Below are 57,085 nucleotides of genomic sequence, written 5' to 3' on the forward strand. Positions count from 1 at the left end.
GGTCGTAGATGTCCTGCTGGCGTGCGTCCTTGATCATGCCGAGATAGCCGAGGCCTTCGACCTTCGGGTGCTTGGCAAGGAAGTCGCAGACCTTGGTCGCGTTCTCGCCCGCGCGCTGCATGCGCAGTTCGACGGTTTCGAGGCTGCGGCAGAGCATCCACGCCGTGTTCGGATCGCAGATACCGCCCATGGTGTTGCGCAGCATGCGGATGGCGTCGATGAAGCGCTTCTTGCCCGAGACGCTGCCCGCCACGAGGTCCGAGTGGCCGCCGACATACTTGGTCAGCGAGTAGACCACGAGGTCCGCGCCATGGTCGAGCGGGCGCTGCCACAGGGGGCCGAGGAAGGTGTTGTCGATCGCGATCGAGCACTTGTCGGGATCGAAGTGGGCGTCGCGCGCGGCCTTGACCGCTTCGATATCGACCAGCGCGTTGGTCGGGTTGCCCGGGCTTTCGAGGTAGATCATCGGCACTTCGCCGCCCTTCTCCTCGGCCAGGGCCTTGGCCTTCACCATGACCTCGTCCAGCTGTTCGCGCGTTGCGCCGGCGGGGAAGTCGATAAAGCTCACACCGTATTTCGCCATGGTCTTGGCGATGAAGCCTTCCGAAGCGGCGTAGAGCGGACCGGAATGGACGATCACGTCACCCGCCTTGCAGGCCGCCAGCAGCAGCACGGCAATCGCGGTCATGCCGCTGGAGAAGGAGAGCGCTTCTTCCGCGCCGTCCCACACGGCGAGGCGATCTTCGAGGATCTCCTGGTTTGGCGCGTTGAAGCGCGAATAGACGAGGCCGTCCGCGCCGCCCGGACGCTTGCCGGTGATGCCTTCGAAGTGGCGCTTGCCGTCGGCGGCGCTGGGGAAAGCGAAGGTCGAGGTGAGGAAGATCGGGGCCTTGAGGCTGCCTTCCGAAAGGGTGGGGTCGAAGCCGTGACCCATCATCAGCGTGCTGGGTTTCAGCGGACGGCCGTTGATCTTGGTCACTTCGCGCTTGGGGGCCATGCGCGGGCTGGTGGGGTCGACGTCGGTATCGCTCATGAGGAGAGCATCCTTCCTGCAAGTCCGCTCCCAGGAAGGCGGGAGCCAGTTGTTCCGCGCCCGGGGCACCCGTTCCTAACCTCCGCAGGAACGCCTCTCCACCGGCTCGCTGTTTGCAAGCGCTCCATATGTTGGACGCGAGTTGGTTTCAACTGCGACGATCCCCACAGGATGGAGCGCATGGAGCACGGTCCTGGAGAAAGAAACCCATCGGTTCGATGCGGACGCGGATCGGGGCGAAGAGCGAGGAGGGCGGGCGTGTCCATGGCGCCCTCAGTAGCGCGGAAGGGCAGAGGTAGGAAAATGCAGCGCGTCTAGACCAGCGCGCCCATGCCCCAGACCACCAAGACGATCAGGAAGATGCCCACAAGGTCGAGTAGCAGCCCGGCCTTCACCATGCGCTCGATCCGGATGCGGCCTGTCGCCCAGGCGATGGCGTTGGGGCCAGTGCCGGCGGGCAGCATGAAGCCCCAGCTGGCAGCGAGCGCGGCGGGCATGGCCAGCAGCACGGGATCGACGCCCAGCGCCACAACCAACGCGGCGACCACCGGGATGATGGCGCTGGCGGTCGCGACATTGCTCGCGAACTCGGTGATGAGCACCACCATCGCCACCACGGCCAGCGCAACGAGGAACAGCGGCCATGCCTCCAGCGGCAGCAGCGCGTTGCCGAGCCACTCGGCCAGCCCGCTCGCGCCCATTCCCGCCGCCAGCGCCAGCCCGCCGCCGAACATCATGATCACGCCCCAGGGCGCGCGGTCGGCTTCCTTCCACACCAGCAGCGGGCGACCCGTGCCGTCGGGTAGCAGGAACAGCGTAAGGCTGGCGAGGATCGCGATGGTCCCGTCCGTCCACGATCCTTCGGGGAGATAGGGCGCCACCAGCAGGCGCGTCATCCAGGCGAGGAAAGTGACGCCGACGACGAGTATGAGGCGGCGCTCGGGCGTGCCCATCGGCCTCTCGTCGACAATCGCAGCGCGCGCGGCCTCGACATCGAAGGGGTGCGCCGCGACGCGCTGGACCCGTGCGATGAGGAAGGCGGCGAGCGGCACGCCGACAATCACGATGGGCAGGCCGTAAAGCGTCCATTCGGCAAAACTGATCTTTGTCCCGATCATCGTGTCGAGCAGGCCGACCGCAATCGCGTTGGTGGGCGAACCGACCAGCGTGCCGAGCCCGCCGATGCTGGCGGCAAAGGCAATGCCCATGGGCAGGGCTCCGGCGAGGCCCTCTGTCCGGCCTACCGCCGCGCTGCTTGAGACCGGGGTCATTTCTCCGCCCGCCAGCACCGCCAGCGCCATCGGCATCATGATGAGCGCGGTCGAAGTGTTGGAGATCAGCATCGACAGGATCGCGGCGGCAATCATGAAGGCGAGCAGCAGCCCCGTCTGCCCGCCGCGCCCGTGTAGCGCGTTGAGGATCGCCAGCGCGAGCCGCTTGTGCAGGCCGGTGCGCTCGATGGCGAGCGCGATGAAAGCCCCGCCGAGAAGCAGGAAAAGGATCGGCGAATAATAGGCGCTCGCCGTGGCCCTCGCGTCCATCACCCCCGCGAAGGGCAGCACGAGGAAGGGCATGAGCGCGGTCGCCGTCAGCGGCAGGGCCTCGGTCATCCACCAGGCGGCCATCAGCACGACCAGCCCGGCAACGATCAGCGCCTCGCGGTTCATTCCTGCAGGCGTGGGCGCGATGATGGAAAGCGCAAGCGCGATTGCGCCCGTCACCAGTCCGATGCGTTTTGCGACCATCGCCGCTTTCCTCCCGTTACCGAGGAAGGGCTAACAGCCTGCGCCTGCCCGGCCAACCTTGGCGACGCGCCGGGCCGGGGAAAGCGCTCGGTCTACCGGTTAATCCTCGGCAGCGGCAGCGGCAGCGTCCGCTTCGATTTCCTTGGCGCGTTCGGACGAGGTCGGCGGCAATACGATCACACGACCCCGCAGCAAACCTTCCCGACGCAGCTTTTCATATTTCTCATACCGTTCATTCAGCAGACGCGCGACTGACGGCGATAACCGTGTTCGCTGCGCAAGTCCGTCCTGTTCGATATAGCTGTAGGAAGGTTCGCGTTCCCCTGCAGCCAGGTCTGCAACCGTTTCCTCGTATTGATTGAACTTTATTGCCGCCTTGCGTGCGACGAGATCCCTGACTTCCTCATCGGCATTGCGGTTCAGATGGGAACGGAAGTCGTCACCCATATCGGGGAAAAAGAAGGGCGCCGCCTCCTCATAGATTGCGGATACAAGAAGAGTGTCGCCGAATGCCTCTACTCCGCGTAGGGAATTCACGAATTCTTTCGCGGATTGTCCAAGCACTTCGCTAACGTTCTGCCCGGTATAGGCGCGGCGCTGGATGGAGGGACCACCAACCTCGCCGCGGAAGAAACCGTAGATGACATCGGGATCATCCCAGTTGGGAAAGACTATTTTGGTGCGGATGTCCTTCGGGCTCATCGCTACTCCGCCCACCGTTATGAACGGCGTTTCGTCGAGCGGCGTCTTGCCAGCGCCAAGCTTCATCCGGGAAGGCGACTGGATAGGATAATTGACGGCGATCTGTTCTATCACTGCGACATTGTGCAGGTTGATCCAGAACGCGAGTTGTTCGCTCTTGGGCAACGAGGCAATGTTCAGATCGCTGCCAAGCCGCTCGAGATCCTGACGATATTCGGTCAGCGGTGCGATCGCCTCTTCGTCCAGATAAGAAAAGACAACGCGGTTTCCTTCAAGGCGTACGCGCGATTCATGGCCATAGACGCGGCGTGTACCCAAACCGGGTGCTGGTTTGGTCATTCCCTGACGGGTCGAAGGGCCCATGCGCAAGACCATGTACTGAAGAGCGTCGTCAAGGAACGTGTAGTCGATCTTCGTGGTGTCGTTCGACGGGGCGGGGACGAACTTCTTGAAGTCGGAAGCACTGACGACAGAGGTTGCCGGGGCTTGGGCGCCATCCTGCGCCTGCAGGGGCGCGGTCGAAGACAGCAGGCCGACCGCTGCTGTGTAAACCAATGTGCGAGTTAGCATCCTGAAAAAAAACCCCTGACCGCTCTGGCGCTGCCAAACAAACAGGCCTGCGTTTGAAGATTTGCAAATGTTACAGCGGCTTCGATAGAGGGGCAATGTGTCCCGACGATGAACTTCGGTCGTTCGTCGACCGGCACGACGCGAAAATGTCGTTCGTCGGGATGGACAGGCAAGAAAAAAGGCGGCTTGGAGGCCGCCTTTTTCGTCGGTTGGTAGGCCGGTTATTTCGGCGCGAGCACCATCACCATCTGGCGGCCTTCGAGGCGCGGGAAGCTTTCGACCTTGGCGATCTCTTCCACATCATCGCGCACGCGGTTGAGCAGGTCCATGCCCAATTGCTGGTGCGCCATTTCGCGGCCGCGAAAGCGCAGCGTGCACTTCACCTTGTCGCCGTTTTCGATGAACTTGTTCACGTTACGCATTTTCACGTCGTAATCGTGATCGTCGATGTTCGGGCGCATCTTGACCTCTTTGATGTCCTGGGTCTTCTGCGTCTTGCGCGCGAGGTTCGCCTTCTTCTGCGCCTCGTAGCGATATTTGCCGACATCGAGGAACTTGCACACCGGTGGGTCCGCATTGGGGGACACTTCGACGAGGTTGAGGCCCAGTTCGTTGGCCTGCTCGGTCGCTTCGCGGGTGTACATCACCCCCAGGTTCTCGCCTTCGTGATCGATCACGCGGACCTTGGGGACATTGATCATGTTATCGTAGCGCGGGCCGCTTTTCACGGGCATTTGCATGCTGCGCCGGGGTGGACGGGCTATGGGGTATTCTCCTTTTTGTACCTCTTGGGAATGCGCCCATGTAGGCGCTGTTTCGCAGATTCGGAAGGGGGAAGGGGTTAACGCGCGCGGTTTTTCGCGGCTGCGTTGCCTTCAGGCTGCTTTCGACCACAGGTTGAAACGCGCCAGCTTGCCCTTGGCGGGGACGACCGCGTCGATCCGGTCGGCCGGTTGCAACGCCTTGAGGATGGCCGGATCGGCGGCGTTCATGCCGCCGGTATAGGCCCCGAAAGCGGGCAGGATCATGCGGCCCGAAGGCTTGCCGTCCGCGCCTTCGTTCGCGCTGACCACGGCGCAGGGGCGGCGGATATGACGGCGATGGACGGTCAGCTGGATACGCGGGTGGTAATGGCCGGAAAGCTCGGGCCGGGTCTCGCCCTTTTTCGCGCGGTGGCGCAGGATAGTGCCGCCGATCTCGATTTCCTCGACCAGAGTGCCGCCGCAGCGCGCTTCCATATCGGGATCGTGGTTGCCGGTGATCCACACCCAGTCGACCGCCTTGGTCAGCGCCTCCAGCATGCCGCAGGCGTGGGGTTCCAGCCGGGTCGAGCCCTGCGAATCGTGGAAATTGTCGCCCAGCGTGATCACGCGGCACGCGCCGGTCTCGCGGATGGCCAGCGCCACGCGCTCCAGCGTTTCGCGGCTATCGTAAGGCGGTATCATCTGCCCGTGCCCTGCGAAGAAGCTGCCCTTTTCCAGGTGCAGGTCGGCGACCAGCAGCGCGCGCTCGCGCGGCCAGTATAGCGCACGGCCTTCGGTCAGGACGAACTCCTGGTTGGCGAACGAAAGGGGAACCATGGCTCGCTATTGCCGCCTTGCCGCCGCGATGGCAAGGCTGCATGCGACGAATTGACCTCAATCAATGCGCCGCCTGCCGGGATCGGCTTTCGGGCGCCGACTAAGCGAGACACGACGAGGGACCATGACCGACTGGACCGAGCAGACCCAAACCGCCCGCACATGGTTCGAGACCCTGCGGGATCGCATCTGCGCCGAATTCGAAAGCATTGAGCGCGAGGCGGGCAGCGAGGCCGCCTTCCAGTACGACAGCTGGAGCCGCGAGGAAGAGGGCAACGCGGATCCCGGCGGCGGCACGCGGGGCCTGATGAAGGGCAAGGTATTCGAGAAGGTCGGCGTGAACGTCTCAACCGTACGCGGCAATTTCGCGCCCGAATTCGCCGCCTCGATCAACGGTGCTTCGCCCGAAAATCCCGGCTTCACTGCCACCGGTATCAGTCTGGTCGCGCATATGGCGAACCCGCATGTCCCGGCGGTCCACATGAACACGCGGTTCCTGACCACACAGGCCGCGTGGTTTGGCGGCGGGGCGGATCTCAACCCACCGCTGCCGTATGAGGAAGACACCGAGGAATTCCACGCCCGCTTCCGCGCCGCCTGCGCCGCGCATAACCCGACCTATTACGACCGCTTCAAGAAGTGGGCGGACGACTATTTCTACATCCCCCATCGCGGCGTCCATCGCGGGGTCGGTGGCATCTTCTACGACCATCTCGAGTGCGACGACGAGGCCGGTTTCGAGCGCAATCTCGCCTTCACGAAGGATGTGGGCGAGGCCTTCCTCGACATCTACCCCAAGCTGGTGCGCCGCCGGATGGAAAGCGAATTCACCGAAGCGGACAAGGCCCAGCAGCTCGAATGGCGCGGCCGCTACGCCGAATTCAACCTCGTCTACGACCGGGGCACGCTGTTCGGCCTCAAGACCGGCGGCAATATCGATGCGATCCTGATGAGCCTGCCGCCCGAAGCGACGTGGAGCTGAGCGCTTAGCTGCTTCAGGCGATCCAGAGCCTGAGCAGCCACGCCACTACGCCCAGCACGGCGACGCTCGCCGCCCAGATGCCCGCCATCCACGCGAGCCGCTGCCACAGCGGGCTTTGCGGCTCTTCCATCAGTGATAGCCCTCGTCACCGACCTTCCCGCGGAAGACCCAGTACGCCCAGGCGGTGTAGGCCAAGATCAGCGGCATGGTGATGGCGACGCCCACCAGCATGAAGACCTGGCTGCGCTCGGGTGCGGCGGCGTCCCAGATGGTGAGACCGGGCGGCACGACGTAGGGCCACATGGTCACGCCTAGGCCCGCCATGCCGAAGAAGAACAGCGCGATCGACAGCCAGAAAGGCTTGGAATTGCGCTCGCGCGTAGTGGCGCGGACCAGCGAGATGGCGATGACCGCCGTGAGGATGGGGACCGGGGCGGCGAAGTAGATTTCCGGCGCCGTCAGCCAGCGTTCGGCGTATTCGGCGTTGAGGAAGACGTTGTAGAGACTGACCGCCCCCATCAACACCAGCGTAGCCGCTGCCGAGCGAACAGCCAGCCTGCGCGCGTGCGCCTGCCCTTCGCCATCGAGCTTCCATACGAGCCATGTACTGCCGAGCAGCGCATATCCCGCCACCACGCCCACACCGCACAGCAACGTGTAAGGGGTGAGCCAGTCGAACCAGCTGCCGGCATAAGCGCGGTCCACCACCTCGATGCCCTGCAGCAAGGCGCCCAGCGTCATCCCCTGCGCCATCGCCGCGACGAACGAGCCGCCGGTGAAGGCCGCGTCCCAGAACCGGCGATGCGCGGGATCGCGCCAGCGGTATTCGAACGCCACGCCGCGAAAGACGAGGCCCAGCAACATGGCGATGATGAGTGGGTAGGTGGCAGGTAAGATGACCGCGTAAGCCAGCGGGAAGGCCGCGAACAAGCCGCCGCCGCCCAGCACCAGCCAGGTTTCGTTTCCGTCCCAGACCGGCGCGATCGAGTTCATCGCACGGTCGCGCTCGCGCCCCGGATCGAAGCTGGGAAAGAGGATGCCGATGCCGAGGTCGAAGCCGTCCATCACCACATAGGCGAAGATCGCGAAGGCGATGATAAAGGCCCAGATCGTGGTGAGGTCCATCACGCGTCCTCCTCCCCTTCAGGCAGGGTTTTCTCATGGCCCGGATTCTGCGTCGGCCCCGGAGTGATGCCGGCGGTACGGATGGGGCCGGTATCGCCGCGCTTCACGCCCCGTTCGCCCATATGCGGGGTGTGGCTCATCAGGCGCAGGATATACCAGACGCCGATGCCGAAGACGGTGAAATAGACGAGGATGAAGGCCAGCAGCGAGGCGGCGACCGCCGGTGCGTCGAGCGGGCTGGCCGCGTCGGCGGTGCGCAGCAGGCCGTAGACCACATAGGGCTGGCGGCCGACCTCGGTTGTGATCCATCCGGCCAGCACAGCGATGAAGCCCGATGGCGCCATTGCCAGCGCTGCGCGATGGAGCCAGCGCCAATCGTAAAGCTGGCCGCGCACGCGTGCGAGCAGGCTCCACATCCCGACGCCGAGCATGGCGAAGCCGATCCCCACCATCACGCGGAAGGACCAGAAAACCATGCCGACGGGCGGCTCCTCGTCATCGGGAATGGTATCCAGCCCGGCGAGCGGTGCGTTCGGATCGTGCTTGAGGATGAGGGAGGAAGCCTTGGGGATCTCGATGGCGTAGCGAACCGTCTTGGCCTCGCTGTCTGGGATGCCGAATAGGATCAGCGGCGCGCCGTCCGGATAACTCTGGTAATGGCCTTCCATCGCCATGACCTTCTGCGGTTGGTGTTCCAGCGTGTTCAGCCCGTGCAAGTCGCCCGCCAAAATCTGCAGCGGCGTGACGATCGCGGCCATCCACATGGCCATCGAGAACATCTTGCGCGCGTGGAGATTGGCACGGTCCTTGAGCAGGTGCCACGCGCCCACGCCGCCGACCACGAAGGCAGTGGTGAGATAGGCGGCCATCACCGTGTGGACGAGGCGGTAGGGAAAGCTGGGGTTGAAGACGATGTCCCACCAACTCGGGCCCGGCAGGAACTGGCCGTTCGCGCCCATTTCGAACCCGGTGGGCGTGTGCATCCAGCTGTTGACCGAGAGAATCCAGAAGGCGGAAACGAAGGTGCCAATGGCGACCATGCAGGTGGCTGCATAGTGCAGTTTCTTGCCCACGCGGTTCATGCCGAACAGCATCACGCCGAGGAAGCCGGCCTCGAGGAAGAAGGCGGTCAGCACCTCGTACGCCATCAGCGGCCCGATCACCGGCCCCGCCACATCGGAGAAGACCGACCAGTTGGTGCCGAACTGGTAGCTCATCACTATGCCGGAGACGACGCCCATGGCAAAAGCGATCGCGAAGATCTTCAGCCAGTATTTGAACAGGTCGAGATAGAGCGGCTTGCCGGTCTTCAGCCACAGCCCCTCCAGCACCGCGAGATAACTCGCCAGGCCGATCGAGAAGGCGGGGAAAAAGAAGTGGAAGCTCACCGTGAAGGCGAACTGGAGCCGGGCGAGAAACAGTGCGTCGAAAGCCTCGAACATGCAGGCTTCCTAATACAGATTTCCCGCCCCGCCTAATCGACAGCGAGCATCACGTGTTGCGCCACGCGCAAGTTACTCGGGCGCGTAGACCCGGACCCAGTCGACCAGCATCTCGACCTCGCCCCGCTTCACGGCTTCGACCGTTTCGGCGGGTATGCCGTTGTAGGGCGCTTCGATCCGGTTCGTCTTGAACGGATAGGCACCGCCCATGGCGAAGTTGAGGATCAGGTATTTGTCGTTGTCGAAACGCCATTCGCCATAGTTTTCGACCATTGGCCTGGTAACGCGATAATGGAGATGGTCGTCGATCAGGAAGTCGATCTGGTCGGCGGTCCATTCCACGGCGTAAGTGTGCCAGTCGGTCACATCGACGCCATCGGGGAAGAAGAACTTGTTCACCAGCGGCGTCTCGCCAGAATAGCCAGGCCCGTGCAGCGCCACGCCGATCCAGTCCTTCTCGCCGACATATTCCATGATGTCGATTTCACCCGTGCCCGGCCACTGGTCATTGCCCAGAAGCCAGAAAGCGGGCCAGACGCCGACATTGTCGGGCATCTTGATGCGCGCTTCGGCGCGGCCGTGTTCGAAGTCGAACTTGCCCTGGCTTTCGATCCGCCCCGAGATGAAGGGCGCGTTACGTTCTTTCTTGGGGTCCGCGCCGGGCTTGAACACCGGACGCAGGATCAGCGCGCCGCCCTCCGCGCCGGCAGCGTCATCGGTGAAGGCGATCACTTCAGGAGTGTCGACATAGGCCTGTTGTTCGTTGTTGACCCAGAAATCGGTCCCGATGACGATCCACTTGTCCCGGTCGAGCGTGCCGTCGTCGAACTCGTCGGCGAAGATCAATTGACGTTCGGGCGCAATCGCCTCGGCTAAAGCGGAGCCGGCGTCGGACGGGTGCGCGCAGGCGGTCGTCGCGACGCCAATAGCAATCGCGAACGGTAGGGCGAAAGTCGAATAGCGGTTCATCTGGGCCTCCCCAAGCTCGTTGTGAACGTTCACAAGTTTGCGTACTATACGCGTTGCCGCTGCTTTTGCTAGCGCGTGGATACGTTTTCAAGGGTTCGACAACGCCGGGGGTGGAAAGCCGAGCAGGGATCGTCGATAGGGCGGGGCGATTGATAAAAAAGCCGGCCCCGTCCCGCAAACCCATCCGGAGAGTATCCATGCGTCGCATCACTGCCAGCCTTGCTATCCTGCTCGCCACTGCCGCCTGCACTACCGCGACCAGCGAACCGGTCGTCTCGACCGCTATTCCCGAACCGATGGTGTCGCCGATCCTGTCGGGGCCCGAAGCGCTGGACACGCTGACCTATGCCGAACCGCAGAAGGCCCGCGTGACCCATGTCGCGCTCGACCTCGGTCTCGACTTCGCCGCACAAAGGGTAGGGGGTTCGGCCACACTTTCGCTGCTGGTGCAGCCGGGCGAAGAGACGCTGGTGCTCGACAGCAACGGGCTGCAGATAGCAAGCATCACTGATGCCTCGGGCCGCGCGCTGCCTTATGAAATCGGCGAGAATGTCGAGAAGGGCGGCAAGGGCGCCCCGCTGACGGTCGCGCTGAACGGCGCGCGCACCATTCGCATCGATTACACCGCGCCCGCCGACGCTGCCGCGCTGCAGTGGCTCACGCCCGAACAGACCTCCGGCAAGGTCCATCCCTTCCTCTTCAGCCAGGGCCAGGCGATCCTCAACCGCACCTGGATCCCGACGCAGGACAGCCCCGGCATCCGCCAGACCTGGGAAGCGCGCATCACCGCGCCCAAGCCGCTCGACGTGGTGATGAGCGGTGTGAGGCAGGGCGAACCCGAAGACCTGGGCGATGGCCGCCGCGCCTTCCGGTTTATGATGGACAAGCCGGTCCCACCCTATCTGATCGCGCTCGCTGCGGGCGATATCGACTTCAAGGCGATCGGCCCGCGCACCGGCGTTTGGGCGGAACCCTCCGTCCTGCCGCGCGCCTATGCCGAAGTGGCCGATACAGAGGAGATGGTTGAAGCCGCCGAGGAGCTTTACGGTGAATACCGCTGGGGGCGCTACGACATGATCGTCCTGCCGCCCGCCTTCCCCTATGGCGGCATGGAAAACCCGGTGATGACCTTCCTCACGCCGACCTTCATCGCCGGCGACCGGTCCAACAATGGCCTCGTCGCGCATGAACTGGCGCATAGCTGGTCGGGCAACCTCGTCACCAACGCCGTGTGGGGCGACAGCTGGCTTAACGAAGGCGTGACGACCTATTTCGAGAACCGCATCGTCGAGGCCGTTTACGGCAAGAAGCGCGCCGAGCAGGAAGCCGCGCTGATGTATGCCAACATCGTCGAAACGCTGGGCGAGGTCGGCGAGGATGCGCCGGGCACCGCGCTCAGCACCGAAGGCGAATACGAGCTCGGCAGCGCGATCGCCTATGACAAGGGCGCCTTCTTCCTGCGCACGGTCGAGAGGATCGTGGGACGCGAAAGGTTTGACGCATGGCTGCAGCAGTGGTTCGACAACCACGCCTTCCAGCCCGCTACCAGCGAGCTGTTCCTCGAGGACATGATGGAGAATCTCGTCGCGTCCGAAGCCGAGGCCGAACGCCTCGCCTTGCGCGAATGGATCTTCGAGCCGGGCCTGCCCGCCAATGTCGCCAAGCCCGATCCTGCGGCCTTTGCCGAAGTCGATGCCGCGGTCGACCGTTATGCGGACCGCGGCATGATGCCGTCGGCCTGGAGCAGCTGGACCGCTGCCGAGCAGATCCGTTTCCTCGACAACCTCCCCGCCGAACTCAGCCACGACCAGCTGGCCGCGCTCGATTCCGCGCTTGGCCTTTCGGCGACGGGGAACAATGAGATCCTGTTCCTCTGGCTCGAGATGGCGCTGGAGAACCGCTACGATCCCGCCGTTCCGCAGGCCGAGCAATTCCTCGCCACCGTGGGCCGCGCCAAGTTCGTCCGCCCGTTGTTCGGCGTGTTGTGGAACGAGGGCGACTGGGGCCGGCCCATTGCGACGCGCATCTACGCGAAGACGCGCGACAGCTACCATTCGGTCACCCGCGCCGGCGTCGACCGGGTGATGAGCGCAAGCGATTAGTCACAACGCTCTTTTTGCGTTGCAATAGAACCGGCTTTTCCGCCATCGTGCTCCTGCGATGCTGCGCCAGTACGAACTCGTAGAGCGGGTCCTCGAATACGACCCCGACGCCGACGAGGCGATGCTCAACCGCGCCTATGTCTATACCGTGCAGAAGCACGGCACCCAAACGCGAGCGAGCGGCGATCCCTATTTCAGCCATCCGGTCGAAGTGGCCGGGCTGATGACCGATCTCAAGCTCGACCAGGAAACCATCGCCACCGCGCTGCTCCACGACACGGTCGAGGACACGCTGGCCACCATCGACGATATCGAGGCCAATTTCGGCCCCGAGGTCGCGCGGCTGGTGGACGGGGTGACCAAGCTCTCCAAGATCGAGCAGATGCCCGAAAACGAGCGTGCGGCGGAGAACCTGCGCAAGTTCCTGCTCGCCATGAGCGAGGATATCCGCGTGCTGCTGGTGAAGCTGGGTGACCGGCTGCACAACATGCGCACGCTGCACTTCATCAAGAAGCCGGAAAAACGCCAGCGCATCGCGCGCGAGACGATGGATATCTACGCCCCGCTGGCCGAGCGCGTGGGCATGTACGAATATATGCGCGAGATGCAGCTGCTCGCCTTCGAGCAGATCGAGCCCGAAGCCTATACGACGATCACCAAGCGCCTGCAGCAGATCCGCGACGAGGACGGTGGGCAGGTCGACGCGATCGCGCTCGACATGAAGCACGCGCTCGCCAACGCCGGGCTGCAGGTCGAGGTCTCGGGGCGCGAGAAGCATCCCTATTCGATCTGGCGCAAGATGGCCGAACGCCATGTCAGTTTCGAGCAGGTGACCGACATCATGGCCTTCCGCGTCATCTGCGACAATGTGGCCGATTGCTACCGCGCTATGGGTGTCCTGCACACGACCTGGCAGTTCCTGCCGGGCAAGTTCAAGGACTACATCTCCACGCCCAAGACCAACGGTTATCGCAGCCTCCACACCTCGCTGATCTACGGCAAGTCGATGCGCGTCGAAGTGCAGATCCGCACGCGCGAGATGCACCGGACCAACGAGTTCGGGCTGGCCGCGCACTGGGCCTACAAGCAGGCGGAGCGACCCGACGGACAGGTCGGCTGGCTGCGCGACCTCATCGAAATCGTGGATGCCAGCCATGATGCCGAGGAACTGCTCGAACATACCCGCATGGCGATTTACCAGGATCGCATCTTCGCCTTCACTCCAAAGGGCGCGCTGTTCCAGCTGCCCAAGGGCGCGACCGCGGTCGATTTCGCCTTCGCGGTGCATACAGAGCTGGGCACGCAGACGGTGGGTGCGAAGATCAACGGGCGGCACATGCCGCTGCGCACGCAGCTCAACAACGGCGACGTGGTCGAGATCCTGAAGGGCAAGGATGCCGAGCCGCAGATGAGCTGGCTCGGCTTCGTCATCACCGGCAAGGCGCGTGCCGCCATCCGCCGTGCCGTGCGGCAGAAAGAGCGCGCCGAAGTCGCCGAGATCGGCGCCAAGCTCTATGACGAGATCGTCACCCGCGTGCCCGCCAAGATCGGCAAGAAGGCGCTGCGCGACGCGCTCAAACGGATTGAGATGGAGGAGCCGGACGACCTCTTCTACGCTATCGGCGCGGCCAAGATTACCGATCGCGCGGTGATGGAGGCGCTCCTGCCCGGATCGACCGAAGGCATGGCGGAAGAGGACGACGAATGGCTGCGCAGTGGCAAGTCGCTCTCGATCCGCGGGCTGACGCCGGGGGTGGGTTATGATCTTGCCACCTGCTGCCACCCCGTCCCGGGTGACCGGATCGTGGGCCTGCGCCAGCAGGACAAGGTGGTCGAGGTCCACGCGATCGACTGCCACCAGCTGGCGACGGGGATCGACAGCGACTGGCTGGACCTCAGCTGGGGCAAGCGCTCGCGGGGTGCCGTCGGGCGGCTGCGCGTGACGCTGTACGACCGGCCGGGCACGCTTGCCGAAATGGCGGGAATTTTTGCGCAGAGCGTCGTCAACGTTAAAAGCCTCGAGCAAACCCAGCTCGACCATCCCTTCACGACCTACGAGGTCGATCTCGAAGTACAGGACCTGGCGCATCTCACCCGCATTCTCAGCGCCCTGCGCGCCAGCGATGCCGTGGCACAGGCGGAGCGCGCGTGACCCTCATCACCGGCATCGACCATGTCCAACTGGCCATGCCGCATGGCGGGGAGCCGCATGCGCGCGAGTTCTGGACCGGGCCGATGGGCCTCGACGAGGTCGAGAAGCCATCGCACCTCGCGCTCAACGGCGGCTGCTGGTTCGAAGGGGAGGGGATCACGATCCATTGCGGGGTTGAGGACGCCTTCCTACCCGCGCGCCGCGCCCACCCCGCGCTGCTGGTCAAGAACCTCGGCGCGCTGGTCGCGAAGCTGGAAGCCTGCGGAGTGGGATTCAAGCAAGGCAAGGCGCTCGAAGGCTATCGCCGGGGCGACATCAAGGACCCCTTCGGCAACCGCATCGAACTGATGGAAAAGCTCTAGTCGCGCCGACTGCGGAGGAGCTCCGCGCGGCGGTCACCCAAGCGAGACGCTCGTAGTGCTGGCCGCGCCTCAAAGGACCTTCAGCTCGAGGTCTACCGGGTCGTCGAGCGAAAGGCCCTCGGCGCGCATGACCTTCTTCGAGACCAGCAGCACCCATTCTCTCTTCTGACGCTGCGGGAAGACGGACGTCTTCCAGCGCGTTGCGCCGATGCGGGCCATAACCTTGACCGAACCGAAGCCGCGGCGGCTGCCGTATTCGAGCCGGTGCAGCCGCTCGTGCATGGCCAGGCTCTCGGCAGTCTCGCCGGTGATGGTCACCAGGTGGTAGGTGCCGCGCTCCCCCCGCCAGCGTTTCAGCGGCAGGGTGCAGGCCAGGTTCTCGTTCACTCGGCCACGCGGCGGATCGGCACGGGGATATTGCAGATGTCGACCCCGCCCGCCGCGACATTGAAGAACGGATCGCGACGGTTGGCGCGCGCGTCGGCATAGCGCGCGAAGGTCTCGCCCGAGGTGTCGAGATATTCGAACACGGGCCGCTCGTCCTCCGGCAGGTCGGCGGCGACGCGCACGGTGAGGATCGGCGTGCGCTTGTTCTCGTCCTCGTAGAAGCCGAGCGTCCCCTTGCCGCGCGGCAAGCTGGAGAGGTGCTCCATGCCTTCCACGATCCGGCCGACCAGCGCGATGTTGCGGTCGAGATGGCGCGGGGCGTGGCCGATGACGGTGTAGAGTTCCGCCCCGGTGCCTGCATCGGGCGAATAATTGCGGCCTACGCCGACCATGCCGTAGCAATGGACGGGCCAGACCTGAGCGGTCCCCTCGTTCTCGTCCTCGCCATAGTTCGACGCCAGCGGCCAGCCGTCATAGGGCAGCGAAAGCTGGGCGTAGGGATCGGTCAGCCCGTTGGCGAGGATCATCCCCGCCGTGGCGTCGCCGGTGATGATCGGCTTGTCGGTTTCCAGCGCCCGCGCCCGCTGGCTGTCGGCGAGGAGTCGCGGCAGTCCGATCGCCTCGGCAGCGACCGCATAGTCGCCCTCGCTGGTTTCGCGCAGGCCAACGGGCAGGCCCTTGGGCTCGCCGTCGCTTTCGGGATTGTCGTAATTGGCATCGCCCCACTGGACGACATAATTGTCCTGCACCCGGTTGACCGTGATGTCGTCGAACCAGCCGCTGCGCGCGAAGGTGCGGATATTGGCGGTCCAGGCTTCGCCGAAGGGGGCGGGCATGAGCTGGATGATTACCTTGCGCGCGCTGCCATCCGCGTCCGGCGCCAGCGTCATCACGACAAGATCTTCGGCGGGAATGGCGATCCATTCCTCGGCGCGTGCCGTCTCCACAATCTCGCCGGGGCTGGGGAAGTTCTCCGCCTTCTCCTGCGCAAGGGCCGGAGCGAAGGCGGGGAGGGCGAGTGCGAGCGCGGTCGCGAGCGAAATCAGGGGTTTGGTCATAGGCGGCAGCTTGGCACTGGAAGCGCCGACAGAAAAGCCCCTTCGCGCGCGTTTTAATGGGCGGGAAGGGGCTCTGTGGCGATGTTCGCAGGGAATGCCATTCCGCGCAGCACCGCGACTTGGGGGATGTACCACGACAATGGCCGTAAGGACCAGCCGGTTCCCTCAATTCATCGCATTTCTCATCGCGAGCGCTGTTGCGCGCTCCCCCAAACGCCGCTAGAGGCGCGCCTTCCTGCATGGCCTGTCGCTGCACACGACAGCGCAATCGGGATGCGGAGCAGTGGCCGAGTGGTCGAAGGCGCACGCCTGGAAAGTGTGTATACGGTAACCCCGTATCGAGGGTTCGAATCCCTCCTGCTCCGCCACCTATAAGTCATTGATAGAGAAGGGCTTTCTTCGTCGCGGAATGTCGCGCAGTTCTGCGCCATTCGGCGCCGGAAGTGGTCAGCCAGAGACCGCCTCGGACGCCGTACAGCGGCGAAACCCGCCATCATTCTCTGCGCCCTCATTCCGAGGTACCAGTTTCGCACCACTACGGGACTGATGCCCCAACGAAGTCGAGCGGCAGTCGCCCGCCACTCGTCAATCGCTCTTCTCTCGAATCTACGCGTCGAGCAGAAACTCTTCCTGTTTACTCCACGCCAGCGGCAGTTCGCTCAGGCCAAGCAGCTTTTTCGCATCGAGATCGACGGGCTGTTTTCCGGTAACGATCGCCTCGACAATCCTAGGCGCCAGAAAATTCAGCCGCACAACGCGAGAGGCGTAGGAACTAGTTACCTGCTGCTCGCGCGCGAGCGCCGAGACCGTCAGCTTGCGGTCCAGCATCATCTGCCACCACGTGCGAGCGCGATGGAGCAGCTTCAGCAGATGCTCCTGCGGCTCACCCTCGATCGACTTCGACAAGCCGTCCTGGATCAATCGAACAGCGCGACCGCTGCGCCGAAGGCTCGCCGCGACGGTGAGGGCTGGGTTGGTGGTGACTTGAGAAGTTGGGGCGATCGAGAGTAAGCTGCAAAGGCCCGTCGCAGATAGCTCTATCACCAATTGCGAGGGCCCGATGGTGATTTTCTCGATGCAAATTCGCGCTGCGGCTCGCTCACGCTTCTGCAGCCTCGTCGCCAAGCTCGCTGCGCGACCACCGAGAACTGCAACAGTGTCAGGGGCAAGCTCGACGCCAGCCTTGGCCAACAAGCCGAGCGGTTGTTCGACCTCCTGCGCGAGCGCACCGCACACGAGCTTCTCCAGTTCGAGCGCAGGAATGCGGAGGGTTTGCTGAGCTTTCTGGATGTCGCCCTCGCCGCTTTTTCCGATGTAGTAGCGGTAGCGCTTCGCCGATTTTATTGCATGACTCGCGATCAGCGCGTTGCCTTCGCTGTCGAACACCTTTCCAGCCAGCAGACTAGGCGAGCTTGCAGTACTCGCCTGCTGCTCGCCTTGGGTATTGGCTTCGAGCTGTGCCTGCACTCGGTCCCACGTCTCCCGATCAATGATGGCGGCATGCTGGCCTTCGAAGATCTCGCCCTTGTGGCAAATCTTTCCGATGTAGATCTGGTTGGAGAGGATCTTGTAGATCTGACCTCGCGTAAACGGCTTGCCGCCCAGCTTGCGACCGGTGCCCGTAACCCGTTCGGGCACGAGGGTACCACCATTGGCAAGCTCATTGACGAGCAGCCTCACATTGCCGACTTCGAGATAGCGATCGAAGATGTTGCGGATGAGAGCAGCGTGATCTTCATCGATCGCCAGCGTTCTGCCGTTAGCCCGATACCCGAGCGGCACCACGCCGCCCATCCACATGCCCTTGGCCTTGGAGGCAGCGATCTTGTCGCGGATGCGCTCGGCGGTGACCTCGCGCTCGAACTGCGCGAACGAGAGGAGCATGTTGAGGGTCAGCCGTCCCATGCTGGTGGTGGTGTTGAACGATTGCGTGACCGACACGAAGCTGACCTCTGCCTTGTCCATCGCTTCGACCAGCTTCGCGAAATCAAGTAGCGAGCGCGTCAGCCGGTCGACCTTGTAGACCACCACGATGTCAATCATGCCTGCTTCGATATCTCCCAGCAGCCGCTGCAGCGCTGGCCGCTCCAGTGTTCCGTCCGAGATGCCGCCATCATCGTAGATTTCGGGAAGCTGCGACCAGCCCTCCGAGGCCTGGCTCAGGATATAGGCAGCGCAGGCTTCGCGCTGGGCATCGAGCGAGTTGAAGTCCTGCTCCAAGCCTTCTTCGCTCGACTTGCGGGTATAGATCGCACAGCGAACCTTTTTCATGCTGCCCTTACTTTCTTCTTCAAGCCGAAGAAGGCAGGACCCGACCAGCGCGTGCCGGTAATCGCGCGGGCTACCTCGCTCAAAGAGCGCCACTGTCGCTCGTTCCAGATGATCTCGCCAGTCTCGCCAATCGCGACCACGTGGAGTTTGCCGCCGTACTCGCGCGCAAGCCGCATGCCTGGCCGGAGGTCCTGCGTGATCGTCTTCCCGCTCGCAACCTGATCGAGCCGCTGCCGGATTGTGCGCGGCAGGCCGCGCCCCGCCTTTGATTGCAGCTCATAGGCCACCGCCAGCCGCAGCATCTGCGCGCTGGCCTTCGGGATGGGCCGACCGGTGAGCTTGGCCCACCGGTCGCCGAGTGTCGGCTTGTCCATCGCTGCAAGGGCAGCGAGTTCGTCTATTAGCTCCGCCATCACGCGCTCTTCGTGCTGCGATAGCAGGAGACCTCGCCGCGCTTGTCGCGCTCGATCGTGTGCCCCTTCTTCTTCAGCCCGGTCATCGCTGCACGGGCCGTATGCGGCAGCCAGCCGGTGGCCTTCACCATGTCGTCGAGGGTTGCGCCTTGCTTGCGTTTGAGCAGCGCGATGACCTCGTCGATCTTGGTCTCGCGCTTGGGTGCTGCTGCTGTGTCGGTCTGCTTGGTCATGGGTGATTCTCCTGATCTCAGACGGCACTGTGCCGCCTGCCACCACCCAAGGCCCCGGCTCGCGCGCTGCGTCGGGGCGGCCGCCCGCCTTCAGGGGCTGCGATTCACTGAGAGCACCCATGCTTGCTTTGCTCCAGAAGTCGAATGGTAAGTGGTGGCCTCGCCAATGTCCGCTTCGCGCCCCCATGCCAGACAATCATTGCTGGCTAGACTCACCCCAAAAGCCGCCGCTCAATGGTGCTCTAACCCAAGATGAACGAGCGCGCTGCCCTGAGCTACTTTTTGGTAAGGTCGGGGTTTGCGTCATGCAACAGGATCTCGTGACGCGGGAAAGGAATTTGGATCCTATGATCAGCAAATTTGCGCACAATTTCGATATAAAAAGCCTACAGCGCAAAACACCCATAAAAACTTGGTGAGCCGACACCGCATCAAGGTTAGCTAAGGTTAGAAGGGTGCCGACTCCCGTACCTCTTATCGGTTGTACGCCCGATTTAGTATAAAGGATTGTCTCCGATCAAAAATGGGACACGTCGACTTCGGACGTTCGAATATCCCTCTTCGTTGATCGACAGGAGCTAGATAGCATATCCAAACTTGCTCAAATCCACCGGCACGAACTCTTGCAGCCGGCGGTTCGATGCGCGCACGCCGTCGAGCCGTTCGTTGCCGATTAAGTCGTCTAGCTGTGCCTTTTCGTCCGCCTTGCCGAAGATCGAAGGCACCCGGTAAGAGGCTCGGACGAGAGAATTTCCGAGAAACGACAGAAATGCAGGACCCTCAGGGTTCATCGGTGCCGCGCGGAACAGGTTCGCCAATCGCAGTAATCCGGCTCCGCTGGCCGGAGGGCTTTTTCCGCGCTTTCCTTCGTAGGATGCAGATGCTGGATCTGCTTTCGCTGATACGCCAGCAAACTGGAACAAGTGTTGGAGGAAGCAAGTGCGATCTGCTTGTAAAAGCTCTTGAGGCAATACGATAATCCGGTTCAAACCGAAGAGTGATGCATATCTAAAGACAAGCTTATCGTACTCGAGAAGCGCAGTAGCAAACCAATGATATCCTGGTTCCGGCGTGTGGCGAAGGAATTGCTCGAAGGATTTTCTGCCGCCCCGTTTCAGATACTGTATGTAGACAGACCTCATCCACGGTCCTTGGGCGCGGATGGTGAAGACGATTTTTGCTTGGGGCCAGACGGATTGCAGTCTCTCGGCAAGAACTGCGGAGTCTCGTGATCCGGTGAACATCGTACCAGAAAGAATCTCGGATGAGACGACATCCGTCACGCGAGAATCGAGGGGCGATAGTCTACTGCCGATTAACTCGCGGAATGCTCCGGGATTGAATTCCAAATCGTGTGGCTTCACGAGCAACTCGTGAACTTCCTGATGGCTGCAAAGGTCGTTAAAGATGGTTTCGTTGCTAAAAACGCACTCTTGCAAATAGGTCGTACCGGTTTTGTGAAAGCCCGGATGGATCAGAATTTCGCGATCGGCTTTGCGTGAAATTCGAGACATTTTCAGTTCCACGCTTCCAGACAACTATTGCAGAGACGACCGCACTATCAGATCGGGCATTGACCGAAAGAGATCGACGATACAACCCGCCTCTATGACGCGGCAACCGGAACTCTAGTTGGTGCATAGGCTGCAGGGTATCCCTGAGCACGACGATACTCGATCAGCCTACAGATCGCTTGGGCCAAACCACCCCCGAAGGGGAGATGAAAGACTTCACACTGATAGATGAGCCACCTCGTATCGAAAGTACGTGACGATTGCCGACGGTGATGATCGAAATGATGCGAAATCGTCGATCAATGACCTTCGAAAATCAGTCCCGTTCCGGAACGCATTCAAAACAAAGCGCTTTGGATTCGACAGTTCGCTAAAATTTCGTCACCATCGATGAAATTCGAACGAGAGGAATCCCCGGCATGAGCACCCATTCGCGTAGCGCCCAAACAGGCAAGCCACTTTACCAGCAGATCGTTGGGACCGACGATCCCGAAACGCTGGAAGGGACACCCGAAGCCGACACGATCGAAGCGCGCGGTGGCGACGATACGGTAAATGCCAACCTCGGTGACGACCTTGTTTATGGTGGCTTTGGCAACGATGAATTGAATGGCGAAGACGGGAATGACCAGCTGTTCGGTGAAGCAGGATTTGACCTCCTATTTGGCGGTACCGGCTTTGATCGCCTCTACGGCGGCAACGGTTTCGACCGCCTATTCGGCGAGAATGGGAATGACGTTCTATTTGGTGACGCAGGGAACGATATTCTTCGCGGGGGCAGCGGCCTGGATATTCTCTGGGGCGGGCTAGACAATGATCAGCTCTATGGCGGTGCCGATAACGACGAACTAAACGGCGAAGCTGGAGCCGATCGACTTTTTGGCGATGGCGGAGACGACACGATCCGTGGGGGTGACGGACAGGACTTTCTGAACGGTGCGTTCGGCAATGATATTCTGTTTGCTGGCGCCGGGAGCGATACGGCATTCGGTGGCGCAGGTAATGACAGTGTGTTCGGTGGGATCGGATGGGATTACCTCACTGGCAACGAGGGCGATGACGTCCTCGAAGGGCAAAACGGTAATGATGTCCTTGATGGCGGGTCCGGCATGGACACGCTGAGGGGAGGGAGCGGCAACGATACTCTGCGCGGTGGAGTCGATGACGATACTTTGATTGGCGAACTCGGTGCCGACACGCTCGAGGGCGGTGAAGGCAACGATGTCCTTTCCGGTTTCGATGGCGACGACCAGCTTTATGGTGAAGGCGGTGACGATTTGATTGCTGCGGGCAGCGGCAATGACGCTATCTTCGGCGGAGACGGCAGTGACCAGATCTTTGCCAATGCAGGCGATGACGACGTCGATGGAGGTGTTGGCGCCGATGTCATTTATGGCGCTGAAGGTCTCGACCACATGTTCGGCGGAGCCGGCGACGATTTGATCTACGGTGGAACCCAGGACGATCTACTCTTCGGTGAAGCCGGGAACGACGAACTGCATGGCGGAGCGGACAACGATCAGTTGTTTGGTAACTTTGGAGACGATGTTCTGTACGGCGATGCCGGCAACGACGTGATCTTCGGCCTTGGTGACAACGATGTGATCTTCGGAGGAGCGGGCAGTGACGAGCTCCACGGAGGTAATGGCTCCGATACCTTGAACGGGGGCGCAGGTGCGGATCTGTTCATCATTCAGGACACGCCTAATGGTGATGTTGATACGATACAGGATTTCGCGAGTGCCGAGGATTTGCTGGTGCTTTTCGCCTCCGCCTTCAACTTCAATTACGATGGCTTCCTGAACCCCGATCAGTTTCAACTCGGCACCTCGGCCGATGATGCGGACGATCGCATCATCTATGACCAAGCGACGGGAGATCTCTACTTTGATGCTGACGGAAATGGAGCTGCTGAGCAGATCCTCTTCGCAACTCTGCAGCCCGGTGCGGTGCTAGCAGCCAATGATATCTATGTCACCGACGGCACTATCCCGGTTCTGTCCAATGCTCCGGAAGTGTTGGTGTCATCCGATATGATGTTAGTTTGACGATTATTCTTCCCTCACGAGAAACCCCGGCGCCACGCCGGAGTTTTTGATTTCCTGTCGAGTGTTTGGGGCAGCCGCTAACTCGATAGAAACGGAGAAGGTCCAAAACTTTGATGTTGCTTGGATCAGGCTCCTTGCCAATATCTTGTCGCCGGTGCGGAGCGTGTCTCCACTCCATACCTAGCGGAATTTTCTCTGTGGGCTGGGCGACGAAACCTTCAGTTAGACGTTGGAGCTAACGTGCCGTTAGCCCGGTAAAAAGGAGGGACGGGGATCTCATGATTTCTGTCGGCATGACTGTACGCGGAGACTACCTACCAAACTGAAGCCGTGGGATAGTAGAGCGGAGCAGAATTTGAGGACAAAGCCAAAGGAACTTCAACTTCCAAAAAAAAGGGGGAGGCTGAGCCTCCCCCTTCTTGAATAAGTTTTCCGGTCTCTCAGGCGAAGTTGAACTTCGTCTTCACCGCGACGTCCTTGCGGCGGCGGTAGCGGATCGCGCCACCGATGGCACCGAAGCCCAGGATCATGAGAAGCCAAACGCCCGGCTCGGGCACGCCCGGAGCGAAGGTGACGACACCGCTGTAACCAGCATTGGTGCCAGACGTGCCGTTAACGATCAGTGTCTGCTCACCCGGCTGGGTAAAGAGACGAATGAAGCCACCTTCGACAAAGCCATTGGCTGAAAGATTAAATTCCTGCCCGTTCAGCGTCACCGACGTAAAGTCGATATCGCCAGCCATCGTCACCGCAATCGTAGTGATCGTGGCGGCAGTGGTACCGCTGGTGGGCAGAAAGAACGTGAACATCTGGCTAAATGCCCCGGCCGTACGGACCGAGCCGGTGAATTCGCCGGTCAGCGTGCCAGCATCCTCTTCAAGATCGATAACGGTCGCGGCCTGCGCTGGCGCAGCGACGGCAAAGGTCGCGAGACCTGCCAATGCTAATGCGGTTTTCTTCATGCTTTTCTTCCTCGCTTTAGTCCCTAAAGGAGCGAAAAACCGGCCCTTAGCTCCCGGCACGCACCCTGATGATTCTCAGCTAACAGATAGTTTGTTAACGCTTTGGTAACCTTGAGGCAAGGGCTTAGTTCCCATTTTACTGAATCTTTTCAGCGATCTTGGCGCTTCAAATTTCGAATCCGCGCTTGTTCAGCAATATTCGATGGTAGTCGAAAAATCTCCAGAGCCTAATTTGCGCGAGTGTGCCGAAAGCCCTGGCCCGATCGCGTCGCCGCTCGAGATTTCCCGACGTTGCACAACGTATCGCGTGCGGGACGATGGATAACGGTAGGACCCAAGCTTGAGCAATCCAATTGAAATCGCTCTTCTTCTGGTCCTTCAGGAGGTTATACGTTTCGAGGTCAAGGCGCTGCCATTTTGCCCTCAGCGCACCCCAATCACGCCTTGCCGGGTGACTGACAACCGCATCGTCAGTGTAGAGGATTTCTATTCCCGCGTCCCTCGCTCGGTTACACCATTCCTTGTCCTCCGAAACCTCGGTGCGGAAAGGGCCGATGTGCTTGAAATCCTCTCTTGTGCAAAACAGGTTAGCAGTCACGGTGAAACCGAGTTCACGGACATAGCGTTCATTATTGAATGCGAAAACTCGCTCGAATGCTTCCGGCCCGCTAAGATCGCGCTCGTCCTCTACAGAAACCTTCATGCAACCGCCTACAATGCGGCCTTTCGCGACGAGTTTCAGGCCGCCTGCCAGCCATTCGGCCGCGGGTATACAATCGCTATCTGTAAAGGCCAGCAGACTGCCATTCGCATGGGCCACAGCTGCATTCCGGGCGGGGCCGGCGCCGCGCTCGGCGACATGAACCACTTTCGCCCGATCTCCGGCAACGCGCCTGACTTCGTCGATGCCTTGCGGGCTGTCATTATCGCCCACAATGACCTCGACCCGATAGCCCTCGATGTTTCTTTGGCGGGAAATAGCCGAGAGGCATGTGTCAAGGTTCGCAAGGTCATTAAAGTGAGGAACGATCACGCTGACGCTCGCTGATTCTAGCGCCTCACCCATTGTCCCGGAGCCCCGCTTTGAGTTTGGCGAGCCGCGCCACGTTCGGGAGGAACACGGTGTCGGGATTAGCACTTACTAGTGCGCGAAGATCATCCAAGGACATCTTCCACCATTCGGAAGTGTCCAGTTCATCTTGAACCTCTTTCTCGAAGCGAGAACGGAGAACTTTCGCCGGGTTGCCAGCTACAATCGAGTAGGGGGCAACATCCTTGGTAACGATGGCGCCAGCGCCAATAATTGATCCCCGTCCGATGAACTTGCAGTTTGGCAGAATGACAGCGTAGTGACCGATCCAGACGTCGTCCTGGATAATCAATGGGTCGTCCCAGGTTATATCTTGGTCGACCACTCCGAACTTCTTTTCATACAGGGCCGGATGCGTTGTCATCGCGGAGTATGGATGGTTGATCGGAACGGATCGGACTGTCTTGGCGATGGAACAATAGCGACCGACCTTTATCGGCCCAGGCATTCGCCACTCGTCGAAGCAACCGTACGAATACAGGCCGACATCGATACGATGCTTCTCGCGGAAATACGCACGCAGCGGCTGGCTAGTGGCCTGATTTCTCAGCCAGGCCCACCGTTGCACCTTGTCAGTTAGTCTGGAAATCACTTGCTGCTCCGGTCGCGACAGTCAACGGGGCAATCTCACACGATCGACAGGCTCATCCTTGTCATCCCCCCCCCGAGAGACAAGCAGGATGAAAGGGATCGAGGCCTCTTCGGCAAAGTGAGTCCGTCCTCCCGCCACCTTGAACAGCTCGGCCCGCACGGTCCGATCCAGACGGCCCAACACCGCTTCCGGCAGTACATCGGCATGCTCTGAAGCGGCAATCGCCAATGTCCTCAAGTCGGCAAGGTTGTTCTTTTTCTGCTCGGCCTGGATAACTCGCCTTGCGGTGTCTGAAAGACGCAGACCGATCTCCTCCTCTGCTTCATCCCCTGCGGCCTCGACATCGCGTATATCGACCGTCTGCTTTCCACCTCTGAGCGCGACCAGGGAGGCGTGAAGCGCCAGCAGCTGTGCGATGTAGGGCAAACCTCGGGACCAGGTGGCAAGAAGGTCCAGTGCTTTATTGGAGAATTTAACCCCGCTTCGCGAAGCACCCAGTTCGACAAGATTTCTCGTCTCCCGGTCGGAGAGGCGATCAACAGGTATGCCGATCAGATTCCGTCGGATTGAGGGGATGTGTGAAAACAACGCGGTCAAATTGGACGCGACGCCGGCGATGACAAATTGGACTGTCGCACCCCGATCGGAGAGGTTCTTGATCAATTCCGCAATCTGTTCACGAACTTCGCTGGAGGCGACACGGTCGAACTCGTCGAGAAGAAAGAGAAATTGTGTGCCATGCAGGTTCTCGAATACCGATGTCGCATCGGATACCGACACTTCGCCGGCATGAAAAAGGCTTTCCAAGGTATTGCCCTCTTCTACCACGTTTTCGGTGGGGTCGAAATCTCGGTGAAATAGCAGCGGTATCCTGCCTGCAATTCCTCTGATGAGCGCGTCGAAGCGAGTATCCTTGCCGCATGATGTATAAGACACATAGTAGTCGGCATCGTTGGCAAGTTCTGCGACAATGCGCATCAAGGATGTCTTACCTATGCCTCTGTCCCCATAGAGGACCAGATGGAGGTGCTGGTCCTCCAGAAGGCTCACAATTTTTTCGAGAAGCGCGCGCCGACCTGCAAAGAGGCGAGAGTTGGAAACCGGATGAGATGGCGTAAAGGATTGGCGAAGGCGCTTCATCGCAGATGCGAACTGCGCATCTCCCTGCTTTAAGCCCGCTTTAGAGGAGAAGGATGGAAAGGATGGGTCGCGCCCTATTCGCGAGCGCTGCCTTGTGACCTTGACCGAATGCGGAAGTTCGACATGTGGCGCATGCTCACGCTCGGCGCCGCGTTCGCCTTTGGCATTCTTTCGGCGGAATTTCGACCAGATGCCTGGCTTGTCGTTGTAGCTCATCGAGGCTTCCGAGTTCTTGGCCCTGTCCCAGGCTGTTGTCGCGCATGAGATAACACACTGAATGCGATATTGTTCACTCTAGCGCCGAGGGAATGGTTCTCCTTAAACAAACAAGCTGCCTAGTGCGAGTGATGGACCGCTTCGTCCTGAATTGAGACAGCGTTCAAGTGCGGAGGGGGCGAAGTACCCTTACGACATATGCTACTACGGCTATGAGGATAGCAACGGCAGCCAAGTCGTAACCTTCATTGCCCACATAATTGGCTAGGGCGCACCCTACGGCCGGCGGCAGATAATGCCATATGGTGTCGGGTGGTTCATCCATCGATGAGCGCTGCAAAAACAATGTGATTAGTCCTGCGAAGAGCAGGATGGTGACCCAATCAAAAACAGTTTCCATGACCCGCCACCCAAAAAGCTCCTAGTGCGATCGGTTCTAACCGCAATCACGTTCAGGGCAAGGTCTATTCACCGAAGCAAATAGAAACGAACGCTCTTTGTCGCAGGAGGCAGGCACTCGGGGTCGGGATTACTTCTTTGCGGCGATCGGATCGTCCCAATCGAGGCCAAGCTCGTCGCGCAGGCGATCATGCAGAAGTCCCACGGATCCGCCTGCTGCAAATGTCTTTGCAGGCTGGGGTGTCTTTCCCGCACCTTCTTCACTTTGCTGGAACAGCCGCTTCAACGCATTTTGAACCATCTGAAACTCCTATCCCGTCCACCATTGGAGCCAAATCGTTAACAGGTGCTTACCATGCGGTCTCTTGCCGCGCCAGACAGAAAAGTAGGGCGGGTCAGTTTCCCTGTGCTTGCAATCGCTTAGTGAACGCTTGGCCCTACGAGCATGCCGAAGTGCCCGGTTCGTATTCCGGACTTCACCACGCGCGCTGGATTGCCTGCGACAAGAGATCGATCGGGGACGTCCGACGTCACCACGGAACCCGCCGCGACGATGCAGTGATCACCGATCCGGATGCCGGGAAGTATGATGCTCCCCGCGCCGATGAAGCAGTGTGATCCTATATGCGTATCGACGTGGCGCGCCTTCACGAAATCATGCGTAAAAATTTGCGCCATGGGCGTCACGATCGTTTCGCGCCCGATATGTATTCCTCGCGGATTGGTGAAATCGAGCCGCGCCTTGAGGGAAATGCGCGATCCTTCCCCAATGGTCATACCCCAGACCTTTCGCAAATAGGCGCGGCGAAACCCCGCCATTCGCCGGTGAACGGCAGTTCTCAATTTCTTTAGAATCTCACCGATCATATCCAAGGGCCCCTGCAAATGATGCCGCAATAATACCCGTGATCGTAGCGTCAACGGCGTCAGATCAGGGGTCTGTCCGCAACGGATAGTGTCTCGCTGTGGGACAATTGCGAAAACTCAGGGATTTGGCTTCACTTTCGGCAACAGAACGGTTAACAACTGGGCAACGGCTCGAATCGGTTCGTCGATCTACCACGACAGCAATCGTAAACGGAGTCGCGAACTGAACCGTATTGACGCTGCTGGAACCGCCTACATTGGCATCCAGAGCTGAAAAGGGAGTAATTGCTGTGGGAATTTTTCGGAAAGCATTGCTGGCTTCTGCCCCGGCAATTGCATCATTGGGTGCCTTGATGGCACCAACGGCCTCATCGGCGGCAACGGTGGTTTATCCTTGCGACCCGGCTTTGGTAAGCCCGAACGCGACTGCGTGTTCCGGATACTACGAGGGCAATCTTCTTGGCGGCAGCGCTGATAAGCGTGCGGACCAAGCTACGGGTGTCGCTGCGCTCGGCGCGACATACACTTTCGACGGCGATTGGGATACCGTCGAGGACACCAAGATTGAAGCGCTCGTCAACGGTAACCTTCTCGATTTCGGCACCATGCTTTATGGGCAGACGATCATCGCCGCACACTTCGGTAACGTGGCTGGTCCTGCGGGCAATGTAACCGCTTTTTGGCTCTTCGATTTTGGCACGGCGGGTGCCAGCTCGGTGGCTTTGAACAACACGCAAGGCTTCTCCAACGCGGTTCTTTACACGACGGGGGCAGGGGCGGTTCCGGAGCCTTCGGTATGGATGCTGCTTATCCTGGCTTTCGGCGCGATCGGATATGCGATGCGCGCGTCGAAAGGGGCGAGGGGGCGCGTTGCCTGCGCCTGATGCCGATTAGAGTGACGGGGGGAAATGGGGGCTTCGGCCCCCATTTTTATTTCCTCTCCTTACTGAAGAGGCCGCGCCGGTGTCGTGTCAGTAGACCTTTTGCCCAATCACATTGCCTGGTCGGCTGTATCGACAAACAAGCACCTCTTTCGAACCGCCGCGTGATATCGCGCACCCGACACGTCGGCTTTTGCGCCAGACAATTTGCGTGTAATGGCTCACGTCTCCGATATCGTCAGTCGTAGTCGTAAACGGGAACCGACCGGGTCGGAAGTATTTCTTTTCGGCGACCCACCGCTGGACCATATGCTCCGGGGTAAAGGCCTCAGCCGTACCGCGCCAGAGATTTTCGCCCTCAAGCGGAGAGCCGGGCACGTTTTCCGAGTGTTCAAAGCGGCCAGTCCTGGCGAGTTCTTCCGCATAAATTTGCGCGTTGGCTGCCAAGCTTTCGTCCCAATCCATGTGATCGAGACCAAGTTGTTCGCGCTCGGCATTATGTGCCGCCAAAACACGCGATTCCAGACCACCGAGCCTGTCGTTCATGCCTGTAAGCATCACAAGCGAGAAGCCGGCAAGTGCCGCCTTTCCCAACCTCGAAAATGAAGGTGTCGCAAAGTTTCGCTTGGACATATGCCCAAGGCTAAGATCGGAACCCTAAAATTCGGTAAAGCGAACGCGCTTTGGTCAGGCCCCGGGTTCGACTGAGTGCGCGATTTCTACGATATCTCCCTTATGAGCCACCGAAAAAAGGAGTTTTGCGAACTCCGGCGGGAGCCCAATGCAACCCTTTGTCGCGCGATAGGCTGCCATGACGTTACCATGGATCGCCACACCATCATTCGTCAGAAACATGGAATGCGGCATAGCCGCATCGTAAGTTCGTGAGTGATAGTCCCGATATTTTGAACGGATGGGAAATTTCCCGATCGGCGATTCATGCCCTTCACCGCCGTAGACTACCACGGCGGTTCCGATTTCGTGACCTCCACGAAACACCGAAATCATTTGACGACGGATATCGACAAACACCGAGATGTTTCCGGCTGGGACACCCTCATCATTCCAGATATATTCGCCATGACGAAGCTTAGTCCTGACCCTCAAAAGCGACCTTGCATTGGCGGGGAGAAGCTTCGCCGCAACAGCCTTGCTCAGCGACTGCTTGGATAGGTCCATTCTCGCCGATGAGTCAGGTTCAGTGACCTCAAGGCGTGTCGCCTGATCGAGCATGCGTTCGCTCTCCCGCGTGTCGGCCGCATAAGAGACCACCGCGAAACTGCCCACCATTCCCAGGACCACCGAAACCAAGGCCAGCGCGTTACGCAAGGTGGCCAGCTCGCGCTAATCGGTTTCGGCGCCGCATAGCGCCACCCGCAAACATGAAACCAAGTATCATAAGCGCCCAGGTCGAAGGCTCGGGGACCGCGCCAACGGGTGGGTTGCCGCCGCCTGGCGGCGGATTGCCTGGTGGCGGATTGCCTGGCGGAGTTCCGCCGGTGCCACCGCCTCCCGGGGGCGTGAAGCCTACACCGCCACCCGGAGGGGTGTTGAAGCCGGGAACAAAGCCGCCAGGTATGAGCAGGCTGGGCGGGGCTGTCGCGAGAGGCACTGCCGGGCTTTCATCCGTTGGGACAAAACTTGCGACCTCATCACCGGGCTCTTCGCCCGGAAGATCGAAGACCTTGCCAAGAACTTCGTCTTCGGCGGCCCTTCCAGGATCCGGGACGAACGCGAGACCTTTTCCCTTGCCTTTGGACCCGATCACCAGACCACGTTCGCCGGGCGAACGGGCCAGAAAATCCTGCAAATCATCACCGGCCTGTTGCATGGCAGTTAACGTGCTGGAACCGATCGGTGTCAGGATACTCAGACCTGCACCACCCACGAGTAGAGCGGCACCCGCAAGCGCCCTCCAACGTGCCCCCCGAGCACGACTCATTAACGATCGAATAACCATCACATCCATTGCATACACTGAAACCTCACCGAATTCGAATGGAAAAAGGGGGCTTGGCCGTCACGAGATTCAACTGTGCCATTCCCCGACAGTTCCGTCATGTCCCGAAAAGGGACTCCCGGCGCTAATTCTTTGCGACGGAAGGCCGAGGCGGGATCCCTTGTTGCAATGTGTGCATTGGACAGCCAAGGCCGGCTCCACGATTTCGGGAGGTTAAGTCGATCATGCGCAAGGGAATCATACTCGCCGGCGGGTCTGGCACGAGGCTTTGGCCTTTGACCAAGGTAATCTCGAAGCAGTTGATGCCTGTCTACGACAAGCCGATGATATATTATCCGCTTTCGACTCTTATGTTGGCCGGTATTCGCGAAATTCTGATTATCACGACCCCGGAAGATCGCCCCCTGTTTGAAACCTTGCTGGGAGACGGTTCGACTTGGGGCCTCAGTCTAGAATATGCGGTTCAGCCAGAGCCTGCGGGTTTGGCGCAGGCGTTTCACATCGGCGCCGATTTTGTGGGATCTGGACCATCGGCGCTTATTCTCGGAGATAACATTTTTTACGGACATGGACTTAGCGCCATGCTGCAAGCGGCTAATTCCCGAGAGGATGGGGCAAGCGTATTCGGCTACTATGTCAGCGACCCGGAACGCTATGGCGTAGTCGATTTCGATAAGGATGGCCGTGCCTTGACCATCGAGGAGAAGCCGGATGAACCCAAATCGAACTTCGCTGTCACAGGCCTATATTTTTACGACGGTAGCGTTACCGCGCGCGCCCGGGACCTTCGTCCTTCGGCACGAGGGGAACTTGAAATTACGGATCTAAACCGGCTTTATCTGAATGACGGAAAACTGCACGTCGAGCTGATGGGCAGAGGCTTTGCGTGGCTGGACACAGGGACACATCGCTCACTCCTCGAAGCTGCCGAGTACGTCCGTATTACAGAAGAGAGGCAGGGGCTGAAGATTTGCAGTCCGGAAGAAATAGCCTGGAGAATGGGGTTCATTGACGACGAAGGTTTGGAACGTGTTGCCTCTCCCCTTCGAAAATCGGGTTATGGCGAGTACTTGCTCAGTTTGCTGAAGGGCACCGTTCGTTGAAAGTTCATCCTACAAAACTGGCAGACGCTGTTGTCATCGAGCCGCAGGTCTTCGGCGATGAGCGGGGATTTTTCCTGGAAAGCTGGAACAACTCCTCCTTTAAGGAGGTCGGGTTGAACCTAGATTTTGTCCAGGACAACCATAGCTGCTCCTCCTCGGGAGTTTTGCGAGGTCTGCACTATCAATTGCCAAATCCTCAAGGGAAGCTTGTGCGCGTCGTTCGTGGAGCGGTTTACGACGTCATTGTCGACTTGCGGCGGTCCTCCCCGAGTTTCGGCTTGCATGAAGCATTCGAGATCTCTGCGGCGAACAAGCGAATACTATGGGTGCCTCCTGGTTTTGCCCATGGCTTTCTCACTCTGTGCGATGATACTCATTTTCTTTACAAGTGTACCGCATATTACGAACCATCATCGGAGCATTCCCTTGTTTGGAACGACCCGGACCTCGCGATTGACTGGCCTTTGTCAGAGGGCGCACCGGACGTTTCGGACAAGGATCGCAATGGTATCACCTTCCGAGAGGCGCCGCATTTCGAATGAGAGTTCTCCTCACCGGGGCGACCGGCCAGGTTGGCAAGGCCCTGCGACACAGCGTACCGGATAATATCGAGCTTTATCCCTTCGACCGAACCCAGCTCGATATCGCCAATGAGACAATGGTTCGTCGGATTGTCGATCGAGTTCGTCCGCAAGTTATCCTCAACGCTGCGGCGTATACGCATGTCGACGGAGCCGAGGAGGAACCGGATCTAGCTGCTGCGGTGAACACGCAAGCTGTCGAACTCCTGGTGAAGGCTGCTTCGGCGATCGACGCTAAACTTGTTCATGTGTCGACGGATTTCGTCTTCGATGGCGAGGCCGGTCGTCCATATCGGACCGCGGATAAGACGCGACCAAAGAATGTGTATGGCGAGACCAAGCGGGCTGGCGAGAGAGCGCTACGGTCGTCCGACCTGTTGGTGCGCACAGCGTGGGTCTACGACAATTCTGGTCGGAATTTTCTAACTACCATGCTTCGTCTTTTCCGGGAGCGAGATAAGGTTTCGGTCGTCTGTGATCAGATCGGAACCCCGACGACGGCAAGCGACCTCTCTTCCGCCCTATGGCGCCTTATCGAAGCGAATGTCGGCGGGACGCAACACTTTACCAATAGCGGGGTGGCGAGTTGGTATGATTTTGCCGTAGCGATTGCCGAGGAAGCGCGCGTCGCAGGGCTGTTGGACCACGCTGTTGACATCGTACCAATACCCAGCTCCGCCTATCCGACTCTAGCCAAACGGCCACATTTTTCGGTGCTCGATTGCCACGAAACCTATCGTCTAATCGGAGTACCCGCATCCCATTGGCATGCTGCCTTGCGCGCCGCGCTTAAGGAGATCAAATGACCTCGACCATTCTCGTCACGGGCGGAGCAGGCTTCATAGGCACCAACTTCGTGCACTATTGGCAGAAGCAATACCGGGACGATCGGATCATTGTGCTCGATTCACTCACATATGCTGGTGTGGCAGCGAATGTGGAGGAATTGGAAAATGTGCACCTCGTTCGCGGTGACATCCGGAATACATCCTTGGTGGAAAATCTGCTTCGAGATCACGATATCGATACGATCGTGCATTTTGCGGCTGAAAGTCACGTAGATAGGTCGATAGAGGGGCCCGATTCGTTCATCGAAACCAATATAATCGGCACGCACAGCCTTTTGAAGGCATCGCGAAACGTCTTCTTGAGCAATGATGGTAGGCCACACAGATTCCATCATGTCTCGACGGATGAGGTGTACGGGTCACTCGAGCCAGATGAACCCGCCTTCTCGGAAGAAAGCCGCTATCGTCCGAACTCTCCCTACTCGGCATCAAAAGCCGCTTCCGATCATCTGGTGCGTGCTTATCATCAAACGTATGGGTTGCAGGTCACGACGAGCAATTGTTCCAACAACTACGGTCCGTATCAATTCCCGGAAAAGCTCATTCCGCTCTTCCTCATCAATTGCCTCCACGACCGGAACCTTCCGATATATGGCGACGGTATGAATGTCCGCGATTGGTTACACGTCGACGATCATTGTCGCGGTATCGATTTGGTACTCAAGCGAGGGTGCATTGGAGAGACCTATAATATCGGCGGCGGCGTCGAATTGCCCAACCTCGAGTTGATCGATCGTCTTTGCGGAGTCGTGGACGATGCATTCGCCACTTCCCCGGAACTTGCCGAACTCTTTCCGGAAGCTCCGGCCGCGAGGGGTGAGCCGACGACCAGCCTGAAGATCTTCGTAGATGATCGGGCAGGGCACGATCGGCGTTACGCGATTGACGAGCGCAAAGCGCGTGCGGAATTGGGATACCAACCGAAAACCGATTTCGACGCTGGATTGCGCTCGACATTGGTGTGGTACCTTGAAAACGAATCATGGTGGCGACGCCTGCTCGCATCCTAACGTCGACTGTCCCCAGGCCGGGTGACACCGACGGATTTCTGCGACCTCCCCCACCTTTTCGCTTGGCCTTTTTGGTTCCCATCAATCGCTCTGTCGTTAATTTTTAACGATGAAGCGATGCAGGTCGGCTTGATGGTAAGCCACCGGCCACTAAAAACAGGCGTGCTCATCAGGGGGCTGGCGACTATTATCGGTTGTCGGCGGAGCGGGTCGCCAGGCATCAATAATGCCTAATTTTTCCTTAATTAAAAAAGCTCCTCTTTTCTTATGCTTGGCAAAGATATCGTGCAATTTTGCGCGCCGGGATCGCGCGCGCCATTAACTCTCATCTTTCAGACGAAAATAGATAGTCGTGCCTTACCTCCCGTTTACCTGGAGGAAACCATGACGGCGTATTTGTCTGCCTCCGCAAAAATGAAATTCGGGGGCAATTGATGGCTGAGTATCTAGTATCCAATACGAGTGAATTGGTGGCGCAAATAAAGGCTGCCAGCGCGGGGGATACGATCCTTCTGGCACCCGGCACCTATGACCCGGCCATTGTTCGAAAGACGGGTGAACTCGGTATCACGATCGCTTCGCAGGACACGGATAACCCCGCGATCTTGACGGGTTTTGTTTTGACCGATGCAAGTGATGTGCGATTCAGCGATGTAGTCTTTAGGGCGGATGCAGGCGACAACAATGCCTTCGAATTCAACCGGACGTCCAACCTGACCTTTTCCGGAATCGTAGTCCATGGTCCGGACAACGTCGGTACGGGAAATGAGGTCTCCCCGTTGATGATTCGAGACAGCGCTGACGTTACAATCATCGGTTCCGAATTTTTTAGTGTCTATCACGGGGTGAAACTGCTCGACGTCGACGGTATCGTTATCTCCGGAAACGAATTTCACGACATTCGTTGCGACGGTATTCGCGGCGGGGGCGTATCGAACGCCTTGGTGACCGGCAACAGCTTCACCGATTTCTATCCTATCGGGAACGATCATCCCGATGCCATTCAATTCTGGTCGACCAATCAGGATACTCCCGGTCGGAACCTGGTAATAAGCGACAACGTCGTGGTCCGCGGCGACGGTGCTCCCATCCAGGGCATCTTCATCCGCGATACTTTTGATAAAATGCCATTTGAGAATGTGACGATCACTGGAAACGTGGTGCTTGGTGGCCTCTATAACGGGATTAGCGTCGACGGTGTGGTCGGAGGAGAGCTGACCGGCAATCTAGTGATTGGGTACCCGGACCAAAGATCTTGGGTGCGCGTCAACGTTGATACCCACTTCGACGTTTCCGGCAATGAGGCGACCGCGTACTCACTCGATGACAATTCTCATCGCCTCGCAAACCTCGAGATTAGCGAGAATGTCGATTTCTACAGTTCCATCGTGCATTCTTGGTCTGCCGGTGACGGAGATTTGTCGGATCTTATCGGAGCGCTTCGCTCGGCTGCGGTCTACGATGACGTCCAGGGCGTCGACGTTGCGGCACAGTTGAATGCCACCATTTCCGGCATCTCCGGAACTTGGCAAGATGACGAAATTCATGCTTCAGGCAAGGGGGGCAAAGTCAACGGCGAAGCGGGTGACGACATTTTGATCGGTGATATCGGCGCCGATCTTTTCGTCGGCAACATCGGCGATGACATCCTTTATGGGAACGGGAACGCCGACATTTTGTGTGGGGGGGACGGCAATGATATTCTTCGAGGCGGCTTGGCCTCCGACCGACTTTTCGGGGGACGCGGCGATGACGAGCTTATTGGCGGGTCAGGTAACGACAAGTTGTTCGGAGGCGGCGCCCAAGACTACCTTGTAGGTGGAGAAGGCGCAGACCGTTTGTTTGGCGGAGGCGGCATCGATACATTGTTCGGTGGAGCGGGTAACGATTTCATCTTCGGTGGCTACAACGACGATATTTTGATTGGCGGCTTGGGGAGCGATAAATTTATCTTCCGCGGTCACGACGGCGTGGACACCATTCTCGATTTTACCCGCGGAGAAGATCGCATCAGCCTGTGGGGTGTCGACGCAGACGAAAGTACCGCAGCAAACGATCCCTTTCAGTTCATCGGCCAAAAGGCGTTCAGCGGCAATGCCGGCGAATTGCGGTTCGAGAAGGTAGGGAATGGGGTCATGGTGTTTGGCGATACGGATGGCAATGGCGTTGCCGATTTCCAGTTGATGGTGGAAGGAACCGATAATCTCACCATGCTCGACTTCATCCTGTAATCGGGTTCTCAATCCACAGCCAGTCGAAAGAGCAATAAGGAACTTGCACTTACTGATCGAGCGGGGGTAATTCAGCGGAATACGTTAGAAGCGCTGCAACATCCTCGTTGTGGGCGAATGGCGGGCAATCGCCAACGGTGGGATCGACCGAACCTTCATGCTCTACCGGCTTGCGCAAGTCCTTAATGTACCCAGTCAGCCTGCTCTCGGGGGGTATGAGCGTGGATCCTTCTGGAAGCGTCGGCTGTGGGCATGGGCACTCGTATATATCGCTATTCTGGCAGGCGCAGCGAGTGCGCTCGTGTACTATGGGCCGTCGGCTCTCATGGGTCTTGCAGCTCCGTTAGCCCTTTTGGTTTTGCTGATCGTCTGGACGTTTCCGGATAGTAAAAATCCCCCGCTACAATGGGTGACACGGCTGCTTTTCGCGTTCGTCATCGCGCTGGTTTTCTGGCCGGATTACTTGGCACTGGATTTGCCAGGCCTCCCTTGGCTCACAGCATTGCGACTAGTTGCTGCTCCACTCGCGCTGGTATTTCTGGTCAGCCTTTCCGTGTCATCATCATTCAGGGCAGCATTGGCAGATCGCCTGAGGATCGCGCCAGTTGCTCACGGGGCGCTTTTGGCGTTCATCACTATAGCCACCCTGAGCGTTTTCTTTTCTGCCGACGTCACAGGATCTCTCAACAAGCTGTTAGTTGCCCTCCTGTACTGGATTTTGACCTTTTATGCTGCCGTTTGGGTTTTCAGCCAGGACGGCACGGTCAAAAAGCTGGCACTGTTGATCTGGGGTTTTGCCGTCCTGACCGCATTGGTCGGCTTCTATGAATGGCGCCTCCAAGCAATACCTTGGGCAGGGTCCATCCCTAGTTTCCTCAGTATCGACGATCCCGCGGTACAGAACATACTCTCTGCCAAGTCTCGTGCGACCACGGGTATTTATCGGGTCCAAAGCAAGTTCACGACACCTTTGGGTTTCGCCGAGTATCTTGCCTTCACCACGCCGTTTGTCCTCTATTTCCTGGTTTTCGGTCGAAACTGGGCTATTCGACTGGCGGCACTTGGAACACTACCCCTGATCTGGCTTTCAATCATGCGTACGGATTCCCGGTTGGGATTCGTCGGGTTTTTCATGTCCTTCCTTCTGTTCCTCATCGTGTGGGCCCTTCGACGCTGGCGGCAAGGTAAAGACAGCATTTTTGGCCCGGCTATTACCTTGGCCTACCCGGTTATTTTGACGACCTTTCTTCTCGCAACGTTTTTCGTCGGTCGCCTTCGCGCGTTGGTTTGGGGTACCAAGGCGCAGTCCTTTAGCAGTATGGCGCGCGAGGAGCAGGTCGACATGGGCATGCCCATGATCTGGTCGCAGCCTTGGGGACATGGAATTGGCCGTGGCGCGGCCGAACTGGGCTATCGCAATCTGGCGGGGGGCCTCACTATCGATACCTATTACCTTGCTATTGGCCTGGAGTTCGGAGTTTTAGGCTTTGTTGCCTTTTTCGGAATGTTTCTGGCTGCCCTTCTATACGCGACCAAGTACGTATTTCAGACAAAGGGGGCGACGGAACTGCTATTGATCCCCATCATGATTACCCTGTCCATTTTCGTCGTGGTGAAATCCGTTTTCGCGCAGCAGGAAAATCACCCGCTGATTTTTATCCTGCTGGGGGCGCTGTTCGCAATTTGTTATCGCATCCAGAAACGGCTTCATAAGGAAGCGGGTCGGTGAATCTGGCGCAGGTCTCCGCCAGGCTCTGGCGAGCCAAAGGTTTTATCCTTGCGTCGGCTGTTTTTTGCGGAGGCGCGGCGCTTGGTATATCCTTCACAATTCCGGATCAGTATTTTGCCACGGCTGGCGTGCAGATCGAAGACGTTGTCCAGTCGGATGTGCAAAGTTACTCGGTCTCCAACAAACAGATCGACGAATATGTGAAAACCAAGGCTGAACTGGCCCGCGACTTTCGGGTGACAGGTCGCGTTGTGGACAGACTCGGCTGGACTGGAAATTATGACCTTGCGCAACGCTTCAATAGAGAGGCTGCAGGGTCAGGGCTCGACTTTCGCGCATGGTTAGCTCGGGGGATACGCGAAGGTGTGGTTCTTCGTTTCGAGGAAGGAAGTCCGTCCTTCCAGATAGGATTTGCCGGCTATACTCCCGCGGAAGCGCAATTCATGGCTGGCTTGGTGCGTGATGAATTCCTGTCTTACACCCTGGAGGATCGACGCTCGGAGGCCGAGAAGAATGCCGAGTTTGCCGATCGGCGGATACGGTCCGTCCGGCAGCAACTTGAAGCCTTGGAAAAGCGAAACGCCGAGTTCGCTCGCGAAGCCAATATTGTGCTTACCCCCGACGGTACTTCAATGGCCGAGGTGCAGTTGACGAACGCAGTTTCTGCAAGCGAGCCAGTCTACCAGGGTGCGGCTCCAACCCCTACCGTTCCGAACCCGGCGCTACGCGAATTGGCAGCAGTGGAAGGTGAACTGGCTCAGCTTTCCGGGGTGCTTGGCCCCAACCATCCGCAGATAGTTGAATTGCAGAAGCGCAGAGCCGAGTTGCAGGCAGCAGCGTCCCGTCCAACGGCACAGCCTTCGTCTGGACCGAGCAGGCTATCCAACAACGCAATCAGCGATATGCGGGAGCGCGAATACATCGAGAAAGCCGACGCTATCGCTACCGCGAAGCGGTACTTCGACGAAACGCAGGCGCTTCGGCAGCAATTCGAAGACCTCACGAGGACACGTGAGGGTTATGATTTCGACGCAGAAACCATACAAGGGGGTGCGATTGCGGTCGGCGCTCCGCGGTTAGAAGAAGGCGTATTCTACCCCAATCGTCCGTTCGCTGCAGCAGCGGGTTTCGGGTTCGGGCTCATTTTCGCGGCACTGGTGTCACTTTGGTTTTCGTTGCTGCAACTTAAGGTAGCGACACCACGCGATCTCGAATGGCTCGACGTTCAGCGTATCGGCACAAAGCCGGATAGGAGTACTGCTGTTGTTCGGCGGGCAAAATCGAATTTCGCGCTACCGTCCTTTCGCAAGAAGGCGACCTAGCACAGGACCCTGATACTCCGAAAATCCACTGACATTCGCCACCCAATTTCTTATGATCGAAGGTTGAGCTACGTCGACGGGTTGGTTGATTGCATTGCCTTCGTCCAAAACAGGGTCAGCGTTGTCTCGATAGATGAATTGAAGGGCCGTGTTATCGCGTGAAACGGCTTGGGCGACCGATTGGAGCCTTATCCAACTCTTCCGATCGGAGGTCGAGTAAACAGAGTTATCTTCCACAACCACTCCAACGGCGCCTGTTACAGCGATTCCGTTATATAGACTGCCAAGCACCAAGTTATTGCGTATTGCGACCTTCTCGAAGGGAAGCTGAAGTTTCGTGTCACGAATAAAAACACCTTGGGTCGGGCTTCCCTGTCCACGCGCTACGAGGTTCCCTTCTATAACGATATTGCGCCCCGGTTTCTTCTGTCGCGTCGACCAAAGCTGGATGCCATCGGGATGATCTCCTTCGGCAGGACGGAAATCAGTCATCACGTTGTTCTGTATCAAGAGGTCGGCAACACCGCCTCCACGGATGGCATCGGTCTGTAGTCCTTCGAATTCGTTCAATACGATCCGAGTTTTCGTTACTTCAAGCATAGCCATACCATGTCGGAAATTTCGAAAGTAACTGCGGCGAACCGTGAGACCTACGCTTTCTCGTAGCATCAATCCGGCGACATAATGTCTGCTGATTTCCGCACCAGGGCCGACAAATGCCACCCCATCAATGATGATATTGCTGCTTTCCAGGACGAGCATCCCATATCGCCCAGCGCCACCTGAATCGTTCGATGGCCTGACGGCTATATTGCTTATTGTCAGATTGTTCACCGCGCGAAGTTTTAAGCCATCAAGGATGGCGGGAGAGTTCGCATCGGCCGAAGTTAAGGTGACCTCCGATGAAAATTCGCGATTGGAAAGCGATAGCGTTTCGTAACGACCCGGTGCCAATGCGATCCGTTCCGGAACTCGGCGCGCGTTCAAGTGATCGGTGAGTTCGTCGAGCGAGGCTACTGTAACAACGGTGGTCGCTTGCACTTCCGGGTTTGCCTGCGCTTGAGCGCAGCCTGGCAGGAACAAACAGCACAGCGAAAGTAGGAAGGCTGCGCCCAAATGATCTCCCCCGAATTGCTGTCGCATGTCTGTGGTGCAAAATCCCATTACTCGATCATACGCTTCCTGTTTACCGATCCGTCGTAGCTACCGCTCCAAACCTGAATGCCGAGCAACTTTCGAACTGCAATATACGTTCCAAGGTTCTGCAGTGCGGTTACAATCGCGATCGCCATAGCCACTCCGGTCAACCCGTAATGCGTCGCACCTATTGGAATGGCAAACAGTAGCAGAACAAATGCCGCCAGAGCGATATTGAGGTTGACCGACTGCTTTCCCATGATTGCAAGCACAATGCCCGAGGGGCCTGTGGCGACGTACACCGCCTGTCCGGCCAGAAGGACAAACAGAGCGGTCTGCGCACCTTGGAACTCTGGTCCGATCAGTCCGAGAAGGAATGGAGAAGACGCCGCTAGTAATAGGATGGCAGGGACGGCCAAAATGATCGATAACCGTGTGGCGGTCCTGGCCAACCGGGCGACTTCCGTTGGCTCGTCTTGGGCAACGGAGGTGCCAATCTGCGGAGAAAAAACGCCATAAATACCGACAGTGATGATCGGCAATGCCGACGTTATCTGCCAAGCAACCCGGAACAGTCCCGCATCCGCCACCGACAACTGCGATCCGACCACAGACAAGCTGTACCAATCTGAAAAATTCTTGATGATCGCAACACCCCAAAGTGGCATTGCTGCAATGAAAAGAGCGCTCATTGCCGTCGTTGGAGCATCTTTTCGAGCCGTGGTAAGCCTAAGGCTGCTCGCTACTCCGACCAGCAAGGCGGCTATGCCCGATAGGGCGGTAGCCAACAGAATTTCTCTTACGGTAGCGATCATGCCGAATACAATCATCGCCAGGATCGGCAGGGGAATTAGCAAGCCTTCAACGATCTGTGAAAACACGTAGCGACGCTGGGAGCGCAGGAAAGCGCTTGTCGTTCGAGTGAATGCCCTGCTCAGCAAAATCAGACAGAGGATCGTCAGGTAAAAGCTACTGACGTCAACCTCTTCGAATTGAGCCAAATAGGTCGGTCCGACCACAAACACTACCATACCGATTATGCCGCACAGTAGCAGGCAAATGGCAAACATGGTAACAACCGACGATACCGAATAAAGGCCTTTCCTACGATCGACCGGGAAGTGTCTCACAATCGATAAGTCCAAGCCGCCGACCGCGACAATGGAAAGAAACATCGCGGTCTGGGTAATCAGTGCGTAGGCCCCCAAAGCCTCTGGCCCCAGACGCGCACCAATTATGAAGGCAATCGCAAAACCAGCTAAGACCGTGATGCCGCGAACGACTATCGACAGTAAAGATGATTTGTGCGCAAAAGCTTGGCGAAGCAGAAGCTGCGGGAGCTTTGAGAGAGCACTCAACTCACCCACGAAACGGCAAACCCATCGTGGCCCGCCAAACCGCCCCCGCCTGAGCTGGTTGATTGCGCCAGATGCGACGAAGCCAGATCGCCAAATTCTGAATGAAATATATAGGCAGGAAAGCCGGCGCGTGCTTTTTGGCAAAGATCATCTTGCTGCGAATATGATGGTACTCGGACAAGGGAGATCGCGCTCGGTTCGAAAGCTGGCTGGCAGAGCCGGCAGTCGCCCCTTCTTTGTGATACACGATCGCATCAGCAACAAACCCCACCTCAAATGCTTTACCCCGAAAAGCGAGGTCCACCTCTTCATAATAGAGAAAGAAGCTTTCTTCCAGAAGGCCGACTGCATGAAGAAAATTTCGGCGCATCAGAAGTGACGCGCCGCAGATGAAATCTGTTCGAGACAAAACATCTTCGGGATCGAATGAGGTCTGAACGGATCTTCCAGAATAAATTCCGGAGGCGGCTCCGGTGAGCAAGGAGAACTCCATGCCATTAAGCAACTGAAATCTCTCGGGATCGTGATAGAGCCGCAGTTGGGTCCCAGCCATACCCACTTGAGGATTGGCGCGAAAATAGCGGATGGCTTCCTCTGCCGCGCCTTGTGCTACAACCGTATCGTTATTGAGCAGCCAGAAAATCTCGATTTCTTCCGTGGCTAACGCAGCCTTCAGGCCAATGTTGTTGCCGCTAGCGAAACCTCCGTTAATCTTGCTTGCAATGAGGGTAATCCGCTTCGACAGACGTTGATCCGTCCGTTTCCCGCTTCGCTTCTCAAAGTCACCGACCAGCAATGGCTGGCTGCCAAGCCAAGCTTCAATTTGCTCGACAGAACCATCGGCGGAATTGTTGTCGACAACAACCACACGCGCGTTCGTCCGGCTATCCAGAAGGGATTTCAGACATTCGATCGTGTCGGGGGCGGCTCGGTAGTTGACAGTGATGATCGCCAGGTCGGGAGCATCCGAATTCGCAGTACCCATTACTTGTTCTGAGCCGTCCAGTCGCACAAATAATCCGCAAGGTCGCTGTAGTCGGTGGTAGCCCTGAGAGGACGCTTTTTACTGAGACGCTCCATCGCAGCCGCAAACTCGGAGGGAGTATCGGCAACCTCAATGAGGCCGCGCTTACAGAAATTTTCCGTTATCTCCGACTGATGGTCATCGTAATGTTCCCCCAGTTCGCGCCGACGAGGTATCGCGATTACCCTGCACCCAGCCTGGAGAGCGGTTATTAACGATCCGGTGCCACCGTGGCAGACAACATAGTCTGCGCGCTCCAGAAGGGCCTTCATTTCGGCGAATGAATAATTCTCGCTCCACTCGATATCGGCCTCGCGCCCGACCATCCCGTCTTTGCCAGCCTGTAGTATGATGTTCTCGACCATTTTTCCGTTGCCGGACGAAGCAAGGACGATGTCAATCAGTCGAGGGAAGGTCAGCGTTGCTCCTACTGTTGCGAAAAGTAGATTCTCTTTAGCGGGGCGCTCCCCCTCGACCAACCGAAAAGGGTCGAACATGAGGGAGTCCTTCCAGTTCTCTGCGACACCCTGAGCTTGCGCAATGCGCAGATCTGCAAAGGGTCCGAGGAAGCGTGCGAATTTCGAAGGTCCATCGAAACGCGCGAAACTGTCAATCATGATCACCTTGGCGCCGAGCAGTTTACCCCAAGCGACCATGAACGCCATAGAGCCTGCACCGGTGGTAAGGATTACATCAGGTCTTGTCTTGCGCAAAATACTGAGCGAACGAGCCACGCTTCGCGATGCCCCGCTCAGCATTCTCAAGGATTGGCCGGTCTTTACCTGTCCTAGAGCGACATGGGGCAGGAAGTAGGTTTCCTGCGTTTCAGCGATAGAGCGACCCAGCGCGGTATCTTCAGTTACGAAGAAGCTGTCGTGATTTGACCAGAACCGTTCCAGATCCAGTATCTGGCGAACGTGCCCTCCCCCGGAAGCCGCCAAGCAAATCCGCAAAGGTCTTATCGACTCGTCAGCCTGGATATCTCGCTCGAGTTTCATTGCGACCGCAATGGGCAATTCCCGCAAAAAAAACAGTAGTTAACCGCCTATATACCAGATAGAGACAGTACACCAATTTAATTTGTCAACCTCGTGCTGCCTGTTATCTGGCGCCGAAAATTGCGATCGGGCGAAGGAAACCAGAATGCGGAACGTCATAACACTGCTGCTTTGTTCGACCCTTCTTGTCGCTTGCGAAGGCGGTGAGGCACCGACAGGTCAGGTTGCGGCGACAGTTGACGGGCGAGAGATCACAGTAGGTCAAATCAATGACGAACTCCGCGCGTCGGGAATTCAGGCTGACCAAAGCAATGAAGAACTGGCCAATCGCGCTCTCGACGCTATCATCAACCGATCGATCTTGGCTGCAGAGGCAAGAGATCGGGAATTGGACACGACCCCTGCGGGTTCCCTAGCCCTACTGCGGGCTCAAGACGTTGCGATGGTGGACATGCTCCGCCGCGATATACAGGCCAATTCGCCCCCTCCGTCGGATGAAGAAGCGCGCCAGTTCATGTCGGCAAACCCTGCAATGTTTGCCGATCGCTTCGTTAGTGTGATCGAGCAATTAGTCGTTCCCAGCTTGCCCGATGGCGCGATGCAACGACTGGAAGATCTGGATACTCTCCCGGAAGTTCGCTCTTTCCTCAATGAACTCGGGATAAAATATCAGACTACGATGGGCAGCATCGATTCCCTCACAATCGCGCCAGCCGTCGCAAAACAGATTGTTGGGCTTCAGGAGGGCGAGGTTTACATCCTGCCACAAGGGGAAGGTGCTCGGATCAACGCTATCGTGTCGCGGCAGACCCTGCCAATTCGCGGGGATGAAGCTCTGCAACTTGCGCAGGGCATGGTAACGCAGCAGCGAGCTACCAGTCAGGCCGAAAGCGTATTCCGATCAATACTCGATGAAAAAAAAGCAACCGTTCGTTACGCTGAGAATTATTCCGCGCCTGAACAGCCTGTTTCGCCCCCGGTAGAAACAGAACCAACCTCCTGACGCCGCTGAGCTTGCGCGACGTAATGATGCTGGATCCGCTCTCGGGTCTGATCGGAAACCGATTTTGAAAAAAGTACGCATTGGTTTGCTGTGGCATTCCCTTCGCGCAGGGAACCTGGGCGTGGGGGCCCTTACTCTGGGAAATATTGCCATAATTCGGCAAGTTGCAGAGGAGTGCGGTATTCCGATCAAATTTGTGGTCCTTTCCATGCGGGAGAGCGCCACAAAATCGATAGCTCCGGGCATGGAGCAGTACGAAATCGATACGCGCGCACTCCTCTTGCCGTCCGGTTTTGCGCGTCGGGTCAGATCGCTGGATTGCATAATCGATATCGGAGCGGGCGACAGTTTTGCAGATATCTACGGGTTCAAGCGCTTTTTCTTTCTCTGGCTGACCAAAATGATCAGCGTGAGTATGGGTAAGCCCTTGATCCTGGCGCCGCAGACGATCGGTCCGTTCACCCGCCAGCCTTACAAGAAGATGGCCGCAGCGGTCTTCCGCCGGTCCGCGGCTATCGTCGCGCGGGACGAAAAATCGCTCTCCCAAGCCAGGGCGTTGGCGCCCGAATCGAATGTTTCCCGAGCCGTCGACGTAGCATTCAAACTGCCATTCGAAGACCGGTCCGATCGAACATCCGCATCGGGTCTCAAGAGAATCGGAATTAATGCGTCGGGTCTGCTATGCCAGCAGGCTCAAAGCGGCGAGAACCGGTTTGCACTTTCATTCAATTATCTCGAGTTGCAGCGGGAACTGATCCGGCGTTTCACGTCGCGTGACGATTGCAAAGTGCACCTGATCACGCATGCGAACAGCATAGGAGACGCCGGCGACGATGATGGGGTGTGGGCGGATCGTCTTGCGAGGGAATTCCCGCAAACCGTTCGGGTTCCAGATTTTCCCGGGCCGAGCGAGGCGAAGAGTTATATTTCCGGAATGGACTTCGTGGTTGCAGGACGGATGCACGCTTGCATTGCAGCTTTCTCTTCCTGCACACCCGTAGTTCCGGTTTCCTACAGCAGGAAATTCTCCGGTCTGTTCGACCTGTTGCAATACCCTTACTATACGCCGATGACCTCTGCCACTGCGCCTCAGTTGGCGGATCACGTCATGCAACATTTTCACAGCGACCGAGAGGCGATGAAACGAGCCGAAAGCGCAGCGCTCCTCAAAGTCGATGACATGTTGGCCCCCTATCGCGCGGTGTTGCAGCGGACGTTGACAATCCAACGGACCGCGAAGTGACGTATTCTCCTGCTCTGACGCGTGTTGAAAAAGGCTCCCTTTGCTCGGGCTGCGGTCTTTGCGAGGGTATTGCTGAAGGTTCGATCCGAATGCAGTCGCGCGCGCCCGGATTCTTACGTCCAGAACAATCAGAACCGATCGTGCCGATACAAGAGGAGAAGATCCGAGAATGTTGTCCGGGGCTCAAGGTCGAACCTTGGTGTGGTGGTAAAGACGACGGCGTGCATCCTTACTGGGGACCGATCCGCGATAGCATGACCGGTTTCGCTGTCGATGAAACAATCAGATTCCGCTGCTCTTCAGGTGGCGCCATTTCCGCCCTTGCCATGCACGCTCTGGAAACGAGCAGGGTGGAACAGGTCCTTCATATTGGACCGGATCCGAAGGCGCCGCTTGGCAATGTAACAATCCTGTCCCGCTCGGCAGAAGAAATCCTTGAAGGCGCAGGTTCTCGTTACGCTCCTTCGTCTCCTTTGCAGGACGTGGAAAAGCTCCTTGATGCGGGGGTGCCGACCCTCTTCATTGGCAAGCCGTGCGATGTTTCGGCGCTGAGGCGGCTAGGGCGGATCGATCCTCGCGTGGATGAGGTCTTTCCAATCAAGTTATCTTTTTTTTGCGGAGGTGTGCCCAGCCATCAGGGAGCCAGAAATATTGTCGCATCCATGGGGCTGGACCACGAAACCGTCGCGCAATTCGATTTTCGCGGTAATGGCTGGCCGGGCCCGACTGTTGCCCGAGATATGGACGGGCGGCATGCCGAGATGGAATACGAGGAAAGTTGGGGGCGTTATTTATCCAACGAGGTGCAATTCCGCTGCAAAATTTGTCCTGACCCGGTCGGTGGAGTGGCTGACATCGCTTGCGCCGATGCTTGGTACGGTGGCGAGAGTGGCTACCCGCAATTCGCCGAAGCGGAAGGACGCAGCTTAATTCTGGCGCGTTCGAAAGTCGGCCGACGATTGCTCCAAGACGCGACAATGGCCGGATATCTCGTTGTGCAAAATCTGGATCCACGCGAGATCGATTTGATGCAACCCGCTCAAGCGCGTAGAAAACGTCTGATAGCTGCTCGAATGGCCGCATGCAGGCTTGCCAATCGCCCGGTGCCCGATACTCGCAACTTACAGGTCGCCACGGCAGCCAGGCAAGCATCGATCGGAGCTTTGGCGAGAGAATTCCTCGGTACAGTGCGGCGCATCATTCAGGGACGAATCTGACAAACAAGTGGATTCTCTGGCCAATCTGCGTTCTATTGCACCAAAAGCAACGCGAATCTTTTCGAAGGGGATGGTTGGGTGAAATGGATTTTAAGAACCGGCGCTGCCGCCTTGCCGCTCTCTTTATGCTACGCGTCACCGGTCTGGGCGCAAAACAGCGCGGAAGACACCTTCGAATTGGGTGTGGAACTGGATACCCAGTACGATAGCAATATCACCAACACTTCGGATTCCCGGGCGGAACTCACGAACCTTGAGGGTTCGGACGTGATCTTCCGTCCGTCCCTCTTCATGGTAGTTAATAAGGACCTCGGCGGCTTTCGTCTTCGCGGAAATGCATCGGCAGGATATGATATTCACGCCGAGAACTCGCGGCTCGATTCAGAGCGTTTGCTGGCTGAATTGAACGCGGATACGCGTCTGGCGATTTGCAGCGTTCGCCCCGGCCTCTCTTTTTCTCGCCAGCAACAGCAACTTGGCGATCGTTTTGTGGGAGAAGGCACGAACTTCGTGGTGGATAATGTCCAGACCGTTCAGGAATATCGATTAAACCTAGGCTGTGGTCAGGAATTTGGGCTACGTGCTCTTGGGGGCATCAGCTATGGAAGGGGCGACAACTCCAATGAGCTCCGCCAATTCTCCGACTATGAGACTATGACATATACCGCTGGCTTGGGGTATCATCATCCCTCGGTGGGCGAACTCGATCTGTATGTGTCGCAGGAAGACACGGATTATCAGAACCGCATTACCGACGGTGTAAACGATAACTACCGTGTGCGTCGCTACGGTGCGTCGTTCGAAAGAGACATCGGCGCAAGGCTCAGGGGCCGGGTTGAGGGCTTCGCGATTGATCTCGATACGCCAGAAAACAGCGGCAGCGACTTCAACGGCACGGGGTGGGATTTCGATCTGTCGGCTACCCTTGGAGCTCGAACAACCGCATACCTAACGGCCGGACGCGACGTTCAGCCAGTGCTCAATAACGATGCACTATACACCAAGGCTACAACTTTGGGTGGCGGTTTCTCGTATGCTGTCAGCGACAGGGTGGTGCTGAGCGGTAGTTATACGCACTTGGACCGAAACTATGTTTACTCGGACTTCTCACTCCCGAATGAAGAATCGCCCTTGCTGGACGACAATCTCGATCTGTTCAGTGCGTCGGCCAGTTTCAGGGGGGCGGGCCCGTTCCAGTTCTCCGTTTATGGAGGCTACGAGGATCGATCGTCCAACGATACCTTTTACGATTACGACGGATTTTTTGCCGGAGTGAAAATTCGCTATCTCTTTATACGTTAAGGGTCAGAATATGCGTTTCAGGACTTTCCGTTTCTCGCTCTCAAAAGCTTTTCTTGGGAGTATCGGTGCTGCCGCTATCGCTTTTGGTTCGCCCGTAGGCGCGCAAAGTGCGGCGGTCGAGCAGGCCGCAGCAACTCAGCCGGATAGTGGGCTATCCGAACAGGCGCCTCCCCTGGCGGAAGGGTATATTCTCGGATCGGGAGACGTTGTGGAGGTCTCTGTCGTAGGCCGGGAGGAGTACAAGGCCCGAGTTCAGGTCCAGGTGGACGGGACCGTCCAGTTGCCTTTCATACGTTCGGTACCCGCGGCCGAAATGACGACCGCTCAATTACAGGACGAGGTTGAGCAGCGACTGCAGGACGGCGGATACTATACCGATCCTGTGGTCAGCGTAATCGTCGCTGGATATGCAAGCCGATATGTAGTTGTCCTAGGTCAGGTCGGCACGCCAGGCTTGCTGCCAATTGACCGCAATTATCGACTGTCCGAAGTTATTGCGCGGGTCGGAGGCATTTCTCCTGGTGGATCTGAAACAGTGATACTGACGCGGCAAAATGGGTCGCAAGTTGAGGTCACGCTGGAACAGATGGCGACTGGCGGGGCGGCAATGGACCCGTTTGTGGCAGCCGGCGACAAAGTCTTCGTCGATCGAGCCAGTGAGGGGGAGCGACCGTCTTTCTGTATCTACGGCGAAGTCAACTCGGCTGGTTGTTTTCCCTTGGGCGACAACATGTCCTTGCGCATGGCTCTGGCGCGAGCAGGCGGACTGACTAAGCTGGGTTCGGAAAAGAAGGTCGAGATATTCCGCGATGGCGAAGAGATTGCAAAGCAGGATCTTTCGGCGCAAGTCATGGCAGGTGACGTCATCAAGGTTGGCGAACGGTTCTTTTAAATCCTGCCGCTACGGGACATTCCTATGAGTATTGCACAATTCTTCAGAATGCTTTGGGCAAAGCGATTGCTTGTCGGAGCCGTCACCGCAGCAACCCTGTTCCTAGCCATCTTCGTATCGTGGATTCTGCCTCCCCGGTACGAAGCCACTTCGAGGGTCATGCTCGATATCGTAAAGCCCGACCCGGTGACAGGCGATGTAATCGCTTCTCAATGGGCTCGCGCCTATGTGAAGACGCAAATTGAACTGATCCGGGATTATCGAGTCGCCGGAAAGGCTGCCGACGCGGCCGGTTGGCTGGATTCACCCGAATTGGCGAAAGAGTATCGCGAAAGCGGTGCAGACGAGGACATGGATTTCCGGCGCTGGCTTGCGCAGCGGATCATCGATCATACCGAGGCGGACCTCGTAGCAGGATCGAACATCCTGGAAATCACCTATTCGTCAACTTCGCCAGAGCCTGCCGCGAAACTCGCTGACCTGGTTCGTGATGCGTATGTCGAGCAAACATTGGCCTTTCGTCGGGAAGCGGCACGCCGCAATGCAGACTGGTTCGATGAGCAGACCGAGACCTTACGTGCAGATTTGGCTGCTGCCCAAAAGGAGAAGACCGATTTCGAACGGGCGAACGGCGTCATCCTTACGGACGACTTGGTAGATACCGACACCGCACGTCTCCGTGCTCTTGCAAGCTCTCCCCCGCCCATGCAGACACAATCCATGGCCGGAGGCGGAGTTGCTCCGTCCTCGGGCCAACTTTCGCAAATCGATGCCGCGATTGCGGCCGCATCGCAAACGCTTGGTCCCAACCATCCCGACCTGCAACAATTGCGCCAGCAACGTTCTGCGCTCGCCTCTGCTGTTGCTCGTGAGAACGCTGCACAGCCGAGAATGGTTACAAGCGGGCCATCGCTCGGTTCGCTATATTCGGCACAGCAGGCCAAAGTTCTGGAAAACGCCGGCGCTGCTGGCGAAGCTCGCAGATTGGCGACCGATGTTCTGGTGCTGCGCGACCAATATCAGAAAACCGCCGCGCGTGCCGCCGAACTGGGTCAGGAAGCCAACTCTAACGAAAGCGGTTTGACGTTGCTTGGTGACGCTGTGGCGCCGCAAATGCGCACGTTCCCTCGCTATCCGCTCATCGCCGCCCTTGCTATTGCCGGTGGGCTGGCGCTGGGAATTTTTCTCGCACTTTGTGCCGAGTTGCTTTGGCGTCGTGTCCGTGGAGCCGAAGAGCTCGAAATTTTGGATGCTCCCGTTTTCGGAGTGATGAGCCAGGAAGTTCAGGCTTCGCCCAAGGGATCCATTCAGGACTTGTTTACACGAACTAAAGGTGTCCTATCTTCATGAGCGAGACGATCCAAGCGGACAGTGTACCGACGCAACTTGAAGAGATTGGAACCGCCGACGGGCTTGATCAAGCCGCTGAGAATTCCTTTGAGTTCTCGAGCGATCTGGTCCTTTTGTCAGAGCGCGGTTCTCTGGCTGCAGAAAACATATCCCTTCTGGTTTCAGAACTGCTTTCTCGGCATGTACAAAGCGCTCGACGAGGGCTCGCGTTTTGCAGCAGTTCCGCGGACACGGGGTGCAGCTATCTCGCCGCGAATGTTGCTGTAGGAATGGCTATGGCGGGAGTGCGGACACTTCTGATCGACGCGAACTTCCGCGACCCCAAAATTGATCAATACATCATTCCGAATTCCGACTCGAAAGGGTTACTGCATTGCATTGAAAATTCTGATGTCGGACTTGATGAGGCGATAAGCGAAGACGTTCTCCCCAATCTGTCTGTATTGCATGCGGGCGGCGTTGCCGCAGAGGCAGGATTGTTGGCCTCGGCCAATGCGAGAGCAGTCTTTTCGGAGGCGCTTCGATCCTATGACTGCACAATCGTGGATACTGCACCATCCAACCAGAGCTCAGATGCGATACGGGTAACCAACATGGTGCGCTACGCTCTGGTTATCGCGCGAAAGGACCACACCTACCTTAACGACATGAAAAAGCTTATCGCCGATATCCGTCAGAACAGAGGCGAGGTGCTGGGAACCTATCTCAATGAATTCTGAGGCCCATGCGGTATACGACGAAACGCGGTACCAGAAGGAAACTCTCGAACATCTTCGATCCCATTGGCTGGTGATCGCCTTTTGCGCGCTCTTTTCCGTGCCGACTATTGTTCGGTTGGCTGAGCAGTCTTGGTCTTTGGAAATCGGTGCACACGGCCCTATCGTTTTGGCGACTGGTCTCTGGCTTCTATCTCGCTGTGACTGGACGTCTCGTGGATATCACGAGGCTCGAAAGGCAACCCCTTTCCAAATGTTCTGGTGGACGCCTTTGATCGGTTCCTTGGTAGTCTACGTTTTCGGCAGAGCCTACGATTTCCTTATTTTCGAGACTGCTGGTCTTTATGGAGCGTTTCTCTCTTTCGTCGCCGTACGACTTGGCCACTCGGTTCTGATCCGCAACGCCTTTCCACTCGTATACCTTGCTTTTCTTATTCCCATACCCGGTTGGGTGATCGACGCAGCTACCTCGCCCTTGCAGCATTTCATATCTTATGCCGCGACGGGCATACTGCAATTCTTCGACTACCCAATTTCCCGAACCGGTGTTGCTCTTGAAATCGGTCAATATCGGCTTCTCGTCGAACAGGCTTGTTCGGGAATGAATTCGATCATTGGACTGGCTGCGGTAACGCTGTTTTATATATATGTTCTGCATCGCGCGAGTTGGCGTTACGCCTTACTCCTCGGCGCTTTGATCCTCCCCGTGGCCGTGCTGGTCAATTTCATAAGAGTTATGGTGCTGATCCTAACGACATATCATTTCGGCGATGCGACCGCTCAGGGCGTCTTTCATAACACGGCCGGGATGGTTCTGTTCGCGCTTGCGCTCGGCATAATTTTCCTTATCGATTTCGGTCTACGCAACCTGCTGTACAGGATTTTGGCGCGATGATGCTGGATAGACGCTCGGCAATCTTCGCGGGACTCTGTGCAACTGGTTTCGCCGCAGCCGAAGCGCTCCGACCACGAACCATCCTGAAGTTTGCACCGACCGAAACAACGCTGGAGGACACCGTCCCGAAGCAATTCGCAGGGTGGCGTTCGCAATTTGATCCGAGCCTCGTGGTCGCCCCCTCAGAAAATAGCCTCACAGCCCGACTTTATGACGATCTCTTAATGCGGAGATATATCCATTCCGAGACAGGGTTGGAGGTGTTCCTCCTTGCCGCTTATGGCGGCACTCAAACCGATGATTTACAACTGCACCGACCGGAAAGTTGCTATCCGGCAGTCGGCCTTCCCATAACGCGACGCGACGAGACTATCTTTACTTATGATGGGCGGGAGATCCCTTCGGTTAGTTTATTGTCCGAACTGCCAGGACGTATTGAAGAGATTTTCTATTGGAGTAGAATTGGCGACAAATTCCCCACGACAGCGTCTGAGCAGCGAGACGATAAGCTCAGTTTCGCTTTTGAGGGTCGAATTCCAGACGGAATGCTCGTAAGATTTTCTACTGTTCGCCGAGCTGAGCACGAGGCGTATTCCGACTTAGAAGCCTTCGCTAGAACTTTGCTGACATCGATGACGGAGCAGCAACGAGCATCCTTTATTGCATAACCTCTCTTCGCAGTCGTCCACCAAACCTGTAGTAGAAGAAATTGCGCGATCTCTGACTGGAGACCGAATGCAGGGGAGCCTACCGCCGCACGTTCAGCCTTTCGAGATCACGCACCGTATCTATGTCTGCGAGATGATCCTTATCCTGAGGGTCGACTAGGGTCGCCTCATCCAAATTCAGGCTGCGTGCTCCCTGCTCGCCGGAAAGCTTTCTGAGTTCGGGAAAGACAGCGCGAGGGAAAGCAGCTGGGCAGCCGTAAGAATTCGCATCGTATCGCGTGAACACGGTGCTCGACCCTTCAGCAAGTTTCCTAAGATGCTCGGAAGTGACGAGCGGCATATCGGCATGCAAAATCAAGATGCGACTGCATTTCTCGGACGCCGCTACTCCAGCGACGATGGAAGTACCCATACCCTGCGCCGCGAAACGGTTCTCTATCCTTTGCCAACCTGATCGACTTCCGATCGGGCTTGCTGGAGCCACCACCACTACACGGTGAGCCAACCCAGCCTGCTCAGCTGCGAGCGCTGCCCATTCCCACAGGGGACGCCCCCGAAAATCCGTCGTCAGTTTGCTTCCGCCAAACCGTTTGGCGGACCCGGCGGCCAAGAGTACCACGCCCACTCCTGCTTCAAAAAGATGCACGTTTGCGCTCGTATTCTGCGACGATTTCGGAGAGCGCCGAAAGCGCAAGAGTGCGTGGCGATTTACACGCTGGGATAAGACCGACCGGGCTGGTGATCCTCGCAACCGCCTCTTCGGGAATGTCTCGCGCAGCGAGAGCAAACGAACGCTCTATCCGGGCCTTCTCGCCACCTTGTGCACCAACAAAAAAGGCGCCTCCCGCGAGAGCTTCTTCCACCAATGGCAACTCCCACTGGTGATCGTGAAACAAAAGCAGGCAAGCGGTCCAGGCATCGTATTCGGCATTGCCTTGCGCGCGGCCGAGCACAAGACCATCCTTGTCGACGCATTTCACGTCGATCCGCATGGCCGCGCATAGCTCAGCGAATGCCGAAAGTTCTGGATCTTCGCCCAACGAGATTATCCGCAACGCGGGAACGTATTCTCGATTGAGCCGAAATTTCCCGCAGGCGAATAGGACTTGCGCCGAACGACGATTATAGAGTTCTTGGATAGCTTGGGTCAAAAGCGCCCTATCCGGGACTGGATCGAGCAGGATATCAAGACCACCGCCGCAGGGCAGTCGGAAATCGATTTTGCAGGATCCCCTGCCGTATCGTACTACGGTAGGCCCGTCGCAGCGCGCAATGTCCGACGCCAACTGTGCTTCGAGACAGCCGTCACTCATGCTCCCTATACACGAACCATCGGGAAGAACCGCCAACTGGGCGCCAAGACGACGAGAGAAACTACCATCGATTCCGACGATCGTGCACAGTCCGACGCCTTCAGCGCAGGCTGCCTTGAGAGCGACGTGATCTTCGTCAAGTAAAGCGATGCGTGGGCGTTCGGCCAGCATCAATCAGCCGTCACCGAAAGTACGCGGTCGGGCGTCATCGGATAATCGAAAAGTCGCGCCCCGCAGGCGTTGTAGATAGCGTTGGCGATAGCCGCCGCACCGCCGCACATGCCGAGTTCGCCGATCCCCTTCGCCTGGATCGGACTGGCCGCCCCGTCGCGTTCTTCCACCATTGCCACCTCGAGATCGGGTACGTCGCGGTGGACGGGCACATGGTATTCGGCAAGGTCGCAATTGACGAGATGCCCGTCGCGCGGATCGAATTCGAGCGCTTCGGTGAGCGCCACGCCGATGCTCCAGGTAATGCCGCCGAGGCATTGCGAGCGGGCGGTCTTGGCATTCAGGACGCGGCCGAAGCCGAACGCGCCGAGCATACGGTCCACCCGCGTTTCCCCGGTATAGGCGTTGACGCGCACTTCGGCGAAGAAGGCGCCGAAACCCGACGCGGTGTAATCGTCCTCGATGTCGCCGGGTTCGTAATGGCCTTCCCGGACGAGATCCTTGCCCCCGAGCAGGTCGCCGATCTCCTGCCCGTCCGAGGTCGCGCCTTTCTTCAGTTCGAGCCGGTCTTCCGCGACACCGGCTTTCGCCGCCAGTTCCTCCCGTATCGCCTTGCAGGCCACATAGACGGCCGACCCGATCGACGGCGCGCCCCAGCTGCCGCCCGAACCGGGGCCGCGCGGATGGGCCGTATCGCCCAGATCGACCATGACCGTTTTGGGCGGCAGACCGAGCATCTCGCCCGCGATCTGCGCCAGGATTGTGTAGGTCCCGGTACCGATATCGGTCATGTCGGTTTCGACCAGCGCCGTGCCGTCGGGCCTCAGCGTGACGCGCGCCCTGGCCTCGGCGATATTGTGGACACGGGCCGCGCTCGCCATGCCGGTGCCTATCCACCATTCGCCCTCGCGCCTCTGGCGGGGCCGGCGCGGACCGCTGTCCCAGCCGAACGCATCGGCGCCCTGTTTGAGGCACTGGGCCAGCGTGTGCGAGGAAAAAGGCAGGCCTTCCTCGGGGTTCTTTTCGGGAATGTTGCGCAAGCGCAGCTCCACCGGATCGATCCCGGCCTTCTCGGCGAGCACATCCATCGCCGCTTCGAGCGCGGGCATGCCAGCCGCTTCCCCGGGCGCGCGCACGGAGCCGGCAGTCATCCGGTGGATGCGCGCAACCATGAGCATGAGCTCGCGGTTTTCGCCGCCATAGAGGAAATGCGAGGATTGGAGGACAGGCTCGGCAAACTCTTCGCCCGGAAGGTTCGACACCAGCGCTTCGTGCCCGAACCCGGTGAGCGTGCCATCGCTGGTCGCCGCCAGCCGCAGTCTTTGCGTCGTTTCGCTGCGGCGCATGATGCACTGGAACACCTGCTGGCGCGAAAGCACCACCCGCACCGGTCGGCCCAGTTCCCTCGCTGCGAGGGCGGCCGCCACGACCTCCTCGCTGATGCCGAGCTTGGACCCGAACCCGCCGCCGACGAAGCGCGAGACGAGGCGGATGTTCTCTTCCTCCACCCCGAGCGCATCGGCCAGTTCGCTGATATTGTAGTTCAGCATCTGCAACGAGGCGTGGACGGTAAGCCGGTCGCCTTCCCATTCGGCGATCGCGGCGTGCGGTTCCATTGCGGCGGAAGCATGCCCCTTTGTCGTGTAGGTGACATCGACGCTGTGCGCCGCGTCCCTCATCGCTTGGGCCAAGTCCCCCTGCCGAACGGTTTCGTCCTCCTGCTCTTCCGTCTCAGCCGAAGCGGGATCGAGCGGGGCTCCGCCCTCTTCGCGGTATTCGACGCCCAGATGCTTCGCGGCGTCGCGCGCCTGTTCGAAGCTTTCGGCCACCACGAGGGCAATCGGCTGTCCCCAGTAGCACACCTGCCGCGGCCCCTGCTTGGGCGCTTCGTTGGCGGTGCCTTGCGCAGCGCGCGTGGTGAGCCGCTCGTCGTCGATCACCGCGAGGACCCCGGGCATGGAGAGGACGCTGTCCTTGTCGATATGCGTCGCGTCTCCGCGTGCGATCGTCGAGGTGACCAGAACACCCTCGGCGCAGTTGGCGACCGGATATTCGGCGGCGTAGGGCGCGGTGCCGGTGACCTTCGCCAGACCCTCGACCCGCGATACCGGCTTGCCGAGGACGTCCTGCTTCATGCCGTCGAGGCGGTTGGCGTTGTCCGGCTCGTCCTGTTTGAAAT

53 protein-coding genes, 1 tRNA gene and 2 pseudogenes (2 of these 56 running past the window's edge) are annotated in these 57,085 nt (G+C 58.4%); 24 read left to right on the forward strand and 32 right to left on the reverse strand.

Going from position 1 to position 57,085, the window contains the following annotated elements:
- From ED21_RS07190 to pdeM, 5 genes are all read right to left on the reverse strand, one after another.
- Positions 1–1,033, reverse strand: the 5' portion of a protein-coding gene (locus tag ED21_RS07190; protein ID WP_006833201.1) for a cystathionine gamma-synthase family protein. It extends 281 nt beyond the left edge of the window; the window shows 1,033 of its 1,314 coding nt (coding positions 1–1,033); it begins with the start codon at positions 1,031–1,033; the stop codon falls past the left edge of the window.
- Positions 1,034–1,347: 314 nt separating this feature from the next.
- Positions 1,348–2,778: a DASS family sodium-coupled anion symporter gene (locus ED21_RS07195; RefSeq protein ID WP_006833202.1), complete on the reverse strand. Its 1,431-nt coding sequence runs from the start codon at positions 2,776–2,778 to the stop codon at positions 1,348–1,350.
- Positions 2,779–2,877: 99 nt separating this feature from the next.
- Entirely contained in the window at positions 2,878–4,050 is a 1,173-nt protein-coding gene (locus ED21_RS07200; protein ID WP_083800394.1) for a DUF547 domain-containing protein, read from the reverse strand.
- A 221-nt stretch (positions 4,051–4,271) separates the two neighbouring features.
- Positions 4,272–4,790 (reverse strand): translation initiation factor IF-3, encoded by a 519-nt coding sequence (gene infC, locus ED21_RS07205; protein ID WP_083800395.1) that lies wholly within the window; start codon positions 4,788–4,790, stop codon positions 4,272–4,274.
- Between the two features lie 135 nt (positions 4,791–4,925).
- Complete coding sequence (gene pdeM / locus ED21_RS07210) at positions 4,926–5,630, reverse strand: ligase-associated DNA damage response endonuclease PdeM (RefSeq protein ID WP_006833205.1); 705 nt, start codon at positions 5,628–5,630, stop codon at positions 4,926–4,928.
- Positions 5,631–5,754: 124 nt separating this feature from the next.
- Between pdeM and hemF the strand changes: the two genes are divergently transcribed.
- Positions 5,755–6,612, forward strand: a complete 858-nt coding sequence (gene hemF, locus ED21_RS07215; RefSeq protein WP_006833206.1) for an oxygen-dependent coproporphyrinogen oxidase — start codon at positions 5,755–5,757, stop codon at positions 6,610–6,612.
- A gap of 13 nt (positions 6,613–6,625) precedes the next feature.
- Here the strand turns inward: hemF and ED21_RS15055 are convergent, their stop codons facing one another.
- The 4 genes from ED21_RS15055 to ED21_RS07230 form a co-directional block, all read right to left on the reverse strand.
- Entirely contained in the window at positions 6,626–6,742 is a 117-nt protein-coding gene (locus ED21_RS15055; protein ID WP_006833207.1) for a DUF2474 domain-containing protein, read from the reverse strand.
- A complete protein-coding gene (cydB, locus tag ED21_RS07220) occupies positions 6,742–7,737 on the reverse strand; it encodes a cytochrome d ubiquinol oxidase subunit II (protein ID WP_006833208.1) in 996 nt (331 codons plus the stop codon). Before cydB ends, ED21_RS15055 begins: the two co-directional genes overlap by 1 nt.
- Positions 7,737–9,179, reverse strand: a complete 1,443-nt coding sequence (locus tag ED21_RS07225) for a cytochrome ubiquinol oxidase subunit I (protein ID WP_006833209.1) — start codon at positions 9,177–9,179, stop codon at positions 7,737–7,739. The genes cydB and ED21_RS07225 overlap by 1 nt, the downstream gene beginning before the upstream one ends.
- Positions 9,180–9,251: 72 nt before the next feature.
- The gene (locus ED21_RS07230) at positions 9,252–10,148 is read right to left on the reverse strand and encodes a family 16 glycosylhydrolase (protein ID WP_006833210.1); all 897 of its coding nucleotides are present in this window, start codon (positions 10,146–10,148) and stop codon (positions 9,252–9,254) included.
- Between the two features lie 197 nt (positions 10,149–10,345).
- Between ED21_RS07230 and ED21_RS07235 the strand changes: the two genes are divergently transcribed.
- From ED21_RS07235 to ED21_RS07245, 3 genes are read left to right on the forward strand one after another with little or no spacing between them, the layout of a single operon-like run.
- Positions 10,346–12,250 carry a M1 family metallopeptidase gene (locus ED21_RS07235; RefSeq protein WP_006833211.1) on the forward strand — a complete coding sequence of 635 codons (1,905 nt, stop codon included), beginning with the start codon at positions 10,346–10,348 and terminating at the stop codon, positions 12,248–12,250.
- Positions 12,251–12,308: 58 nt separating this feature from the next.
- On the forward strand, positions 12,309–14,402 hold the full coding sequence (locus ED21_RS07240) for a bifunctional (p)ppGpp synthetase/guanosine-3',5'-bis(diphosphate) 3'-pyrophosphohydrolase (protein WP_006833212.1): 2,094 nt from the start codon (positions 12,309–12,311) through the stop codon (positions 14,400–14,402).
- A complete protein-coding gene (locus tag ED21_RS07245) occupies positions 14,399–14,764 on the forward strand; it encodes a VOC family protein (RefSeq protein ID WP_006833213.1) in 366 nt (121 codons plus the stop codon). Before ED21_RS07240 ends, ED21_RS07245 begins: the two co-directional genes overlap by 4 nt.
- Before the next feature lie 69 nt (positions 14,765–14,833).
- Here the strand turns inward: ED21_RS07245 and ED21_RS07250 are convergent, their stop codons facing one another.
- Both ED21_RS07250 and ED21_RS07255 read right to left on the reverse strand, forming a co-directional pair.
- On the reverse strand, positions 14,834–15,151 hold the full coding sequence (locus ED21_RS07250) for a DUF1905 domain-containing protein (protein ID WP_006833214.1): 318 nt from the start codon (positions 15,149–15,151) through the stop codon (positions 14,834–14,836).
- The gene (locus tag ED21_RS07255; RefSeq protein ID WP_006833215.1) at positions 15,148–16,209 is read right to left on the reverse strand and encodes a peptidylprolyl isomerase; all 1,062 of its coding nucleotides are present in this window, start codon (positions 16,207–16,209) and stop codon (positions 15,148–15,150) included. The genes ED21_RS07250 and ED21_RS07255 overlap by 4 nt, the downstream gene beginning before the upstream one ends.
- 277 nt (positions 16,210–16,486) lie before the next feature.
- On the opposite strand from ED21_RS07255, the gene ED21_RS07260 reads away from it, so the two are divergent.
- A tRNA-Ser gene (locus tag ED21_RS07260) sits at positions 16,487–16,577 on the forward strand.
- Between the two features lie 238 nt (positions 16,578–16,815).
- Here ED21_RS07260 and ED21_RS07265 read toward each other — a convergent pair.
- From ED21_RS07265 to ED21_RS15365, 4 genes are all read right to left on the reverse strand, one after another.
- Positions 16,816–18,480: a recombinase family protein gene (locus tag ED21_RS07265; protein WP_006833216.1), complete on the reverse strand. Its 1,665-nt coding sequence runs from the start codon at positions 18,478–18,480 to the stop codon at positions 16,816–16,818.
- A complete protein-coding gene (locus ED21_RS07270; protein WP_006833217.1) occupies positions 18,477–18,893 on the reverse strand; it encodes a DUF2924 domain-containing protein in 417 nt (138 codons plus the stop codon). The genes ED21_RS07265 and ED21_RS07270 overlap by 4 nt, the downstream gene beginning before the upstream one ends.
- Positions 18,893–19,126: a DUF3489 domain-containing protein gene (locus tag ED21_RS07275; protein WP_006833218.1), complete on the reverse strand. Its 234-nt coding sequence runs from the start codon at positions 19,124–19,126 to the stop codon at positions 18,893–18,895. Before ED21_RS07275 ends, ED21_RS07270 begins: the two co-directional genes overlap by 1 nt.
- 578 nt (positions 19,127–19,704) lie before the next feature.
- Positions 19,705–20,652, reverse strand: coding sequence for a hypothetical protein (locus tag ED21_RS15365; protein ID WP_156787371.1), 948 nt, complete (start codon positions 20,650–20,652; stop codon positions 19,705–19,707).
- 407 nt (positions 20,653–21,059) lie between these two features.
- Here ED21_RS15365 and ED21_RS07280 point away from each other — a divergent pair, with 407 nt between their 5' ends.
- A complete protein-coding gene (locus ED21_RS07280; protein ID WP_006833221.1) occupies positions 21,060–22,688 on the forward strand; it encodes a calcium-binding protein in 1,629 nt (542 codons plus the stop codon).
- A gap of 440 nt (positions 22,689–23,128) precedes the next feature.
- Here the strand turns inward: ED21_RS07280 and ED21_RS07285 are convergent, their stop codons facing one another.
- The 7 genes from ED21_RS07285 to ED21_RS15945 all read right to left on the reverse strand — a co-directional run bounded on the left by ED21_RS07285 (position 23,129) and on the right by ED21_RS15945 (position 27,864).
- Positions 23,129–23,650 (reverse strand): FxDxF family PEP-CTERM protein, encoded by a 522-nt coding sequence (locus tag ED21_RS07285; RefSeq protein WP_006833222.1) that lies wholly within the window; start codon positions 23,648–23,650, stop codon positions 23,129–23,131.
- A 166-nt stretch (positions 23,651–23,816) separates the two neighbouring features.
- Positions 23,817–24,716, reverse strand: a complete 900-nt coding sequence (locus tag ED21_RS07290; RefSeq protein WP_006833223.1) for a glycosyltransferase family 2 protein — start codon at positions 24,714–24,716, stop codon at positions 23,817–23,819.
- Positions 24,709–25,332, reverse strand: coding sequence for a CatB-related O-acetyltransferase (locus ED21_RS07295; protein ID WP_050784732.1), 624 nt, complete (start codon positions 25,330–25,332; stop codon positions 24,709–24,711). The genes ED21_RS07290 and ED21_RS07295 overlap by 8 nt, the downstream gene beginning before the upstream one ends.
- Before the next feature lie 21 nt (positions 25,333–25,353).
- Positions 25,354–26,688 carry an ATP-binding protein gene (locus tag ED21_RS07300; protein WP_083800396.1) on the reverse strand — a complete coding sequence of 445 codons (1,335 nt, stop codon included), beginning with the start codon at positions 26,686–26,688 and terminating at the stop codon, positions 25,354–25,356.
- Between the two features lie 163 nt (positions 26,689–26,851).
- Entirely contained in the window at positions 26,852–27,088 is a 237-nt protein-coding gene (locus ED21_RS15780; RefSeq protein WP_083800397.1) for an XrtV sorting system accessory protein, read from the reverse strand.
- Between the two features lie 129 nt (positions 27,089–27,217).
- Complete coding sequence (locus ED21_RS15370; RefSeq protein ID WP_156787373.1) at positions 27,218–27,388, reverse strand: DUF2236 domain-containing protein; 171 nt, start codon at positions 27,386–27,388, stop codon at positions 27,218–27,220.
- Positions 27,389–27,507: 119 nt separating this feature from the next.
- Complete coding sequence (locus ED21_RS15945; RefSeq protein WP_304411938.1) at positions 27,508–27,864, reverse strand: DapH/DapD/GlmU-related protein; 357 nt, start codon at positions 27,862–27,864, stop codon at positions 27,508–27,510.
- A 323-nt stretch (positions 27,865–28,187) separates the two neighbouring features.
- Here ED21_RS15945 and ED21_RS07310 point away from each other — a divergent pair, with 323 nt between their 5' ends.
- Positions 28,188–28,838: a PEP-CTERM sorting domain-containing protein gene (locus ED21_RS07310; RefSeq protein ID WP_156787375.1), complete on the forward strand. Its 651-nt coding sequence runs from the start codon at positions 28,188–28,190 to the stop codon at positions 28,836–28,838.
- An 87-nt stretch (positions 28,839–28,925) separates the two neighbouring features.
- Here the strand turns inward: ED21_RS07310 and ED21_RS07315 are convergent, their stop codons facing one another.
- The 3 genes from ED21_RS07315 to ED21_RS15915 all read right to left on the reverse strand — a co-directional run bounded on the left by ED21_RS07315 (position 28,926) and on the right by ED21_RS15915 (position 30,804).
- Entirely contained in the window at positions 28,926–29,381 is a 456-nt protein-coding gene (locus tag ED21_RS07315; protein WP_198005827.1) for a CAP domain-containing protein, read from the reverse strand.
- Positions 29,382–29,522: 141 nt separating this feature from the next.
- The gene (locus tag ED21_RS07320) at positions 29,523–30,164 is read right to left on the reverse strand and encodes a L,D-transpeptidase family protein (RefSeq protein WP_156787379.1); all 642 of its coding nucleotides are present in this window, start codon (positions 30,162–30,164) and stop codon (positions 29,523–29,525) included.
- Positions 30,157–30,804, reverse strand: coding sequence for a PEPxxWA-CTERM sorting domain-containing protein (locus ED21_RS15915; RefSeq protein WP_083800398.1), 648 nt, complete (start codon positions 30,802–30,804; stop codon positions 30,157–30,159). Before ED21_RS15915 ends, ED21_RS07320 begins: the two co-directional genes overlap by 8 nt.
- A gap of 215 nt (positions 30,805–31,019) precedes the next feature.
- On the opposite strand from ED21_RS15915, the gene rfbA reads away from it, so the two are divergent.
- The 8 genes and pseudogenes from rfbA to ED21_RS15985 form a co-directional block, all read left to right on the forward strand.
- Positions 31,020–31,898 carry a glucose-1-phosphate thymidylyltransferase RfbA gene (gene rfbA, locus ED21_RS07325; protein ID WP_006833231.1) on the forward strand — a complete coding sequence of 293 codons (879 nt, stop codon included), beginning with the start codon at positions 31,020–31,022 and terminating at the stop codon, positions 31,896–31,898.
- Entirely contained in the window at positions 31,895–32,440 is a 546-nt protein-coding gene (rfbC, locus tag ED21_RS07330) for a dTDP-4-dehydrorhamnose 3,5-epimerase (protein WP_006833232.1), read from the forward strand. Before rfbA ends, rfbC begins: the two co-directional genes overlap by 4 nt.
- Positions 32,437–33,285 (forward strand): dTDP-4-dehydrorhamnose reductase, encoded by an 849-nt coding sequence (gene rfbD / locus ED21_RS07335; protein WP_006833233.1) that lies wholly within the window; start codon positions 32,437–32,439, stop codon positions 33,283–33,285. Before rfbC ends, rfbD begins: the two co-directional genes overlap by 4 nt.
- Positions 33,282–34,337 (forward strand): dTDP-glucose 4,6-dehydratase, encoded by a 1,056-nt coding sequence (rfbB, locus tag ED21_RS07340; protein WP_006833234.1) that lies wholly within the window; start codon positions 33,282–33,284, stop codon positions 34,335–34,337. The genes rfbD and rfbB overlap by 4 nt, the downstream gene beginning before the upstream one ends.
- Positions 34,338–34,771: 434 nt before the next feature.
- Entirely contained in the window at positions 34,772–36,568 is a 1,797-nt protein-coding gene (locus ED21_RS14695; RefSeq protein ID WP_083800399.1) for a right-handed parallel beta-helix repeat-containing protein, read from the forward strand.
- Between the two features lie 325 nt (positions 36,569–36,893).
- Entirely contained in the window at positions 36,894–38,297 is a 1,404-nt protein-coding gene (locus ED21_RS07355) for an O-antigen ligase (protein ID WP_198005828.1), read from the forward strand.
- Positions 38,294–38,491 (forward strand): annotated as a pseudogene (locus ED21_RS15980) (Wzz/FepE/Etk N-terminal domain-containing protein); the annotation flags it as partial. The gene ED21_RS07355 and the pseudogene ED21_RS15980, both read left to right, overlap by 4 nt.
- Positions 38,492–39,378: 887 nt before the next feature.
- Positions 39,379–39,486: pseudogene (locus ED21_RS15985) on the forward strand (hypothetical protein); the annotation flags it as partial.
- Positions 39,487–39,589: 103 nt separating this feature from the next.
- Here the strand turns inward: ED21_RS15985 and ED21_RS15070 are convergent.
- The 4 genes from ED21_RS15070 to welK are packed head-to-tail and all read right to left on the reverse strand — an operon-like array spanning position 39,590 to position 44,136.
- Positions 39,590–40,783: a right-handed parallel beta-helix repeat-containing protein gene (locus ED21_RS15070; protein WP_083800400.1), complete on the reverse strand. Its 1,194-nt coding sequence runs from the start codon at positions 40,781–40,783 to the stop codon at positions 39,590–39,592.
- The gene (locus ED21_RS07365; RefSeq protein ID WP_006833238.1) at positions 40,783–42,123 is read right to left on the reverse strand and encodes a lipopolysaccharide biosynthesis protein; all 1,341 of its coding nucleotides are present in this window, start codon (positions 42,121–42,123) and stop codon (positions 40,783–40,785) included. The genes ED21_RS15070 and ED21_RS07365 overlap by 1 nt, the downstream gene beginning before the upstream one ends.
- On the reverse strand, positions 42,116–43,099 hold the full coding sequence (locus ED21_RS07370) for a glycosyltransferase family 2 protein (RefSeq protein WP_006833239.1): 984 nt from the start codon (positions 43,097–43,099) through the stop codon (positions 42,116–42,118). The genes ED21_RS07365 and ED21_RS07370 overlap by 8 nt, the downstream gene beginning before the upstream one ends.
- Complete coding sequence (gene welK / locus ED21_RS07375) at positions 43,099–44,136, reverse strand: beta-1,4-glucuronosyltransferase WelK (RefSeq protein ID WP_006833240.1); 1,038 nt, start codon at positions 44,134–44,136, stop codon at positions 43,099–43,101. Before welK ends, ED21_RS07370 begins: the two co-directional genes overlap by 1 nt.
- 145 nt (positions 44,137–44,281) lie before the next feature.
- On the opposite strand from welK, the gene ED21_RS07380 reads away from it, so the two are divergent.
- The 9 genes from ED21_RS07380 (at position 44,282) to ED21_RS07420 (ending at position 53,422) form a co-directional block, all read left to right on the forward strand.
- Positions 44,282–45,139 carry a hypothetical protein gene (locus ED21_RS07380; protein ID WP_006833241.1) on the forward strand — a complete coding sequence of 286 codons (858 nt, stop codon included), beginning with the start codon at positions 44,282–44,284 and terminating at the stop codon, positions 45,137–45,139.
- Between the two features lie 64 nt (positions 45,140–45,203).
- On the forward strand, positions 45,204–46,382 hold the full coding sequence (locus ED21_RS07385) for a polysaccharide pyruvyl transferase family protein (protein ID WP_156787381.1): 1,179 nt from the start codon (positions 45,204–45,206) through the stop codon (positions 46,380–46,382).
- On the forward strand, positions 46,379–47,599 hold the full coding sequence (locus ED21_RS07390) for a Coenzyme F420 hydrogenase/dehydrogenase, beta subunit C-terminal domain (RefSeq protein ID WP_156787383.1): 1,221 nt from the start codon (positions 46,379–46,381) through the stop codon (positions 47,597–47,599). Before ED21_RS07385 ends, ED21_RS07390 begins: the two co-directional genes overlap by 4 nt.
- Positions 47,600–47,677: 78 nt before the next feature.
- Positions 47,678–48,901 carry a hypothetical protein gene (locus tag ED21_RS07395; RefSeq protein WP_006833244.1) on the forward strand — a complete coding sequence of 408 codons (1,224 nt, stop codon included), beginning with the start codon at positions 47,678–47,680 and terminating at the stop codon, positions 48,899–48,901.
- 10 nt (positions 48,902–48,911) lie between these two features.
- Entirely contained in the window at positions 48,912–49,793 is an 882-nt protein-coding gene (locus tag ED21_RS07400) for a polysaccharide biosynthesis/export family protein (RefSeq protein WP_006833245.1), read from the forward strand.
- A 24-nt stretch (positions 49,794–49,817) separates the two neighbouring features.
- Entirely contained in the window at positions 49,818–51,143 is a 1,326-nt protein-coding gene (locus tag ED21_RS07405; protein ID WP_006833246.1) for a Wzz/FepE/Etk N-terminal domain-containing protein, read from the forward strand.
- Entirely contained in the window at positions 51,140–51,862 is a 723-nt protein-coding gene (locus ED21_RS07410) for a CpsD/CapB family tyrosine-protein kinase (RefSeq protein WP_006833247.1), read from the forward strand. The genes ED21_RS07405 and ED21_RS07410 overlap by 4 nt, the downstream gene beginning before the upstream one ends.
- The gene (xrtV, locus tag ED21_RS07415; protein WP_006833248.1) at positions 51,852–52,754 is read left to right on the forward strand and encodes an exosortase V; all 903 of its coding nucleotides are present in this window, start codon (positions 51,852–51,854) and stop codon (positions 52,752–52,754) included. The genes ED21_RS07410 and xrtV overlap by 11 nt, the downstream gene beginning before the upstream one ends.
- Positions 52,751–53,422 carry an exosortase C-terminal domain/associated protein EpsI gene (locus tag ED21_RS07420; RefSeq protein ID WP_006833249.1) on the forward strand — a complete coding sequence of 224 codons (672 nt, stop codon included), beginning with the start codon at positions 52,751–52,753 and terminating at the stop codon, positions 53,420–53,422. The genes xrtV and ED21_RS07420 overlap by 4 nt, the downstream gene beginning before the upstream one ends.
- A 79-nt stretch (positions 53,423–53,501) precedes the next feature.
- On the opposite strand, the gene ED21_RS15075 is transcribed toward ED21_RS07420, so the two are convergent.
- The 3 genes in view from ED21_RS15075 to ED21_RS07435 are tightly spaced (each overlapping or abutting the next) and all read right to left on the reverse strand, a layout consistent with a single transcriptional unit that may run on beyond the window.
- The gene (locus ED21_RS15075; protein ID WP_198005829.1) at positions 53,502–54,068 is read right to left on the reverse strand and encodes an NTP transferase domain-containing protein; all 567 of its coding nucleotides are present in this window, start codon (positions 54,066–54,068) and stop codon (positions 53,502–53,504) included.
- Positions 54,055–54,906, reverse strand: coding sequence for an XdhC family protein (locus ED21_RS15080; RefSeq protein ID WP_083800404.1), 852 nt, complete (start codon positions 54,904–54,906; stop codon positions 54,055–54,057). Before ED21_RS15080 ends, ED21_RS15075 begins: the two co-directional genes overlap by 14 nt.
- Positions 54,906–57,085: the 3' portion of a xanthine dehydrogenase family protein molybdopterin-binding subunit gene (locus ED21_RS07435; RefSeq protein WP_006833253.1), read on the reverse strand. Its footprint extends 10 nt past the window's final position; 2,180 of the gene's 2,190 nt are visible here — the last part of the coding sequence; its start codon lies beyond the right edge, outside the window — the gene reads right to left on this strand; it ends in the stop codon at positions 54,906–54,908. The genes ED21_RS15080 and ED21_RS07435 overlap by 1 nt, the downstream gene beginning before the upstream one ends.

The sequence above is a fragment of the Erythrobacter sp. SD-21 genome (assembly GCF_000181515.1).
GTDB lineage: Bacteria > Pseudomonadota > Alphaproteobacteria > Sphingomonadales > Sphingomonadaceae > Qipengyuania.

Bases quoted from the DNA above. Each gene is read 5' to 3' on its own strand.
- ED21_RS15370 (WP_156787373.1), bottom strand. From the start codon at position 27,388: ATGGTTCAAAATGCGTTGAAGCGGCTGTTCCAGCAAAGTGAAGAAGGT.
- hemF (WP_006833206.1), top strand. From the start codon at position 5,755: ATGACCGACTGGACCGAGCAGACCCAAACCGCCCGCACATGGTTCGAG.
- ED21_RS07355 (WP_198005828.1), top strand. From the start codon at position 36,894: ATGGGTCTTGCAGCTCCGTTAGCCCTTTTGGTTTTGCTGATCGTCTGG.
- ED21_RS07405 (WP_006833246.1), top strand. From the start codon at position 49,818: ATGAGTATTGCACAATTCTTCAGAATGCTTTGGGCAAAGCGATTGCTT.
- ED21_RS15080 (WP_083800404.1), bottom strand. From the start codon at position 54,906: ATGCTGGCCGAACGCCCACGCATCGCTTTACTTGACGAAGATCACGTC.
- ED21_RS07230 (WP_006833210.1), bottom strand. From the start codon at position 10,148: ATGAACCGCTATTCGACTTTCGCCCTACCGTTCGCGATTGCTATTGGC.
- ED21_RS07285 (WP_006833222.1), bottom strand. From the start codon at position 23,650: ATGAAGAAAACCGCATTAGCATTGGCAGGTCTCGCGACCTTTGCCGTC.
- ED21_RS07195 (WP_006833202.1), bottom strand. From the start codon at position 2,778: ATGGTCGCAAAACGCATCGGACTGGTGACGGGCGCAATCGCGCTTGCG.
- ED21_RS07270 (WP_006833217.1), bottom strand. From the start codon at position 18,893: ATGGCGGAGCTAATAGACGAACTCGCTGCCCTTGCAGCGATGGACAAG.
- welK (WP_006833240.1), bottom strand. From the start codon at position 44,136: ATGAAACTCGAGCGAGATATCCAGGCTGACGAGTCGATAAGACCTTTG.
- ED21_RS07280 (WP_006833221.1), top strand. From the start codon at position 21,060: ATGAGCACCCATTCGCGTAGCGCCCAAACAGGCAAGCCACTTTACCAG.
- ED21_RS15055 (WP_006833207.1), bottom strand. From the start codon at position 6,742: ATGGAAGAGCCGCAAAGCCCGCTGTGGCAGCGGCTCGCGTGGATGGCG.
- ED21_RS15780 (WP_083800397.1), bottom strand. From the start codon at position 27,088: ATGGAAACTGTTTTTGATTGGGTCACCATCCTGCTCTTCGCAGGACTA.
- ED21_RS07370 (WP_006833239.1), bottom strand. From the start codon at position 43,099: ATGGGTACTGCGAATTCGGATGCTCCCGACCTGGCGATCATCACTGTC.
- ED21_RS07380 (WP_006833241.1), top strand. From the start codon at position 44,282: ATGCGGAACGTCATAACACTGCTGCTTTGTTCGACCCTTCTTGTCGCT.
- pdeM (WP_006833205.1), bottom strand. From the start codon at position 5,630: ATGGTTCCCCTTTCGTTCGCCAACCAGGAGTTCGTCCTGACCGAAGGC.
- ED21_RS07420 (WP_006833249.1), top strand. From the start codon at position 52,751: ATGATGCTGGATAGACGCTCGGCAATCTTCGCGGGACTCTGTGCAACT.
- rfbD (WP_006833233.1), top strand. From the start codon at position 32,437: ATGAGAGTTCTCCTCACCGGGGCGACCGGCCAGGTTGGCAAGGCCCTG.
- ED21_RS07255 (WP_006833215.1), bottom strand. From the start codon at position 16,209: ATGACCAAACCCCTGATTTCGCTCGCGACCGCGCTCGCACTCGCCCTC.
- rfbB (WP_006833234.1), top strand. From the start codon at position 33,282: ATGACCTCGACCATTCTCGTCACGGGCGGAGCAGGCTTCATAGGCACC.
- ED21_RS15945 (WP_304411938.1), bottom strand. From the start codon at position 27,864: ATGACCATTGGGGAAGGATCGCGCATTTCCCTCAAGGCGCGGCTCGAT.
- ED21_RS07275 (WP_006833218.1), bottom strand. From the start codon at position 19,126: ATGACCAAGCAGACCGACACAGCAGCAGCACCCAAGCGCGAGACCAAG.
- ED21_RS07235 (WP_006833211.1), top strand. From the start codon at position 10,346: ATGCGTCGCATCACTGCCAGCCTTGCTATCCTGCTCGCCACTGCCGCC.
- ED21_RS15070 (WP_083800400.1), bottom strand. From the start codon at position 40,783: ATGGGATTTTGCACCACAGACATGCGACAGCAATTCGGGGGAGATCAT.
- xrtV (WP_006833248.1), top strand. From the start codon at position 51,852: ATGAATTCTGAGGCCCATGCGGTATACGACGAAACGCGGTACCAGAAG.
- ED21_RS07300 (WP_083800396.1), bottom strand. From the start codon at position 26,688: ATGAGCTACAACGACAAGCCAGGCATCTGGTCGAAATTCCGCCGAAAG.
- ED21_RS07240 (WP_006833212.1), top strand. From the start codon at position 12,309: ATGCTGCGCCAGTACGAACTCGTAGAGCGGGTCCTCGAATACGACCCC.
- ED21_RS07410 (WP_006833247.1), top strand. From the start codon at position 51,140: ATGAGCGAGACGATCCAAGCGGACAGTGTACCGACGCAACTTGAAGAG.
- infC (WP_083800395.1), bottom strand. From the start codon at position 4,790: ATGCAAATGCCCGTGAAAAGCGGCCCGCGCTACGATAACATGATCAAT.
- ED21_RS14695 (WP_083800399.1), top strand. From the start codon at position 34,772: ATGGCTGAGTATCTAGTATCCAATACGAGTGAATTGGTGGCGCAAATA.
- ED21_RS07315 (WP_198005827.1), bottom strand. From the start codon at position 29,381: ATGAACGACAGGCTCGGTGGTCTGGAATCGCGTGTTTTGGCGGCACAT.
- ED21_RS07400 (WP_006833245.1), top strand. From the start codon at position 48,912: ATGCGTTTCAGGACTTTCCGTTTCTCGCTCTCAAAAGCTTTTCTTGGG.
- ED21_RS07200 (WP_083800394.1), bottom strand. From the start codon at position 4,050: ATGCTAACTCGCACATTGGTTTACACAGCAGCGGTCGGCCTGCTGTCT.
- ED21_RS07290 (WP_006833223.1), bottom strand. From the start codon at position 24,716: ATGGGTGAGGCGCTAGAATCAGCGAGCGTCAGCGTGATCGTTCCTCAC.
- ED21_RS07225 (WP_006833209.1), bottom strand. From the start codon at position 9,179: ATGTTCGAGGCTTTCGACGCACTGTTTCTCGCCCGGCTCCAGTTCGCC.
- rfbA (WP_006833231.1), top strand. From the start codon at position 31,020: ATGCGCAAGGGAATCATACTCGCCGGCGGGTCTGGCACGAGGCTTTGG.
- ED21_RS15915 (WP_083800398.1), bottom strand. From the start codon at position 30,804: ATGGATGTGATGGTTATTCGATCGTTAATGAGTCGTGCTCGGGGGGCA.
- ED21_RS07265 (WP_006833216.1), bottom strand. From the start codon at position 18,480: ATGAAAAAGGTTCGCTGTGCGATCTATACCCGCAAGTCGAGCGAAGAA.
- cydB (WP_006833208.1), bottom strand. From the start codon at position 7,737: ATGGACCTCACCACGATCTGGGCCTTTATCATCGCCTTCGCGATCTTC.